Below are 44,608 nucleotides of genomic sequence, written 5' to 3' on the forward strand. Positions count from 1 at the left end.
GAAGCGACCCGCGCAGACCCGAACCGGTTTCGGCTGGCGCCAAACCTGCGCCCGCGCATGAACGTGCGCGCGAAGAGGAACCACCTGCCGAGAGGCCCGTGCGCATCGAAGACGCGGTCGAGCAGTTGGCCGAGATCGCAGATGAGAGCCTCATTCCGCCGCCGCCTCCTGAAGAGGATCTTCCCGAGAATGACCAGGGCGTCGCGCAGCCGGCTGTCGGGGCATTCTCAATCGAACGCGTGACCGACGATGAGACTTATCGCTCCGAGGAAACCGCCGCCTCTAAGAGACCAGCGCAGGCCGCCGAACTTGAAGCTGCGGAACCGGATGCGAAGCCCCGGCGCGGCCGAGCAAGGAAGCCGGTTGAGCCCCGAAAGAAACTAACGAAGGCTGAGGAGAAGCCGGCCAAGGCAACGACACGAAAGGCTGCGCCCAAACCTGGCCCGAGGCGATCCCGGCGGCGCGACGAAAACGAACAAGCAGCGGAGCGCGAGAGCGCGACCCAGTTTCAACGCGTTACCGATGAGGACATGCGGGAGGACGCGGGAGAGCTTCTGAAGGATGCGATCGTTCAAGAGAAGATCATCGAGCAGGTCCACAACGCCGAGTACCAAACTGCCAGTTTCCAACCCGAGCCCGAGCCTGAGTGGCGAGTAGGCAGCCTGCGCTCTTTGGCGGAAAGCGACTCAGGTTTCCAGCGCGTCGTGGATGAGAATGCCGAGGCTGCCGCGCGGCAAAATGTGGCGCGTTCCGAGGCCGACATCGAGCAGGAAGGCTCAATCACCGGACAGCACGATGAGACTAAAGTTTCTCCCTTCCGGCATATTTCCGATGTTGTGCGCGGGCTCTACGGCCGGATTCAATCCGGTGCTTCGGGCGAAGCAACCGAATCGACTGAGGCGGCCGGTTCACCCCAGTTTCTGGAGAACGGCACGACTGAAGGCTCATCCTCGACTGCGAGCGAGGACCCGAGCGAAAACAGGGAGAGTCACCGAGAGTCGTCATCGGAAGAAGACCGCGAAGCCGAAGTGCGCGACCGCGGGCCTCGCGGTGAGTTTGCCGTGCGCCGCGGCGGAAGAGGACGTCGCGGCCGCGGGGGTCGCCGCGAAGGTCCGGCTACAGCAGCAGGGGCCGCTCCCGGCGAGGAGGAATCAGCGGCTACCGCCGTCGCGCCGGAAGAGGGCGAGGCCAAAGTCGAGGAAGCTCCAAAGCAGGAAGAGACTGCTCGTCCGGCGGAGTCCCGGCCAGTTGAAGAGCGGCCAGTTGAAGCCAAGCCGGTCGAGGCGAGGCCGGTTGAAACTCGACCGAGTGAAGCACGGGTTCCGAGTCCTGGTCCCCAACGCAGACCCGATCCGCGCAGACCAGACCCGCGTAGGCCAGATCCGCGCAGACCAGATCCACGCAGACCAGATCAGCGCAGACCGGAAGTCGGTCCTTCCCGGCGACCCGATCGAGGCGGCGCTCCAACGATCAGCGACCTCCTGCACGAAGGACAGGAGATTCTCGTTCAGATCGCCAAGGAGCCGATCGCCAAAAAAGGCGCTCGCATCACGTCTCACATAGCGCTGCCCGGCAGATTTATTGTGTACATGCCGACGGTCAACCACATCGGCGTCTCGCGCAAGATACCCAACGACGCTGAACGCGTAAGGTTGAAGCGAATCGTGACCGCTCTGCGTGACCGCGAAGGCGCCACCGGCGGCTTCATAGCGCGGACCGCGTGCGCGGGCGTTTCCGAGCAAGAGCTCGGCGATGATATGCGCTACTTGCTGCGCACCTGGGCCGACGTTCGAAAGAAGACCGAACGCGTCAAGGCGCCGGCACTGGTGCATCGAGACCTCGATCTGGTGCAGCGAATCTTGCGCGATCAGATGTCCGATGAGTTCACCGCCATTCGAATCGACAACGAAGTCGAGTACGCGCGAATAGTCGAGTTTGTGAATCGCGTTCAGCCTAAGCTGGTAAAGCGGGTGAAGCTGTACACCGCCGACCAGCCGATTCTCGAAAAGTATGGTGTGCAAGCTGAAATCGACAAAGCTGTTCGCCCGCGCGTGTGGTTGAAATCAGGCGGCTACATCGTGATCAATCAAACGGAAGCGCTGGTCGCGATCGACGTGAATACAGGCAAATTTGTCGGCAAGTCGGACAAGCTCGAGGACACCATCACCAGAACCAACCTCGAAGCTGCAAAAGAAATCGTGCGTCAGGTAAGGCTGCGCGATCTTGGCGGGATCATCGTGCTCGACCTCATCGATATGGAGGAGCGCAAGAACCGCCAAAAGGTAATGATGGCGTTGCAGCAGGAGTTGTCGCACGACCGCTCGCCGTCCAAGATTCTTTCGATCAACGACTTCGGGCTGGTCGCTATTACTCGCAAACGAGTCAAGCAGTCCCTCGAACGTACGCTCTGTACGCCGTGTCCGTATTGTCAGGGAGCGGGCATGGTGAAGTCAGCGCAGACGATGTGCTTCGAGATACTGGAGCAAGCCAAAGCGATGAGTAAGCAGTTGGCCGGTTCGAGCGACGTGATGCTGCGAGTCTCGCCGCACGTAGCCGAATCGCTGCGCACGACTGAGCGTGAAGTTATGGAGGAGGTCGAAGCTCATTTCGGAACACCGGTGACGATCGAGCCCGACCCGAATCTCCATCAGGAGCAGTTCGACTTCGCGGTCATGTGAGAACCAGAGCGCCGGAATCTTGGCTACCGCGATCATACAGCAAAGGGGGCGCCCACGCGGCGCCCCTTCATTCATGCGGTGGATTTTTGCCCGGCCGCGAAGGTGACTTTGACCCTATCTCTATTGGGTAGACCGGGCGGACACTGAAGCCGAAGTCGTTTTCGCCTGGAAGTGCTGCCAATAATCCTCTACGTATTTCTTTATTTCCCCGTGACCAAATCGCGTGTAGAAATCGTAATTCTTCATTTCCTGGTAAGCCTTATTGTAATCCCATCCATCGTGGTTGAATCTATACATCGCTCCCATAAGACCGGTTCTGTGGCGGCCGCCTGCACAGTGAACATAAAAGGGCCAATTGCCTTCTTCTGTAGTTATTTTCAAAAACTCGTCAATCGTTTCGTTCTTCGGATAATCCTTATCACTCATTGGGATATTGAAGTAGTGCATCCTAGCCGCTTCAGTGGCTGACTTAGCAAAGGGCATAGGGTCATCGCGAAGGTCGATGATTACCTTCACTCCTAAAGCTGCGAGCGCCTTGTACTCATCATCCTTCGGCTGAGCCCCGCGGAAAAAATGGTCATCCATCTGTCCGAAGTTCTTTATCGCGACATTTGCAAAGCTCTTCGAGGGACTGGTCGTGATGGAGGAATTCGACGGAGCGAAGGAATAAATCGCGAATGCCAGAATCAAAAGAGGCGCACTGATAGCGGCGACCTTGAATTTTGGAATTGCGATATAGATCTTTTTCAGCGACGATCTGTACATGACTGCCCCTATCTGACAGTAGAAGTACAAATAGCGTACCGTGAGCCTCAAAGTTTTGGCGGCCTTTTATCGCGGTTTACAAGCAGATGTACACATCTCCGGGCGGGCAAGCCGCCTCCCCTGTTCGGTAGTAATACAGAGCAGTGCATGAGAATTGCGATTCCGACAAGGTTATGCGAACAGCTTTAATCCACCAGGCGAGAAAGATGCGGAGGATTATGGCATCGCTGGCGGCGCGGTGCGGTGAGCAAAGACAGTATTTAGAACAGCGGCCTAAGGCCAAACCCTACGCCGATGATACCCAGGAGTAACCCGAGATAGCCGGCATATTTGTTCTTAGCAACAAGTGCCAGAAATGTGATGGTGGTGGCTATCAGAAGAAGGACGGCCGCATAGGTGGAAAACTTTACAGCGTATCTGGCGTTGATACTCTGTTGTTTCAGCTCCTGAGCATGCTGTCGAAGCACATCCTGCTCTTCTGTGTACTGCTGTCTCAGGTTTGGGTCCTCTTCGGCCGAAGCTTTCACAATCTTGACTTGATAGTCAGACCAAACTTCCGCGGCCTCAATCCTGAGTTCAAGAGATCGGTTCGCTTGATAGACTAACAGAATGATACTGGCAAGAGTGAGCAACCCTAGAATCGCTGCGAAGAGAGCATTTCTGTCGGTTCGTGAAGTAGCACGAGTTTGCTCAGCAGTAGAGCTATCAACGATGTCGTTAATTGGCATTTCGCGCATTATAACAGACTCGGAAAATGACCGGGAAGGATGCCGTAACGGCTTGTGTAGACAGCCGCGCTGCAGGAACGCATCTGAGTTGCAAAACTTGATCCGGCGGCGAACGCTGTCGGATCGAAATAAGTGCTTGGCTAGGCTTCCGAATTGTGCTATAAGACACACCGTTGGGATTGTGCGATACAACACGCTGTTTTGAATCGCTCAGCGGAAGAGCGGAGTCACCGCAAGCCGAGAGCTTTCCTTCCTGCTGAGAACCGAGCCCTTAGCGGATGCTGGCTGGCGGCGTGCAGCATGACTGCCGGCTTAGTTAGCCGTAGACCCATTCACCGCAACAAGCCTGTGTGAGCCCTCACGCTTCTGCATAGTGAGAAGCTTACGCAAACAGAACGACAATAGTAAGGTCTGCCGGCCTTGTAAGAGGAGGTACAGGCGGCCTCACGTCCATTCTTCAATTCAAGAGCGAAAGGAGAAACAATATGCGTAAGACATGGTTTGCATTGTTCCTGGTTGCCCTGATCGCACCGTCGATCACTAAACTCAACGCTTCAAGCGCCGATTCCGGCGCAACCGCGGAGCTCGCCGTCAGTCCCTGGCAAGCCGCCATTATCGGGTTGCCGGATTACGACGTACGCCGCGAGCTTGCGGAGATTCAAGCGCTTTCAAGCTCGGGACCGTCGTCCGATGGCGCAGTTGTCCAGGCGCGAAGGGATGCGATTGAAGACTTTCGCGCATCTCTTTCACCGGAAAGCCGCGACAGTCTGCGATATGAAATCAACGAAGCGGGCGTGCCGAAGGCGCTCTTCAATCTCTCCGAACCGTTGTCCGGGCCATCAAGCGGATCCGGCGATCAGATTGCCCGAGGTTTTCTTAGACGGCACAGCGTTCTTTTCGGGCTCACGGGCGGGGACGTTCGCCGCCTTACGCTCGAAAGCGAAGACCATGATCAGGGCATTACCTTCCTGCATTACCGGCAGACGATAAACGGTGTGGCGGTGTTTCAGGGACAGGTTCAGGTCGTTGTCGGGGCCGCCGGAGAAATACTATCCGTGATGGAGGGCATGGTTATTCCGGATGGCAAGGTCGATACAACGCCGGCGTTGCCGGAGAAAGACGCCCTCGCCGAGGCGTTCACGTATTCAGGCCGCAAAGCCCCGGCTGAGCTCGAGACTGTGACAGCCCGTGCCACCCCCGGAGAGCGCGCGACATATCGAAACCCGCTCGGCTCGGGCTTTGACGACATAATGTCAGACCTGCGAGTCATGCGCGTGGGTGACCGGGGAGTACTTGCCTGGCACTCTTATCTTGAGGCGGGCTCGAGCGAGTGGTACGAGATATGTGTGGACGCAAACACCGGTGCGCTGCTGTTTCGCTACAACCTCTATGCTGATGTGGCGCAAGGAACGGTGGCCACGCGCGACCCAATAGCTACGCCGCGCACGCTCGAATCTTTCGTAGGCAACACGACGATAAACACGGCGGCGGGATGGATGGGTACCTCGACCGTCACGACGGGCAACAACGTTGAGGCCTACCTGGATACCGACGCGAACAACGTTGCCGATCCCAACAACACGACCGGGTTGTCTAACGGACACGCTTCTTCCGCTACGCAGAATTTCACGTTTCCGTTTACGCTGGGAGTTGACCCACGCACACAGAGGCCGGCAGTCGTGACGAACCTTTTCTACTTCTGCAACGTCATGCACGATTTCACGTACGGGCTCGGCTTTACAGAAACGGCGAGGAATTTCCAAACCAACAACTTCGGACGCGGCGGTGTGGGCAACGACTCCGTCAGGGCCGAAGCTCAGGACGGATCGGGTACAAACAACGCCAACTTTGCCACGCCTCCCGAGGGCAGCCGCCCGCGCATGCAGCAGTTCCTCTTTACGCAGGGCACAACCAGCCTGGCAGACGATCGCGACAGCTCGCAAGACGGGGACGTTGTGTTCCACGAGTATGGCCACGGTGTGTCCAATCGCCTGGTAGGCGGGGGTAGCACAGCTTGCCTCGGCGGAACGCAAGCAGGCGCCATGGGCGAGGGCTGGTCCGACTACTGGGCAATCACGTTCTATAACGACGGCCGCGTGGGTGAGTACTGCACCAACAACACAACTAACGGCATACGGCGCGCGGCCTACACCGTCCCGGCCAATCCGATCCACGACTCGTACGCAGACGTCGGGAACCAGGGATTTCAAGTGCATCGCGACGGAGAAGTCTGGGCGGCGACATTGTGGGACCTTCGCACCACGTTGGGCGCCGCGATAGCCGACCGGCTGGTGCTGGAAGGCATGAAGTTTACGCCTTGCAGCCCGTCGTTCCTGAACGCGCGCGATGGAATACTGCAAGCCGACCAGGCCATCAACGGCAACGCAAACAGGTGCACTATATGGACAGTCTTTGCCCGGCACGGTATGGGCGTGTCGGCAACCGGCAACAACGGCACCACTCACAACGCAGCAACCGATGTCCCGGGGGATTGCGGTGGCGGGACCGTTGTATTCTTCGATAACTTTGAGACCAGCCTCGGTTGGGTGACCAACGCCAGCGGAACCGATACCGCAACATCGGGGCAGTGGGAGCGCGGCAACCCCGAGGACACCAACTCCGCTGGGCCAAAGCAACTCGGCACAACCATTAGCGGTGTCAATGACCTGGTGACTGCGCGCCTCGCGGGCGCGTCGGCGGGAGTCAATGACGTAGACGGCGGGACGACGTCGATCCAGTCGCCCCTGATCGCTTTGCCTTCGACGGGCACTCTGACGTTGTCATTCAGCTTCTACCTCGCTCACGGAACTAACGCGACTAGCGCCGACTTCTTGCGAGTGAGCATCGTAGGAACGACTACGACTCAGGTGTTCCAGCGGCTCGGGGCGGCGGTGAATTTGAACGGCGCGTGGGCCTCGACCAGCGTCAGCCTCAACACCTTCGCCGGCCAGACCGTAAGAATCCGGATCGAGGCTGCTGATGCTTCAACGGCTAGCCTCGTTGAGGCAGGCATCGACGACGTGAGGGTGACTCAGCAGTAGAACTGACTTTCAAAGAGGCGGGAAGAGCATCTCCCGCCTCTTCTTTGGTTTTACGAGGGACGTGGCATTGACGGCTACTCACTGAAACGCCTTTCGGTCGTCGACAGTTTTCAGTCCTACATCTCTCATGTGCTCGGAATCAGGAAACAAACTGCAGGGCGCCCAACTTGTGGTACAGGTTTTCGTCAAAGAGGAGTTTCACGCCGGGATAGTCACGAGTCTGCGCTCTCGATCGGCAGCAAACGCTAAGCACGCTTTGATGTCCTCAAGCGTGAGATCGGGAAAATCATCCAGTATTTCATGTTCTGTCATCCCCGAGGCGAGGTAATCGAGAACGTCATAGACCGTGATACGAAGACCCCGGATACACGGCTTGCCTCCGCGTTTGCCGGGCTCGATTGTAATATATTCTTCGTAATTCATAGCCTGAGGTTAGCCGTGGGCAGTTTCGAGGTCAAGCGACGAAGAACAATAGACCGGCAGTTTATGAGTTGGTTTTCATCGCACCATCAAAAGATCCAACTCTTCTCGCTGGCCCGAATTGCAATTTGATGCACGCCTGACCCTCAGTCGAGTCTCGTAGCGGTATAGTCAACGGCTGCGCTTCAGCGGCGGATCGCGCCATATCCATGTTGCTCACAGCGTCCGCCGGAAGCGCTTGTTAGCGAACACCCAGCTCAGCGTAGTGCGCCTCGAATGCACGCAGCCAGTCCTTCTCCGCCGCTGTCAGAGGACGCTCCGCTTGTCGCGCCAACAGAACGAACAGCGAGGCGAGGCCATCCCAATGCTCCGGCTCACCATGCTTGCCCTTGACTGTCCAAGGATTGCTGACCTTGAGATACTCGTCCGCCGAACGGGCGTTCTTGCGTGTGTTGCAGCGGCCACAAGAGGTTTTGAAGTTACTGATGTCGTGCGCGCCGCCGGTGGAGAATGCCTCCTCGTGATCGATGCACGCACCAAGCTCGTCGAGAAGCGGGGCCTTGTCGCGTCGCCAGTTGTTGTTCCACATCGCGATCGGCACACCGGGCAGCTTCGAGTTCACAGTCTCCGACAGAAGCTTGAACGCCAGCGGAAAAACCGTCGGTCGGCGGCACCAGGAGCACAGCCAGCGATCCCGGAAGAAGACCTCGACTTGATCGGCCCTTGGGACGGGAAGCCGCTGCCTCTCTGACATCCAATCACCTCCGTGCTTCGCTACAACATGAATCCACTCTACGTAGAACCTCTCAGTGCGTTTGCTGTAATGTCGGGCGCGAATCGCGTGGCGTACCTGACACGCGCAGTGCCGGTCTGCATGACGGCTCATTTCATATTAGCGTATACCTCGTCGCCCGCGCCTGGCCATGCTTAGCAATCTGCCCGTCCTGAGTCAATTCTCGCAAGCGCACCTTGAGGGTGTTCTTGTTCGCGCCAGTAAGCCGCTCTAAATCTGAAATCGTCAGTCGTTCGTGTTCCCTTAACAGCTTCAAGATCGTCAACGACAACGGTGGCAGTGTCGGCGCCGCGATGCGCTCGCGTTCCAGCTTCTCAGCCAGATTGTCTTTCTGTTTTTTCAGACAGCGCAGGAAGAAGACTAGCCAAGTTTCCCAATCGGGCTTTGCCTGTTTGAGTGTCCTCTGAGTCTTGCGCAGCGCCGCGTAGTAGAGGTCCTTGTTCTCTTCGATGAAGCTCTCGAGCGAAGCGTATTCCACGCAAGCGTACCCGCCGCGCAGCAACAGCAAGGTCGTCAGGATGCGCGACAGCCTTCCGTTTCCGTCCTGAAACGGTTGGCGAGCAGCGTTTCGATCTGTCGATCGGTGAGCTTGACTCCTTCGATGCGAGTCGAAGAGCCGATGCTTTCAATTGTGGCGACGTGCCGCAATGCCCGAAGCCGCTCCGGCGACAGCGTCTTCAACGCTTCCCAACGGCCTTCAAACTCATCTACCTCGGCGATCAACTGCAAGACTTCGTGGGATGCTCGCAGCTTGAGCGCCGGTGTTTTGTCTGTCACCATACCCGCAAATATACCCGATTCTACCCGATTCCGCTTCGGGTCATTTGGTGTGATTCGCGGCAAAACGCGCGTCAATTACTTGCTGACTTTCAGCCACGCTTCTCGAATCTTCACCTGGTCGGGCGATGGGTTGGGCAGCTCGGCTATCTTGTAGCTGGTGTCGCTGCGCGTGCCGACCTCTACATCGCGCGTGAGATCTTCACCTCCGCGCTTGATCGATAGTTTAACTGCCTGGCCGACTCTTTCGCCTAACTTTGAAATCAGGGCCTGAGGGTCTTTACGCAGGTCTACGCCGTCTGCGCTTAAAACAACATCTCCGACCCGCAAGCCGGCTTTTGCAGCCTGGCCGCCTGCGACGACGCGTGTGATCCGCACGCCTTCACTGCTTCGATCAAGTCCCACTCCAATGGCCGGACTCTTGCGCGAAGCCGTTTCGGCTTGATAGCCGGCGTAACCGAGAATCGTGTCGTAGGGCGGTACCTCGACTCCGGCAACATACCTGCGGAAGAACTCGTGATAGTCGCGCTTCGACAAGCGGTTGATGACCCCGATGATATCCTCGGTCGTGAATCCCTTGCCCTTTTGATAGAACTCTCGATACAGCGCGCGCATTACGTCGTCAAGACCCGCCGCGCCACGGGTGTCGTGAAGTATCGAGAGGTCGAGCAGCGCACCGAGGTTCTGGCCTTGCGTGTAGTACGAAATTCCAAACGCCACCGGCGTGTCATAACCTACCCACGTCGAGACGGAAGAGTTAGCCGGCGAGATGTGCGAGCGAGCCTCGTTGCTTTCGACGCCGTTGATTGCGCCTTCGACGCTTTGCAGGAACTGCTCGCGATTGCGCAACCCGGCCCGGTAGAGCGCGATGCTGCCGTAATAGTTGGTGAAGCCTTCGGAGACCCAGAGCAGCGGCGTTTCGTTCTCGCGAGAGTAATCGTAAGGCCACATCTCGGCGGGCCGGATACGCTTGACGTTCCAGGCGTGGAAGAACTCGTGCGAAGCAGTGCCAATCATGGCTTCGGGTATCGGGCCGAACGCGAACGCAACGAAGGAGTTCAAATGCTCGAGCGCGCCGCCGGCGTTTGATTCCGGCCGCAAGAAGAAATAGAAGTACACGTACTTCTCATAAGGCAGGCCGCCGAAGATCGAGCTCTGAGCGTTGGCGACTTTGGTGAGCATCTCGGCGAACCTGTCGGCCCTGTCCTTCGCGAGCGCGCCTACCGGGGTGGTCACCAGATAGTGAGACTTCCCTTCGACCTGGAACGTGGTGAGATCGAACTTGCCCATCTCCGTCGGACAGTCAACCAGCGTATCGTAGTCGGGCGCGCTGAAAGTCATCGGGTCGGATGTCTCCTTGAGCGCGGAGATAATCTTCCAGTCCGGCGGTAGTTCGAAGCGGACGGTGCTGGGACTGGACCGGTGTCTGGCGGCTTCGAGGAACAACTCGGTCCCGGTGAAGAACGCGAAGTCGTTTGTGATCTTCGCCTGATTCAAAGCGAGCACGTTAGCTCGATAGTCGAACTCGACTTTGATCGAATCGAGGCCCCTGGTTTCGATTCGCCACGTCTGCTTGCGAATCATCTGAGGTTCGAGCCGATTGGCCTTTGCGTCGGTGACCTTGAAGCGCAGAACGTTCTTGAGGTAATTCTCGACGGTGTACCAGCCCGGCGTCCATGTCGGGAGCGAGAGCTCGATACGAGGCTCATTGATGTTCTTCACGTCGGCGGTGACGTGGAAGAGCTGGCCTTCGACGCTTGCAATCGAGACGGTGTAGTCGATTTGAAACGCCTCGCGCTTTTGAGCCAGCGCCGTATGAAAAATCGTAAAGAGTATTGCGAGAGTGCAAAGAAATGTGGAAGTTCGTGATTTCATTTTTGTAACCATCTGGTTTGGTCCTGAGCAGCATTGCCTTGCAGCTTCGGAAGATTGGGGTTTCGCGCAAAAGTCGCAAAACCGGAAAGCGCAAAGTCGCAAAGCGCGCCAGTTTCAACCCGCGAACAGGACTCCTGCTTTCTCGGCGTGCTCGCGAATCTTATCCGTAACATCGACCGCCAGCGCCAGGGCTCGGCGGCCGTCCTCGCCGGTCACTTTCACAGGTGAGCCTTCAACGGCGGCGAGAAACGATTCGATCTCGAGGCGAAGCGGTTCCGCGCGCTCGACAGGAAGCAACCGGCTCTCGAACTCGGGCCGTCCCCCGGGGCGTGGTTTCACGGCGACAACCGCGGCCTCCTGGACGGCATAGTCGATCGAGACGTACTCGCCCGGCTGGAAGAACCTGAGCTTGCGCACCCGCTCTGCTGAAACGCGGCTCGCAGTCAAGTTCGCGACGCTGCCGTTGGCGAATTCTATGCGCGCATTCGCAATGTCTATCCGCGGCGTCAGGATCGGAACGCCGGCCGCGCGGACTTCGGACACTTCACTGCCGGCGAATGCCAGCAGAACGTCGATGTCGTGGATCATCAAATCCATTACCACGTCGATGTCCAGGCTGCGCGGCGTGAATATGCTAAGGCGATGCGCTTCGAAGAATCGCGGCCGAGTGAGTATCTGAGCGGCGGCGGTGACTGCCGGGTTGAATCGTTCAAGGTGACCGACCTGCAGGACTGCTCCGCTGCGCCTGGCCGCTTCGATGATTTGATCGGCTTCATCGACCGTACGAGCGATGGGCTTCTCGACCAGCACCGCTATTCGGGCCTGGAGAAGCTCACAAACGATCGCATGATGAGACTCTGTCGGCACGGCCACGCTCACCGCGTCTACCTTTCCGATGAGCTCGCGATAGTCTGAGAGAAACGATGCGCCGAAGCGTTCGGCCACAGGACGTCCGTGCGATTCATCGACGTCGCAGACCGCGGCGAGGTGCGAGCCCTCGACTTCGGAATAGACTCGCGCGTGCTCACGGCCGAAGACTCCCGCCCCGACGACGGCAACTCTGAGCATTATTCTCACCTTCTCGCTTTCGCGGTTCTTCCGCGATACTTGACTTGACCTGATTTCACCGCGTACCTACACTGAAAAACTAATATGAAGGCTCATCAGTAAGTGCGAGGCTCAACACTCGACAGCAAAGCAAAGATAATAGTGGAACCACAACCCTCTGCCAAGCAGCGGCCATTTGCGCTCATAGCCGTGCTGGCAGCTTCAGCATTCGCGTTCTTCTTCGGGTTAGGACGGCTCGGGTTTCTTGGACCCGATGAGCCGCGCTACGCAGAAGTGGCTCGCGAGATGTTTGCCGGCGGCGACTACATATCGACCAGGCTATGCGGGTGTTTGTGGTTTGAAAAGCCCGCGTTGCTCTACTGGTTGTCGGCAACCGGTTATCGTTTGTTCGGCGTGAACGAACTGGCCGCGCGACTGCCGTCGGCCCTTGCGGCGTTGGCAACCGTTGCTCTTCTGTACGCGGCGCTGCGTCGCTTGGCGTTGCCTCGCCTCGCTCCGGCTGCATCGCTGGTGTTAGCGACGAGCGGCATCTTCATAGCGTACGCGCGGGTTGCCACGCCTGACATGATTCTCGCCGCGACGATGTCTGCGGCGTTGCTCGCGGCTCTGCTCTTCACAAAGGCGAGCGGTCGAGCGCGGTCGATCTACTGGATGCTTTCCTGCCTGTTTATGGGATTGGCGGTGCTGGCGAAAGGACTCGTCGGCGTCGTTCTGGTTCTTGCGATACTTGCCGTGTACTTCTGGGTGGCCGGACAGCTAAGGTCGGTGAGATGGCGCGATTGCCTGGTTGGGCTTGTAGTGTTTCTCGCGGTTGCGGGAACCTGGTACGTTCCGGTCACAATGCGGCATGGCTGGTCTTTCATCGAAGAGTTCTTCATCAGGCATCACTTCGAACGCTACACGACGAACGAATTCGGCCATCCGCAACCGTTCTACTTTTTCTTGTTGGTAGCGCTCGCCGGAACCGCGCCGTGGGCATTCATGCTAGTGCCCGCGGCGGGGCGACTGCGATCGCTCAGGCCGAGGAATGACAATCGAGACTCGCTACTGACTCTGGCGTGGGTATGGGTCGCCGTGCCGCTGGTGTTCTTTTCCGTGTCAGAGTCGAAGCTTCCCGGATACATCTTGCCGATCTTCCCTGCGCTGGCTGTGATCATCGGCGCTGAAGTCGAACGCGTTTGGCAGGGCGATCGAAGCCGAGCTCTGAGAGCCGCGCTGTGGATGACTGCTCTCGCTTTGGCCGGCATAGGTTTCGCCTTTGTGATCTACCTGCATCGCGAACCGATCGAGACCGGCGGGTGGCAGGCGGTGCTTGCGGGGTTGCCTCTGGCGATGGCGCTGGCGTCAGCCGTAGCGCTTGCGATGCATAAGAGCCGCGCCTTCATTACGGGCGCGGCGGGAGTAGTGGTGAGCTTGATCCTCGCGTCTGTGATCCTGCTGGTTCCCGGGCTGGGCAACGAGGTTAGCCTGAAGTCGCTTTCACTCGAGGCGGCGGCAGCTCTGAGGCCACGCGAGAAGATCGGGTTCTATCTTAAGAAGGAGTTCGCACCTGTTTTCTACGCCGAAGGCCGCGTTCTTTGCGATCATAGGAGAGGAACGACGTTTTACGCGTTGCATCAAGGCATGGTGGCGGATGCACTCGAGTCGGAGCCGAGTCTGATCTTGATCACTGATTCGAAATGGCGGGAGGGTCTGGAAAAGGATTCCAGGTTTACGACCGAGTTCATCGCCTCGCAAGGCGAGTCTCTCGCGTTAAGAGTCGCGCTGAAAAAACAACAGAACTAAACACAAAGGCACAAAGACACGAACGAGTCCGTAGTCCGTAGTCCGTGGTCAGTAGTCCGTAGCAATGAGAACTAACAACTGGCTACGGACTACGGACTACGGACTACGGACTACGGACTCGTCCGTGTCTTTGTGCCTTTGTGGTTGGGTCGATTTACCTTGCCCGGGCCAACTGACCGGGCTTGTCTGGCGTTGGCGGAATGGCTTCCTTGAAGAACGCCACGACGCGAGCGTCGTACTCCGATGATGCTTTGTCATAAAGCCGAACGAGGCGCGATTGCTCGACTTCCACAATCTGCTTTGGGTCCTTGGTGGCGTTGTGCAAGTCGCGCGTCATGCCTGCGAGGCCGCCGCTATTCTTGCCGGTTATGAAAAGGAACTTGCGCCCCGATGCTGTGGCTACCGAATCAACGGCGGGCGCCGAGTCCTCACGTCTCATCAGGTAAAGCTGCATCGCAAGCTTGGTGAGTTGACTGGTCCAACGAGAATCGACGAGGCGGTTCGCGGCGTCGCTGTCGCTGCCGACAATCGTCTTTAGCTGATAACTCATGAAGTGAGAAACATCTGGATACACCGAATCGACCGCCACTGCCTTGATCATCGGATCTTGTGTTGAAGCGATGAGCGAGATGTAGCCGCCGACGTCAACGCCATACAAACCTACACGCCCGTCGAGAAGCTCCTGTCCGGTCTCATTTGTCCGGCCTCTAAGAAACTTGATTGCCGATAGCAAGTCGTCCTTCTCATACGTGCCCAGTCCGGACCAGTTCACCGGGCTCTCGCCGTGTCCTCGCAGATCGTAGACCACCACGTTATAGCCGGCCTTCCACAGCTCGAACGCAAGCGTCAGCAACTCGGAACGGTTCGACCCGTAGCCGTGGCTCAGGATAATCGAAGGCGCGGGTTTGCCACGGCTTAGTAACCAGCCGACCGTTTGAGTCGAGTCCGAGTTTTTCCATTTCTCTTCGAACCACATTGGCTTCTGCAATATCAGTTGAAAGTCGCGCGGCGAGCCGTAAAGCTCGGTGTGGGGCGGGTGAGTCATACGATGGATGAAATAAAAATCAAGCGCGACGACGCCGACTGCGAAAACCAACACGGCAGGGATAAAGACCCACAGGACACGCTTGAGCATGAGACGGGTATTCTTTGAGATTATCATGGCATTCATCCGGGCATTCATCCGGGCATCCGGCTATTGGGGCGGCTTCACGGGAGGGGCAGGATGTTCTGGAAGGCCTCGAACTGGAACAACTACAGGGGCGAGTATACATTGAGCCGAACTATTTTCAAGAGTTTATCGAGGAAGCAGGTAGTCCGTAGTCCGTGGTCCGTAGTCCGTGGTCCGTAGTCCGTTGACTAGAAAGTTGCAAGCTGACAAACTGACCATCACCACGGACTACGGACTACGGACCACTGGCCGCTGACTACAGACTCCGGGAGACTAATTTGATCGCGCAATTGTCCGGCAAGATCATCCATAAACAACCTAATGCGGTTATTATCGATGTCGGAGGCGTCGGCTATGACGTCACGATTCCCGTTTCGACGTTTTATGAACTCGGTGAACCCGGCACGGACGTGTCTCTCAAGATTCACACCCACGTACGCGAAGACGTGATCCAGTTGTTCGGTTTTTGGACGGGCCGGGAGAAGGAGCTATTCTTGAAGCTCACCAGCGTCAGCGGCGTCGGTCCCAAGCTCGCCATAACGATGCTCTCCGGCATGCCCGCCGGGGAGTTGATCGGCGCCATAACCAGCAATGAATTCGTCAGGCTCACCTCGATACCGGGTGTTGGCCGCAAAACCGCCGAGCGGGTGGTCGTCGAGCTGCGCGATAAGCTGGCGGTAATCTCACTCGAGGCGCGCGAGGCCGAGCGTGCCGCTTCGCGCGACTTGCCGCCGGGCGAGGCGGCCGTTAGGGACGATACAGCCGCGGCGCTCATGGCGTTGGGCTATCCAAAGGCGATTGCAGAACGAGCTGTTTCATTCGCGATTCGTGAAGAAGGTGAGCGGACCATTGAGGCTGTATTGAAGCGCGCGCTCCGGCGGCTTTCGAGTTAGATCCGGCGAGCCTTGACCCAATTCGTTCCGATCACCCGCCCGTGCATTGCTCGGTTCAACTCGTCCGGGTTACAATGTGACGCGAACCTACAACGTCGCGCGAGGCGACGATTTTTAGGTCGCTCTAGTCCTGGAGATCCTACTATGAAACCATTTCTATTTCTCGTAGTCGCTATCGCGCTCGCGGCGCCCGCGTTGTCTATGCAGGGCGAACAAGCCAAAGAAGCGGCGCCCGCTTCGTCAGGCGATGAACTGAAGGCGCTGCCGGCGATCAATCTTCAGGACTTCGATGGCAAAGCGATATCGTCGGATCGGTTCAAGGGCGACATCATAGTGCTGGACTTCTGGGCTACCTGGTGCGTACCCTGCATCGCGGAAATACCGACCCTTAACCGGCTACAGGAGAAGTACGGCGCTAAGGGTGTCAAGGTTGTAGGCGTGACAATGGCATCGGGCGAGGCGAAAGAGGTGAAGCCATTCGTCGGGCGCAACAAGATGAAGTACACCGTGCTGATGGGCGATGACGACCAGGTCTACGATCTAAACGTGGTAGCTTTTCCCACCACCTATCTCGTCACCCGGGACATGAAAGTGTTTCGCAGATACATCGGCGCGGGGCCAAGAAAAGCGGCGGAGATTGAAGCAGACATTCAGAAGCTGTTAAGCAACGAACTGAACGGCTCCAGACAGTAGCCCTCGCCCTTCATTAATCCGGCTAGACTCAAGCTCTCGCGCCGTCAGCTAACCCTTACTTTTCGCCGCTGCCGCCTTCTGAGCGCGAGGCCGCCGATGCCGTGCTCCCACCATATGGCCATTCTGGTAATACTTCTCGACTCGCTTTGAAAGCGTATTGCGATGGATGCGAAGCTCCTCTGCGGTTTTTGATAGATTCCCTTTGGTTCGTTTGAGTACCGAGAGTATGAAATACTTTTCGAATTCCGCCACCGCATCTTCAAATAGAATTCCTCGCTCCACCATTTCCGTCACGAGGGCTTCGAGCCTGCTCTTCATCTCAGTTCTCCTCTAGCATCTCCGCTATTCAGCTCTTTTGTCCCCAAAGCTGCTTGACTGTTTCATAGCCCTTCAAGAATCGTTGCCTCAACTCGGGTGAAGTCATATAAGCGATCACTCTCGTTCCTTCGAGTAGGGCCGGTCCGAATGTCGCTCGCTCTACGGCCTCGAGTTTCCAGGGAAAGGCAGTTAACGCGAGATAAATCACCGAACAGATGAGCCAACCCCTTATGACCCCGAAACCCGCGCCGAGCGCGTGATCTGCCCACCCGAGCCGGCGCCGCTTGAGCCCTCGCCGCAACCACCACGACAAAAGGCTCCCCGCTATGAGTACAAGCAAGAACACCGCTACGAAGCCGAACAGGTCCGCAAGCCGCGCATTTACAAAAATGCGCAGCACGCTGGCAGCGTACGTGTAAGTGTGCGCTGCCAGAACCAGCCCGGCTACGGTGAACGCAACCGAAACTATTACTCTGATGATTCCTTTTGTGGACCCTGAGGCGACCGATGCCACCACGATTAGCAGGACGAAGTAGTCGAGAACCGTCATAGCTATTGCCGATTGCAGATTGCGGATGGCGGATTCTTCGAACTAAGCAGTCGTTCTGAAATCCGCAATCCGCAATCCCCAATCCGCAATCGAGTGGCCCGTCAAAAGCCTGTATGCCTCAAGATACTTTTCGCTCGTCCGCGCTATCACCGTCTCAGGCAGGTTCGGTCCCGGAGGCTGCTTGTCCCACTTAACCGTCTCGAGGTAGTCCCGCAGATACTGCTTATCGAATGACTGCTGTCCTCGACCCGGCTGGTAAGACTCTTTGGGCCAGAACCTGGATGAGTCCGGCGTCAGCGCTTCATCAACCAGAATCACCTTTCCATCTTTGACGCCGAACTCGAACTTCGTGTCGGCGATCATTATGCCTCGCGAATCCGCGTATTCCGCCGCTCGCGAATAGAGTGTGAGTGTCAACTCCTTAAGCTCGCGCGTGGCATCCGCGCCGATGCGGTCCGCCATTTCGCGCTCGCTGATGTTGATGTCGTGCCCGGTCTCGGCTTTGGTAGCCGGCGTGAAGATCGGCTCGGCAAGCTTATCAGACTCCCTCAGCCCGGCCGGCAGCCTTATCCCGCATACTTCACCGGTCTGCTGATACTCTTTCCAGCCCGAGCCAGCGAGATAACCTCGGGCGACGCACTCGATCGGAAACACATCGGCGCGCACCACCAGCATAGATCGCCCTTCGAGCTGATCCCGGTACGACTCCAGTGGCGCCGGGTAAGTATCGACGTCGGTCGAGATCAGATGATTCGGAACGACGTCCTTAAGGAAGTCAAACCAGAACAACGACAGCGCAGTGAGCACCGCGCCTTTGTATGGAATCGGGTTCGGCAGCACCACGTCAAAGGCAGAGATGCGGTCGCTGACGACAATCAACAACTTGTCGCCGATCGCATAAACGTCTCTAACTTTGCCGCGTCTGAAAAACTCGACACCAGGGATATCAGTTTGCGTGACGAGGTTAATAGTCGCGCCTCTTCTATTGGATTAGCGTCAACTCGCGTGGAACTGCTACTGATGAACTAAGGGCTGCGTGATGGCACTCCGCATTATCAGCGTGAGCCTAATCGATGTCAAGCACTAACAGCACGAAGGATCAACTTTGTTTAAATTATTTTTGCGCGAACGTTTTTTTGTCTCGATTGCCCGTGTTCCAACCTTCCTTGTATACTTTTCCGTCGTGTATTTTCCGGCTCGCGCCCGTCATGATGGCGAGGTCACCGGTTCAGGGAAGGACAAAAAGGTAGGCGCGTCCAATCATGGACTTCAAGCTCGTATGTGACTACGTTCCGCAGGGCGACCAGCCTCAGGCGATCGAGCAGCTCGTGCGCGCGCTAAACGAAGGCGTTCAACATCAGGTGCTGCTTGGCGTGACCGGGAGCGGCAAGACCTTCACAATGGCCGCCGTCGTAGAGCGCATTAACCGGCCCGTGCTGGTGATGGCGCACAACAAAACGCTGGCGGCGCAGCTCTATCAGGAGTTCAAGTCCTTCTTCCCGCACAATGCCACCGAATACTTCGTCAGCTACTACGACTACTATCAGCCGGAGGCCTACATCCCCTCCACCGACACCTATATCGAGAAGGAATCCACCGTCAACGAAGACATAGACCGGCTGCGCCTTTCGGCTACGCGGACTTTGTTCGAGCGCCGCGACTGCATAATCGTGGCAAGCGTCTCGTGCATTTACGGGTTGGGTGATCCGGATGCTTACTACGGCATGATCGCGTTCGTAGAGCGCGGCCAGCAACTGTCGCGCACCGCGCTGCTGAAGAAGCTCGTCGAGATTCAATATCAGCGCAACGACACGTCGTTCGAGCGCGGAATGTTCAGAGTGCGCGGCGACGTTGTCGAAATCTATCCGGTCTATCAGGAGAGCGCGGTCCGCATCGAGTTCTGGGGAGACGAGATTGAATCGATCTCGACCATCGATCCGCTGCTGGGGGAGGTGATCGAGACCCACGAGCGGCTGCCGATCTATCCGAAGTCTCACTTTGTAATGCCTCAGGACAGAGTGCGGCGCGCAATCAGGACCATCAAGGAAGAGCTTGACTGGTGGGAGCCGCAGCTCATCGAGCAAGGCAAGCTGCTGGAGGCTCAACGACTGCACCAGCGCACCCTTTATGATATCGAGATGCTGAAGGAGCTTGGCTACTGTCACGGGATCGAGAACTACTCGCGTCACCTGACGGGGCGTTTGCCCGGCGAGCCGCCGCCGACTTTGCTTGATTATCTTCCGCGCGACGCGTTGGTGATCGTCGACGAGAGCCACCAAACAATTCCGCAAGTTCGAGGTATGTACCACGGCGATCAGTCTCGCAAGAAAACCCTGGTCGAGTACGGCTTCCGCTTGCCTTCGGCGATGGACAACCGCCCGCTCAACTTTGAGGAGTGGGAGCGGCGCATGAGCCAGTTGGTATTCGTGTCGGCGACGCCGGGTCCTTACGAGTTGTCGAAAACCTCCGGCGAGTTCGTTGAGCAGGTCATCCGTCCGACCGGGTTGATTGATCCCGTCGTGGACGTGCGGCCGGTCAGAGGGCAGATCGACGATCTCTTGAATGAGGTCCGAATGCGCGCGGCCCGAAACGAACGAGTCCTGGTTACGACTCTCACGAAAAAGATGGCCGAGAATCTTACGGAGTACTATGCCGAGCTTGGCGTGCGAGTGCGCTACCTGCACTCTGAGATTCAGACGCTCGACCGGATCAAGATACTTCGAGACCTGCGCGCGGGTGAATTCGATGTGCTCGTGGGGATAAACCTGTTGCGCGAAGGATTGGACCTTCCCGAGGTGTCGCTAGTAGCGATCCTCGACGCCGATAAGGAAGGCTTCTTGCGCTCGGAGATGTCTTTGATTCAAACGATCGGGCGGGCGGCGCGCAACCTCAACGGCCAGGCTATCCTTTACGCGGATCGAATGACTGATTCAATGCGCCGAGCGCTCGGTGAGACGCAGCGCCGCCGTGAGAGGCAAGCTGCTTACAACCGGGAGCACGGTATTACTCCGGCATCAATCGTGAAAGCGATCGCTTCGACTCTGGTGTCGATCGTCGAAGCGGACTATTTCAAGCTACCGAGCGTGGCTGAAGAAGCGGAGGAGTATTCGGCTGAGAACATCGGGGCGACAATTCAAAGACTCGAGGGACAGATGCGCACGCACGCCGCGAGGTATGAGTTCGAGCGCGCGGCCGAGTTGCGCGATCGAATCAAGCACCTGCGGAGCCGCCGGCTTGAGGTGGCGTGAGGTAACGGGTATGAGTAAAAACGCGGGTCGTGCTGTTCTCGGTTCGATTGGCTTCGGAATCGGAACCTTAGTCGCGACTTCCTTGGCGTTTTGCGGATTTCCCTTTGTTGGATTGATTCTCGGAGGTGCCATCGCGGGAGCATTACTGGCCTGGAAGGTTAGGGATTTCGGTTTGATCCTGCTCGCCGCCTTTGCAGCAGATTTGGGCTTGCTTCTTGGCGGACTCGTGGTTGTGATGTCCTTCGCCGTTTTGGCGTATGGCAAGGGGGAAGACGTGTTAGGTCCGCCGGCGTTAGTTGTCCTGCTAGGCTTTTGTTTTGTCTTCATCCTCGGATTCGCGGTTGCCGGCGCTAGTATCTCGGCTGGTACGGCCTTTCGGCTATTATCGCTCAAAGGTAGCGTTAAGGCGTTTGCCGTAGGAGGAGTTATTGGAGGTGCCATCATAGTTGCGTCTGAGCTCATGAACGTTACGACCCGCGCGGTGGTCCTCCTGGCGGTGACAGTCTCAGTTATTGTCGCGGGTGCATTGTGCGGAGCATCGCTGAACTCAACCAAAGAAGTCTCATTATCAATCTATGAGCGTTGATCAACGACTTCGATGGTCAGTCGTAGTATTTTTTTGACGCGGCGCTTGATCCGTTCCTGGTGATGTCGCCTGATTGCGCGTGATCGCATACTTAACTTGCGGTAGAGTCTAACGTATTGTGGAGAGAACCCAACGCGTTGAAGTCAGATGGGCCAAAGGACAAATCATGGAAAGCACCGACATAAACTACCAACAGGCATTGATGAACGAGATTGAAGGATTGCCGCAAGAAGCATTTCCCAACCTCTTGCAGATCGTGCGTCTATTCAAAGAGAGCGTGTTGGTTCAGAGCCGGCAAGCGGCTTTGGCGCTTCAGGGCGAATTTGATCAGTGGGAGCGGCTTAGCGATGAAGCCCTCATTGAATTCGAGAAGGGGCTGCCGTAATGGAAATCGGCGACGTCTACACCGTCGGGATTCCTCCTAGCAATGGCCACGAGCAGGCTGGTGCGCGACCCGCCATCATCGCGCAAGCTCCGAAGTTCGGAGATCAGCTACCAACCGTGCTCATCGTCCCTCTAACCTCGCGCTTGACGGCCCAGACGTTTCCCGGCACGTTCTTGATCCAGCCCGATTCCGATAACAACCTGAATACGACTTCTGTTGCCCTAGTATTCCAGTTGCGTGCTATCGACAGCGACGGGTTAGGCGAAGGCTCGGACGACTCAGCGCGTCTGACCTCTCTCAGGTACACCATCAAATGAAGGCGTTGTTACAGATCTAATTAGCTCAACTCCGGTCGCGCCTGACACTGGGACCAGTGGTTGGCCGCATCGTAGATGGTTATGACTCAATTCACCTTCATCACAGCAGGCGAATCCCACGGCAAAGGCCTGGTCGCCATCATCGAAGGCCTGCCTGCCGGGCTGCCGATCGATTCCGCCTTCATCAACCGCGAACTCTGGCGGCGGCAGCAAGGCTACGGCCGCGGCGGCAGGATGAAGATTGAAAGCGATGAGGTTGAGATTCTTTCAGGCGTTCGGCACGGACAGACTCTCGGCTCGCCGGTCTCGCTGCTGATTCGCAATCGTGACTTCGAGAATTGGCAAGACGTGATGGCGACCGAACCTCGCGAATTCGCCGACGAAAAGCGCGCTCGAAAGCTTACCCGGCCGAGGCCCGGGCACACGGATCTCGCGGGCGGGCTCAAGTACGATACTCACGATCTTCGAGACATACTCGAACGAGCCAGCGCGCGTGAGACCGCAGCGCGCGTCGCGGCCGGCGCATTCGCCAAGCTGCTGCTAAAAGAGATCGGCGTCGAAATAGCGAGTCACACGGCGAGGATTGGCGGTGTGCCGGATAAGCCTATCAAAGCGACCTGGGAGCAGATCGCCAGCATCCCACACGATTCTCCGTTGCGATGTGCAGACAAAGAAGCCGAAGCGAAGATGATCGCTCTCATCGATGCGACGAAGGAAGCAAAGGACACGTTGGGAGGGATCTTCGAAGTCGTCGCCCGTAGCGTTGCGGGGCTTGGCTCGCACACGCAGTGGAACCAAAAGATCGACGGCCGCTTAGCTCAGGCCATCATGTGCATACCGGCGGTGAAAGCGGTTGAGATCGGCGCGGGCGTCGAGGTCAGCCGCGGCACCGGGTCGCAGATACACGACGAAATTGGCTATAATTCGGCTGAACGCGGCTTCACCCGGCCAACCAATCGGGCAGGCGGGATCGAGGGCGGCATCACAAACGGCGAAGAAATACGGATAAGCGGTCACTTGAAACCAATATCGACTTTGAGGCAGCCGCTCGCGAGCGTTGATGTGGTCACCAAGGAAGAATCAGCCGCCGCGTTCGAACGTTCGGACATCGTCGCCGTCCCCGCGGCTGGGGTGATCGGTGAGGCGATGGTTGCGATCGTTTTGGCCGATGCTGCGCGCGAGAAGTTTGGCGGAGACAGCCTCGGAGAGATGAAGCGAAACTTCGAGGGATATTTGGAACAGTTGAAACGTTACTGAGGTAGCGTAGACTTTAGTCTGTGTTGGGTGATCGCTCTTATAGCGGAGTCGCCCGACACAGACTAAAGTCTATGCTACGCCGGAGCAGCGCGATGACTGTGATGATTGTATCGAGTCACGACCGTCAGGGGCCGAACAGCAGGCACGAGATTGATCGCGAGGTTGAAGAGCTGCGCCGCTCGATCAACGCCAGGCGCACTCACGGCATCCTATACTATCTGCTTCTGGTGGCAATTTTTTTCATCGGCTTCGTGATGGGCTACGCGACACACAGCCTTGTGGGGGCTGCTATAATCTTGGTCGGACTTGCGATCGTAGCGTGGAGAGAGGTGACCGGATTTAGAGGACGGACCGCGATGCTAAACCACTTGCTCGGAGAGAAGCTTGCTGAGCGGCGCCAATATGACGAGAGACCTAAGGAGTTTGAGATAGAGCAATGATACTGAATGTTGTTAAGTACGGAGATCCGATTCTCACCAAACTTGCGGAAGAAGTGACCGAGTTTGATGAGAATCTGCGCAAACTCGTCGACGATATGTTTGAAACTATGTACGGGGCGCCAGGCGTTGGTCTTGCTGCTCCTCAAGTAGGTGTGCTCAAGCGCTTGTTCGTGATGGATTGCAGCACCGGCAAGGACAAGAAGCAGAAGGCCGTGCTGATCAATCCGGTGATCGAAACCGAAGAAGGCGAGCAAATTGGTGACGAGGGCTGCCTGAGCTTCCCGGGTATGTTTCTCGAGATCAAGCGGCCGCAGCGTGTTGTAGTTCGCGCTCGTGACACGGATGGCAGCGAGATGACTCTTGACGTAATGGACCTTCAAGCTCGCTGCGTCTCGCACGAAACGGATCACCTCGACGGCGAGCTGTTCATCAATTATCTGAGCCCGCTGAAGCGTGACCTGACGAAGCGAAAAATCAAGAAGCGCATCAAGCAGGGTGATTGGTGACCAGGCGCCACTCAAAGTCCCGCTCAGTCTAGGCCCCACTCATTCTAAGTCCTGGAAGCCCATCGCTCGAGCGGTGGGCTTCTTGCTTTTGCCCACGACCCCGCTCGATCAACCCGGGAAGGCGTTCTCCGCCGTTATGGCTCGTACCGATGTTCATTCATCCGCACTTTTTGACTCCGCAATCTTCAATCGAGAAGCAATAAGCCGAGGATGGCCGGTCAGTCGGCTGTGGTATCGAAGTTGTAAGAATTAGCTGGAACCATGAGCCGATTCAATCAGCGGATCAGCCGAAAACGCGGGAAGTGCCTAGATTGACATGCCGCCCCGGCTGTAGTAGGTTTCGACTATGACGGGCTGCAACCGGCCTATGACTTGTGAAGTTCGAGAGCGATAAGAGAAAGCACTAAACTGTCCGCGCTTATGAGCCTGAAGGGCTGGATGAGCGCCTTTTTTGTATGGGAGATAAACCAGCAGTCTTGAAGACCGTCACTCTACCCGAAGAAGGAATAAGGGCGCTGTTCGGCCCCTACGACGAGAATATCAAACACCTCGAAAGCTTGATCGGCGTGCGCGTCAACTTGCGCGGCAGCGAACTGACGATCGAAGGCGATGAGCACGACGTCAAGGTGGTGGAAAAAATCCTCGAAGACTACGCCGCGCTGTTTGAAGAAGGACGCCGGATGTCCAACGACGAGCTGAAGTCCGCCTTCAAGCAAATCGCGGAAGATCGCGCTTTTACGCTTCGCGATTACTTCACAAGAACTCGGATCAATCCGACAGGCAAGAAGCAAGTCACAGCGCGCTCGGCGAATCAGCGCCGGTACATCGAGGCGATCGAGAAAAAAGACATAGTCTTCGGCATCGGTGTCGCCGGTACCGGAAAAACATATCTCGCAGTTGCAATGGCGGTTCAGGAGCTGATGCAGAAGCGAGTGAACCGGATCGTGCTTGCGCGGCCGGCGGTCGAAGCCGGCGAAAAGCTCGGGTTTCTACCGGGCGACCTCCAGGACAAAGTCGATCCTTATTTGCGCCCGCTCTACGATGCGCTATTCGATCTTGTCGATTTCGAGAAAGTGACCCGGCTGCTGGAGAAGCGAGTGATAGAAGTCGCGCCGCTGGCGTTCATGCGAGGGCGAACGCTGTCGGATGCGTTCATCATTCTGGACGAAGCGCAGAACACAACCTCTGAGCAGATGAAGATGTTCCTTACTCGCATAGGCTTTGGATCGAAGGCTGTGATCACCGGCGACATAACTCAAATTGACTTACCTGCGGGACGGCGGTCCGGGCTGGTCGAAGCGCAGCGAGTAGTCGGGGATGTGGATGGAATAGAGTTCATCTATTTCAATGAAAAAGACGTTGTGCGACACCACCTGGTTCAGATGATAGTCCTGGCGTACGACAAACACTCTAAGATAAAGTTCGAAGACAAGCTATGAAGTGATGCGTGATGCGTGAAGGGATTGTGCTCCTCTCACGCATCACCCATCACGCATCACTCCTTATGTCCAAGCCCGTAGCAACCGTGCGTCCTCGACTTTCGGCCCGCCTGGCAAAGGGTCTGAAAGCCTTCTCGGCCAGCTTGTCGGATCAGGCTGTGATTGACGCGGGTGTCGGGCTCTTCATCATCGTCGCTCTGTCCATTCTCCTGCTTCGCGAATACCAGCGCCCTCAGGTCGAACAACTGCCGGCAGGCAGCATCTCGTCCTCTACCATCATCGCGCCCGACGACTTGAAGATCGAGGACGCCGCCGAAACCAAGCTTCTTCGCGAGAAGGCAGCCGTTTCAGTGTTGCCGGTTTTCGATTTCAACATCAGGAGTGCGCGAGAATCCCGGAGCAGCCTCGAACAACTGTTTGCCGCCGGACGCGAGGCGCCGCCTGACGCAGCAGTCGAGGCCCTGCACGACAAGATCGAGGAAGGGATCGGGATTCCGCTGGACCCGGATCAAATCAGAGTGCTTCAGAAGCACCGGTTCAGCTCGGAGCTCGAACGGTTGATGATCGAGCACTTCGAATCGGTGATGATGATGCCGATCGTCAACGGCCGCACGCAGCTTCGGCGGTTGGGCGGAAGTGGAATCATTCGTCGAGATCTGAAGACGGGTCAGGAGGTTACTGTCACCGATCTTTCTTCGATTCAAGATAAACTGACCGCCAGCGCTTCGCTCAAGTCCGAGAGAGTGATTTGGCCGGCTGAGTACGATGCAGCCGACCGGAGAATGCTTGGCGAGATCCTCGGTTCCCTGATCGTACCGAATCTCGAATACAACGACGCCGAGACCGAAAAGCGGAGGAGTTTGAACCGTGACGCCGTTCCGCCGGCGATCCTCACTGTTGAGCGCGGTAAGCCTATCGTTTCGAGCGGCGAGACGGTAACGCCGGCAAAAGCGATGCTTCTCAGTGAAGCTGCGGCCCATCGCCCGGTAGGCCAGCGCGCGCTCGAATTCGCCGGAACGGTCATAATAGTGATGCTGCTCCTGTTGGTGTTGTGGCAGTACATGGTCCGATACCAGCGGCGTCATATTCGTGTGCGCAGGCATTTCCTGCTTCAGATCGCTTGTTTTGTTGTTACGCTCGGGCTCGGGCGGCTCTTCTTCACCTTCGCTTCGGCAATGAGCCAATGGTCAACCCATACGCCGTTTGATTCGCCGACCGGCTATCGCTATCTTGCGCCGCTGGCAGTCGGGGCAGTGATGGTTACGATCCTGACGGATGCCAACGCCGCGTTCATCTTCTCGGCGATTCTGTCGGTATTTGTCGGGGTCTTTTCGGGCAACGTACATATGGCTGCGTTCACGCTGATGTCGAGCGCCGGAGCGATCTACCACTTGCAGAATTGCAGAGATCGAACCACGCTGGTAGCCGCGGGACTGTGGATCGGAGCTATCAACGCTGCTACAACGCTGGCGCTTGACCTGCTCGGCGCCAACGAGGCAAGCCTGCGTCTTCTTCTGTTCGACTCGTTCTGCGGATTCGCCGGGGGCGTGCTCGCGACGATGGCCGCTTCCATACTGCTTCCGCTGTTCGAGTGGCTGTTTCAGATAACCACCAGCATCAAGCTGCTCGAGCTCTCGAACTTGAATCTGCCGCTGCTCAAGCAACTGGCCGAGCGCGCTCCTGGAACTTATCACCACTCGATCATGGTGGGGTTGCTGGCCGAAGCCGGCGCGGAAGCCATCGGCGGAGACGCGCTGTTTGCCCGCGTCGCCTGTTATTACCACGACATAGGCAAGAGTGTGCGGCCGAGCTACTTCATCGAGAACCAGTCATACATGGATAACCGGCACGACAAGCTCTCGCCCAAGATGTCTTCGATCGTGCTTGCCAACCACGTTAAGCAGGGCGTTGAAATAGCGAAACAGCACAAGCTCCCGCCCAGAATCATCGAGATCATTCCTCAGCACCACGGCACGGGTCTGATGAAGTTTTTTTACTACAAGGCGCGCAAGGCCACCGATGACGACTCCAACGCTCTGGAACAGGAGTTCCGCTATCCCGGCCCCAAACCGAGGACCAAAGAAGCGGTGATAATCATGATCGCAGACTCCGTCGAAGCGGCCGCTCGCACCGTGGCAGAGCCGACGCCGACCAAGCTTCGTAACATGGTGGACCTGATCAGCACTCGTCTGCGGGACGACGGGCAATTCGATGAATGCGACATCACCTTGCGCGACCTCCGTCTGGTCGCCGAGAGTTTCGTGAAGGTGTTAATGGGAATTCATCATCACCGCATCGCTTACCCGGGTTATGACTTCAACCAGTTGTCGCAAGTCGCGCCCGCCGTGGAAGTGTTCGATTCGGGCGGTCATCCGGCGGCTACCGGCGCAAAGACCGCTCCGGCGCCAAAACTCAGAGAGGCTCGTGGCGATTGAAGTAGTAAACCGGCAACGTCTCGCGCGCATAGACGCAAGCCGGGTCGCGAGGCTCGCCGACGCTACGCTGGGCGCGGTTGGAAAGCCGGGCGCGAGCCTGACCGTTGCATTTGTTCGCGACCGCGTCATGAGAGACTTGAATCGAAAGTTCAGAGCAAGCGATCGAGCGACGGATGTGCTCTCTTTTCCGGCTGAGCCTGAGCGGCCAGGCGCGGGAGATGAAGACTTCACTGGCGACAACGCGCCGGAATACCTTGGTGACATCGCGGTTTCAACCGACACGGCGCTAAGACAGGCCAATGAAGCGGGCCACTCGTTCGAGCGCGAAGTGGACGAATTGGTGATGCACGGCGTGGTTCACCTGTGCGGCTACGATCACGAGACTGATCGCGGCGAAATGAACCGGCTTGAATTGAAGCTGCGGAGAAAGCTGCTGGATTAAATGATGCGTAATGCGTGATGCGTGAAGCGTGATGCGTGACCGGAGGGTTGGGGCCACATGGCGTTACTGGCGAGCGCATGCTAAGCCTGGACCTTTGAAGTCGCGCTTCTGTCACGAATCACGCATCACGCATCACGCATCACGAATCACGAGCCACGCATCACTTCTCTTATGTTAACTGAGCTAATAGCGACCGGCGTTGTGTTGTTCTTGCTGGTCTTTCTTTCCACAATCGAGAGCGCGTATGAATCGCTGAGCGAGGTTTCACTCAGGGTCCTGAGCAGCGAGCGCGAGGATAGTCCGCAGCGGGTGCGGTTTTTTCGCGAGTTGATGGAACACCGCCGGCGGTTCGGACTGATACTTATCCTTGGCACCCAGCTCTCGATAGCAGCGATCGCGATCCTACTCGCCGATGTATTCATTGATGCCGGCGCCCGCTTGCCGTTGCTGCTGGCCTTTGTTGCCGCGTTCGTAGTCGTAGTGCTCTTTCGACAGCTCTTGCCCCGCCTCATAACTCAAAACCATCCGGACGATGTGTTCTGGGCGCTGCTTCCCATGTTTCAGGTGTTCTATCGTTTCTTCTCGGTTTTCGTCGCGCCGGTGACCGGACTTCTCAACCGGATGAGAAAGCCGGAGCCGGAAGAAGCGATCACGGAAGAAGAAGAGGCTGAAGAAACCAAAGAAGAGATCCAGGCTTTTATCGACGTTGGCGAAGAAGCGGGAATAATCGAGGAGTCCGAGGGTGAGATGATTCAATCCATCATCGAATTCAGCGATACGCGTGTAGCCGAGGTCATGCGCCCAAGGCCCCAGATCATCGCAATCGAGGCCACCGCCACCGTAGCCGACGCCAGACAGTTGATGATCGAGTCGAAACACTCCCGGATTCCCGTCTACCGTGATCAGATCGACACCATCGAAGGTATGGTCTACGTCCGCGATTTGCTGGCGTTCTGCGATGCCGAAAAGATGACCAAGCCGGTTACCAAATGCATGCGTCCCGTTTACTTCGTGCCCGAAAGCAAGTCCGTTCGAGAGCTGCTCGAAGAGATGCAAAAGGCAAAAGTCCAGATAGCGATGGTCATTGACGAGTACGGAGGAGTGGCGGGATTGGTGACCCTCGAGGACATAATCGAAGAGATACTCGGCGAGATCGAAGACGAGGACGACGTCACGACGGCTGACGAGGTAGTTCAGTCGGAAGACGGCTCTTATTTGATCGATGGAAGCGCTGAGATAAGGAAAGTCGAGTTGCTTTACGACAAAGAACTCGAGGCTGACGATTTCACGACGGTTGCCGGGTTGATCATCAACGAACTGGGTCACGTACCCGCCATCGGCGAGAAGCTCGATTTCAAAGGACTGCGCTTCGAAGTAGTCGATGCCGACAGCAAACGGGTGGACCGCGTCCGGCTCAGTATTATCGACGAACCCGCTGCCGATGAAGCCGAATCCGCCGCGAACGATTAGACGCCGGACTGATTCGGCGCCACGAGACTACGCCGGGGATTCTTGATGTTAAGCACGTTCATTTGCGGGCATCCCAGGTCACCGCGCTTAAGCCGGCACTCCTTCCAGTTGCTCGACGCGCCCGTAACGCCGGTCGCGTTTCTGATAATCAATAAGCGCGGCGAACAGGTCTCGTTCGCCGAAGTCCGGCCAGAGCGTATCGGTCACGTGAATTTCGGCGTACGCAATCTGCCATAGCAAGAAGTTGCTGATGCGCATCTCGCCGCTCGTGCGAATGAGCAGATCCGGATCGGGCAGCTCTCGAGTGTAGAGACTGCGATTGACAATCTCCTCGTCGATTTCATCCGGCTGGAGCCGTCCCGCTGCCACTTCGCGGGCCAGTTTTCGAAAGGCATCGACGATCTCGGCGCGCCCGCCGTAGTTGACCGCGATGTTCAGGCGAAGCCCGGTATTCTGAAAAGTCGAAAGCTCCGCCTTGCGAATCTGTTCGAGCACCGAGAGGTGAAGCTCCTCGCTGCGCCCAATCATTCGAAACTGAATGTTGTTCTCTTTGAGCGAGTGCAGCTCTCTGCGCAGGTACTCCACCAACAGGTCCATCAACGCGCGAATCTCGTAGCGTGGCCGCTTCCAATTCTCAGTTGAAAAGGCGTACAGCGTAAGGCACTCGATGCCCAGTCGCGCCGCTGTCTCGACCGTCCTTCGCACGGCGTCCGCGCCCGCGCGATGCCCCATGAGTCGCGGCAGGCTTCGCTTTGCAGCCCACCTTCCGTTGCCATCCATGATGACTGCGACGTGCCTCGGCAGTCTCGCCAGGTCCAACTCCTGCAGCAGGTCTTCGTTTGTCGCCGGATCGATTGTTGCCAGATCAAAACTTCGCATAGCCATATGTTCCAACTCCCCCTTGATTCCCGTGATTTCAAAACGACACTGCTTAACCCGAGTCTCTGCGCAAAGAGGTTCCCTTAGTGCTGCGGGGCCCCAATCTCGATTCGCTTCTTTCCGTAGAAGACAACGTCCAGAATATCTCCGATCGAATCGCCCTCTGAGAATCTCATCTGAGAAGGGAGCGCATCTGCGGGCAAGTCAAACGCGATTTCGGTTGTGCAAGAGGCGCCCGCCGGAATCGGGCCGTTGCATTTGTTACTCTGGGTAGACTCGAGCGTCTGTTGCCCGTCGACCGACAGGTGAAACTCTCTCCCCCGATCGTCAACCAGTATCGCGGACGCCTTCTTGAAGGTGTAGTCGACGCGCTTAGCGTGATTCGCAATCTTGAGCGTCACCACGTGGTAGACCCCTCGCGCGTTGGTCTGAGTGTCTCCGCTTCCGAGAGCGCTCGCCTTGCGAACTCCAAGCACCGAGAACGCGAAATCGTCGTACTGAATTTCTTGATTCAGCCCGACAGCTTGATCTCGGCGGTTCAGTGCAGCCAGCATCGCCAGCCGCGAGAGGCCGATGGCCGCTACGATTGCGGCGGTAACGGCAAGTCCTTTGTAGTGTCCTTCCATGCAATCCAACAAGAAGACGAAATACAAAACAGGAGGCGAAATACAGAAGTCGTCTTACTCTAATAGACTCCACCAACAAAAAAGTGAGCAAGCAGTGAGAAAACTGTGAGAAGCAACGGCTGGTGTCACTTCGCCGTCAATACCGCCGGTTTTCTTCGCCGGGTCCCGGACGGCAAAGCGCTTTCGTCACCGCTGTCGGATTGCGGATTGCTCCTGGCGTCCGGGTTCTGATCCGAGTCAACACCGGACGGATGAGAGCCGAACCCTGTCAGAACCGCTTCGAGCATCGGCAGCAGCGAGGTGACCCGTTTGGCGCGGATCAACCAGTCCCACAGGGGTTCCAACTTCTTCCACCCACCGGCGTACGCGACGTGCCTCAACCCTTCTTTGAGGCCGGGCTTCGCGCAGGCGCCGCGCAATATCGAGCCCCACTTGTAGAACTTCCTGTACGCTTGCCAGTAGCCCGCTTCCAGAGCTTCGGGCGTCATCTTCGCCGGCCGGAACACCACGTGACGAGTGTCAAACAGGTCCCAGTCATCGCTCATCATTCGTTCCTGTGCCTGCATCCGCTGGTACAGCGCAGTGCTCGGATACGGCGTCAGAATGTGAAACGTAGCCGTCTCGATTCCTTGCTCGATGGCCCACTCGACGGTGCGTTCGAACACCGTTTCGTCATCATCGTCCATGCCAAAGACGAAGCTTCCGTTGATCATCACTCCTGCCTCATGCAGCCTGTGAATCGCAGCCGTGTAGTCCCTATCCAGATTCTGATACTTGTTTTGTTGGATCAGGTTGTTGCGGTTCAGCGTCTCAAAGCCGACGAATAGACTTCGAAGGCCGCTGTCCGCTGCTTTCTCCACCAAGCGCGGAGCCAGCACCGAGTTGACTGTTCCCGCTGCTTGCCACAATCGCTTCATTCCCTTCATTCCATCGAAGAGCGCCGATGCGAAGCGCGGGTCTCCAAACAGGTGGTCATCCAGAAAGTAGAGGTGCCGTCCGGGCAGCCTTTCGATCTCGGCCAGCGCTTTATCGACCTGCTGAGTGTAGAAGCCTTTGCCTCCTTCGAAGAACGCGACCTTATAGCAGAAATCGCAAGTGTGCGGACATCCGCGCGAAACGACTATCGAGTTGGGAACCAAGTAGAGATGACGCTTGATTAGCTCACGCCGAACCGGCGGTATATCGATCAGAGTTCGGGTCGTCGAGCGATAGACGCGGCCCGGTTTTCCCTCGCGATAGTCTTTCAAGAACGTCGGCCACGTATCCTCGCCAGGGCCGAGAAAGATTGTGTCGGCGTGGCGCATTGCTTCCTCGGGCAGCGACGTGACGTGCAGACCGCCAAGCGCAACGTGCGCGCCTTTCTTTCTATAGTGATCGGCAATCGAGTAAGCGCGCTTCGCCGAAGTGATGTACACCTGAATCACTACCAGGTCCGGCTCGTCGTTCAGATCGAGTTTCTCGACGTGCTCATCTTGCAGCTCGACAGAAGTCCCGGCCGGCAGGTAGCCGGCGAGTGTGGCGAGTCCCAGCGGTGGAAACAGCGAGTACTTAATCGGCCGCCAGAAGGGACTCGTCGCCTCGGTGAGCGCCGGAAGGATCATTTTGACTTTCATCTGCGCCAATCTCCTGTTAATACAGTGCGTGGCATTCCGAGCAACCCGAGCCAGTCGATCGGGCTCTAAGCACATTCTATCGGTCTGCATCGCCGGAAAAATGAGCCATCAGTGATTAAGTTGTGAGAAGATTCAAAGGATGAGTCAGGTCAGCACTTCGGTTAGCAGTTATCGCTTCGACGACTTCTTCCTCGACGCAGGCAACCGGCAACTCTCGCGCAACCGTGAACCCGTCGCGCTGAACTCGAAGTATCTCGACGTGCTGGTGCTGCTCGTCAGTCGCGCGGGTCAGTTGGTCGAGAAGCAGCGAATCTTCGAAGAGGTATGGGACGGCGTGTTCGTAACGGACGCCGCGCTGACTCAGTGCATCAAGGACATTCGCAAGCAACTCGGCGACGACGCTTCGAGTCCCCGGTACATTAAGACCGTTCCGAAGCACGGATATGTGTTTATCGGCAACGTCATCGAAGCAGACGAACAGCCGGCGCCCGGGTACGATGCTCCTACGCTGGGCGCGAACGCGGGTGACCGCCCTCGTCGTGCGCCGGGGGCCGCGCGTCCCTACAAGTTTCTGGACTACTATTCCGAGCAAGACGCCAGTCTCTTCTTCGGCCGGGAACACGAAGTCGAAGCGATCTGTTCGCAGATTCTTGCTCACCGTTCTTTCATCCTTCACGGGCGGTCCGGCGTCGGCAAGAGCTCGATACTGCGCGCCGGCCTGATGCCGAAGCTCAAGGCCCAGGGGCATCGGGTTTTCGTCATCCGCAGTTTCACGGACCCGGTTCACCAGATGGTGACCGCGCTTTCCGGTGTTGGCGGCGTCGAGGCAAGCTGCGATCAGAGCCCCGATCAATTGATCCAATTGATCCAGTTGATCCGAACAGTTGACGATGGCCGTCACGTGATCTTCTTCCTCGATCAGTTTGAAGAATTCTTCTCGCTGCTTTCGGAGGACGCGAGGCGGCATTTCCTGAGCGTCGCCGGCGAGCTTGCCTCCGCTGATTTGCCGGTCAGATTGGTGTTCGCCTTGCGCGAGGACCTTCTCGCAGAGATGAGTCAGCTAAAGACGGCGATACCTGAGATCTTTCATCACGAGTACCGGCTCAAGCGTCTGAGCCGCGCGCAGGCGGAGCTTGCGATCACCGGTCCGGCGCGTTCCGTCGGTTGCCGCTACGAGACTCAGCTAGTAGATCGATTGTTGGCCGACATAGGAGACGCGGGTGGCGTCGATCCGCCGCAGTTGCAGATCGTCTGCGACAACCTTTACGACTCGAGGGACGAGGCGTGCGCGATCTCGCTTGAAGCCTACGAACGGCTGGGCGGCGCGGCGCAGATTCTGGCCGGTTACCTCGACCGAGTCATGCGCCGTTTTGACGCCGACGACCTGCAAGCCGCAAGGCGAATCCTCACGGCGCTCATCTCTGAAGGCGGACAGCGGCTTGTTCTCAAAGCGGCGGAAGTCGAGGCGCGGATTGGAAACAACTGCGTTGATGATCCTGCAACGAAACTGCTGATCGAAGAACTTGTAGCCGCCCGGGTGTTGCGCCGCCGCCGTCAGGATGGCGCGGCGTGGATCGAGCTTGCGCACGATTTTCTGACGCCCGAAGTTTTGCGCTGGCTGACCGCGGACGAGGTTGCGCTCAAGCGGGCTCGCGGGGTCATCGAGCGCGCGATGGAGAACTATCAAGCGCACAGCTTGTTGATCGATGCAGACGCGGTCGATCTTGTGATGCGTTTCGGCGAGCAGCTTGGGTTGACCGGAGAAGAAGCTGACTTGCTGATGACCAGTGTGTTGAATCGCGCTCGGCCCGCGCCAGACTGGTTGGTTAAGGCGTCTCCTCGCGCCGCGGCGTTAATCGCGAACGCAAGCGAGAACGCCGGTTCGGAGGTGCGATTGCGCGCCGTTGAAGCAGCGGCCCTTTTGCGCACCGCGGATATGAAAGCTCTGTTGCGCAAGCTCGCGCTTTGGGATCGGGACTTGATGGTCAGGAAGTTTGCCGGCATCGCGCTCGCCGAGTGGATCGGAACGGCCGTCGAACGAGCGCTTTCCGATTGCAACGACGGAGCGCGCGCCGGGCCGATTCGGCAGGCCATGAGCCTCGCGATGGTCCGCGATCACAACAAGCAGCTTGTCCGGCTTTCACGTCTGTCTATTCCAGTGAGCCTGCTGGTTATCGGCGGGCTGATGTGGGTGCGGCTTCGCAGGGACGGCGCCCGGATCGTGCGGCGTGGGATCGGCGGAATGTTAGGAGGGGCCGCTTCGGGTATTGCAGGCGGCGTGATATTGGGCACAGGACTGGGCATTGTTCGCGAAGCGACGGCGGCTGAAGCCGCTGAGCTGGTGCTGGTATTAGTGACGCTTGGCTTCTTCATCGGCGCGGTTGGTGGGCTCGGCGTGAGTTTCGGAATGATCTCCCTTGCTCACGTCGCGTATCGTCACAGCAAGTGGTGGTCTGTAGTCGGCGGCGCCGCGGGCGGCGCGGTTGTCGGAGGCAGCACCAAACTGCTCGGCGTGGACACCGTGAGGGCGTTGTTCGGTCAGAGTCCGGCGGGAATAACCGGAGCGTTCGAGGGCGCGGTTATAGGAGCCGGCTTATCGCTTGGGGTGGTGCTTGCGGCCACGCTGATACGGCGCTCGCGTCCGTGGCAGCGAGTCCTGGGTGCAAGCATCGGAGCGATGTGCGCCGGTGTGCTGCTAACGGTGATCGGCGGAAACCTTTTCAGCGCGAGCCTCGAAATCGTAGCGCGGCTGTTTGCGAATTCGCAGATCAGGATGGACCGGCTCGCGCCGCTCTTCGGCGAAGTGCACTTTGGTCAAACGACTCAGATCGTTATGGGCGCGATTGAAGGGATGTTGTTCGGCGCGGGTGTCGCGAGCGGAATAGAGATTTCCGGCCGCGGTCAACGTGAAAGGCGGCTCACGGCCGAGAGTGGCGAGCGCCGCGAGGGTGGACGCTGGCAATAAAGGACATTCTCGCTTAGGTTCATATCACCGCAGAAGGTAACGCGGTTCGCCGCGCCACCCCATCGACTCACTTCGATTGGCAGCCTATCGCTCCGCATCATTTCATTTCATTGGAATGTCGGATTTCTCTAAGCGGCATAACTTCAACTTACACGAATTGGGCTCCTGGTTCGAACGTTCACCGAGTCAGAGTCAGCAGCTCCTCGATCGAACGGATGCTCATGCAGGCCGCTTTTGAGTTTAGGTCGAATGGATCGTATAGGATTGGCAACAGACCCGCGTTCCGAGCGCCTACTACATCAACCCAATAAAGATCGCCAACGTACGCCGCCTCACTGGGAGGGACATCCGCGCGGTCGGTCGCCAATCGAAAGATCCCAGGACTCGGCTTTTCGACGCCGACGTGAAAAGAGTCGATGAAGAAATCAAAATAGCTCGCCAGCCCGGCTTGTTCAAACGCGCTCTCGATTCGCCCGTCGCTGTTCGATACGACTCCGAGAATCAGGCCGCGCGCTTTCAACGCGGTCAGAGCTGCAGCAGTAGTTTCATCCGACTGACGCCAGAGCATCTCGCTTTGCGCAAGCCTCAGGACACACTCGACCGCAGCAGCGAGCTGTTCCTTCGACACACCGACCTCAGGCAACAGCGTTGAGTAAAACTCTCGCTTGAGTGTCTCGGTAGAGCCGGCTCCGGCCGCGACCAGCTCTGCCACTCGACGCATCCCCAGAAACTGGGCCTTCCGAAAATTGTCCGCGAACAGTTCAACGCTTAGCTCTGAGCTGACGGCATCACAAATGTAAGAGGAGTCGAGGTGGATCAGCGTTCCACCGGCGTCGAAGAAGATGGCTTTGAGGCGTCGAGGGTGGGCCGCTGATTCTGTTGAGCCCTCAATCGGGACGGCCCCGTGCTGCATTCGGTCTATCGGCATGGAGAAACGCTGGCGGTTATGTCTGCGTCCTTCAAGCTGTAGCTCATTCCCTGCGAGAATAGCTCGATAGCCGTCTTACCCGTGTGAGTGCAGACGTTCAGCTTGGCCCACACGTCATGATTCTCGCTAGCGTCATGCAGGATGAGCTTGCAGCCGCGGACTTTGATCTTGCCAACGCCCTCAATAGTGAATCCGCTGGCGCAATCCGTGAAGCTGTAGTCTCCAGTGGCCGAATCCAGTTGGAGCACGCAGGTGTCGTTCTGCAGGTGCATATCAAAGGACTTGGTAGTGATGTCACCGAAATCGTAGCGGGCAAGCGCAAACCCCGATCCCTTGGTTACATCGTAAGCGGCTCCCGCCGCGACGACCTTTCCATTGGATTGGAGTCCCAGGGCAAAGGCTCGGTCGCTGGGCGTAAAGTCGGTAGTAATTATGCCGCCTGATCCGAAGCCTGGATCAAGGCTGCCGTTTGAGTTGTAGCGAGAGAGAGCAAAGTCGCCGTCCGGGGTGTTAGGGACGGCAAGCCCTGCCGCGATGACCTTGCCGTTGGGCTGAATGGCGACGGCATCAGCACAGATCAGGACACCTTGGGTGATAACTTTGCCGCCTGAGCCAAAGCTCGAATCGAGACTTCCGTCTTTGTTATAACGTGCGAGACCGAATCCAATGTCATCGCGCGAAGCAGAAACATAAGTAGAGACGTCTCCAGCTAAGACTATCTTGCCGTCAGGTTGGAGAGCGAGCCCGGCGAGGAAGTCCGGCAAACCGGCGAAGTCGGTGACGACTTTGCCGCCGGAGCCAAAGGTGGAATCCAGGCTGCCGTCTTTGTTGTAGCGCGCGAGGGCAAAATCGTTCTGCGCACCTTCGGTGTATGTGTCTCCCCCGGCGACTATTCTCCCGTCAGGCTGGATCGCCATTGCGGTGATGAGGTCGTATGCGCCGAAGTCAGTAGCGACCTTGCCCCCCGAACCAAACGTCGCGTCGAGGCTGCCGTCGATGTTGTAGCGTGCAACTCCAAAGTCGACTTGGACTTCAGACGGGCCGCTGAAAGTCCTTCCCGCAGCGACAATTCTGCCGTCAGGCTGAATGGCCATGGCCAAAGCGTCACCGCCATACCCGAAGAAGTTGGTGAGCAGTTTTCCGCCGGAGCCAAAGGTCGCATCGAGGCTGCCGTCGGTGTTGTAGCGCGCAAGCCCGAAATAGATAACAACGCCTTTGCGGGCTCTTCCCGCCGCGACGATCTTGCCGTCGGCTTGGACGGCGACGGCGTTGACATAGTCCTCATCCCCTAAAAAATCGGTGATGACTTTGCCGCCGAAGCCGAAGCTCAAGTCGAGGCTGCCGTCCGCCTGGTAGCGCACGAGCGTGAAATCGAAGGCGTCGTATATGGGGCGGCTCCCGCTCGCCCCGCCCGCGATGATCTTGCCGTCGGGCTGAAACGCGAGGCAGGTGACCCGGTCGCCAAAGGCTAAGTGAGTAAAAACTTTGCCGCCGTTGCCAAACTGCGGATCGAGCTCGCCTACCCCGGCGTTTACGCGGCCCAAAGGCCCGACAGCAAGGACCAATGCTGTAATTGCAACAGCAATGAACGCGGCTGCTGAATGAGTATGAAGTTGTTTCACGATTGTGCTACCCCCCAACGGTCAATGCTCGATGCCCGATACCGGCGACCTTGCAGTGTCACGGATATTCTACGTCAACTGCCCTCTCGATACACGGTCTTCTCAGGGGGCTATCGGGTTATTAGGGCTATCGGGCTGATGTTCGCAGTTGAACGAGATCGCTGCTCGGCGAAGGCGTCCTTGAGCGTCCGCGACAAGCTCGGCTAAGCGGGCCATAGCAAGCGACTGCGCGCGGAAACCTCTCAAGATTTCGATTCTGAGTTCATCGCTCAGAAGATCGCGAATGCGAGCTGAATCGAGATCGATGGATTAGCGTCCCACCCGCATCGAAGAGGATCGCTTTGATGCCGTGAAGATCACTACGCAATGCTTTCTCCTGCTGACGCGGCTATGGTTCTCATCGGCCCTTGAAGCGACCTGACCGCCGCTCACGCACGGCCTGAACACCTTCCCGATGATCTTCGGTTTTGAAGAGCCGGCTCTGCTCCGAGTGTTCGCGATCGGTCTGGGCCTTCACCGCGTCGGCGAGACCGAGTCGCATAGTCGCCCGGGTTGACTGGACCGCAAGAGGCGCACACTCCGCGATCTCGGTTGCGAGCTTCATAGCTTCCTCACGCAGCGGAATTTCAGTCACCAACACATCAGCAAGCCCCCACGAAACAGCTTCTTCTCCGTTGATTCGCCGTCCGGTGTAGAACATCAGGTTGGCCCGCTGAACACCGATCAACCGAGCAAGCGTGTATGTGAGGCCAAACCCCGGATGAATGCCGAGCTTCACGAAATTGGCGCCAAAGCGAGCGTCCGGCGATACGACTCGAAAGTCGGCTACCAGCGCAAGCCCCAGGCCCCCGCCAATCGCCGCGCCCTGAATGGCGGCCACTACCGGCTTCGCACAAGCAAACAAGCGAACGGCATTCTGATAGAGGTGGCTTGTGCTGGAGACGACTTCGTCGTTAGCGCCGGGCGCGACCGGATTGAAGTCCGCACCGGCGCAGAACGATTTCCCTTCGGAGGCCAGAACGAGAGCGCGGCACGCGGGTTCGTTATCCAGCGCCTCGAATGCATCGGCGAGATCCCGAATGAGCTTCGCGTCGAAATGATTGTGGGGAGGCCGATGAATCTCGATGAGAGCCACGTGGCCGTCCAGCCGAACTGACACATCGCCGTATTTCAGGTCTGACATGAGTTTCCTTAGCGTGGTCCTTTTAGGGTGCTTCGTTTTCTATTTTCCATTTTCCATTTTCCATTTTCCATTTGATATTTGCCATTAACTGATCCTCTTCAATAACAAATGACAAATGGAAAATCTATGGAAAATGGAAAACGGAAAATGCCCCTGTCTTCACCGCAGCTTGAGCAGCTTCCTCGCAACAACCCAGCGATGCACCTCGGACGGGCCATCGTAAATCCTCATGTTGCGGACCTGGCTCGCCATCAATTGCAAAGGCATCTCCTTGGTCATCCCCATCCCGCCGAATGTCTGCATCGCCTTGTCGACGATGTCCCACGCCATCTCCGTCGCGAATACCTTGATCATCGATACTTCGGTTCGCACGTCGCGTCCTTGATCGAGCTTCCACGCGGCGTCGTAAGCCATCAGCCGGCAAGCATGAATCTGCGTCGCGGCGTCGGCGACCCACCATTGAATTGTCTGGCGTTCCGCGAGCGGCACGCCGAAAGTGATGCGCTGAGGCGCGTAATCGCAGATCATGTCGAGCGCGCGTTGCGCGATGCCTGTGCACCAGGCCGCCATCTCGAGCCGCCGCGTGGATAGCCGCACTTGCATCGGCGCGAACCCCTGGCCTTCTTTTCCCAGAAGCTTCGACTCCGGCAACCGGCAATCTTCAAAAGCCACTTCGTAAGTGAACGCGCCTCCGATCATCGGGATTCTACGTAGGACATTGAATCCGGGCGTCCCCTTGTCCACCAGAAACGCAGAGATGCCGCCGCGCGTACCCTTCGCCGGATCTGTCACAGCCATCACGATCGAGAAGTCCGCTTCGGCGGCTCTGCTGAACCAGATCTTGCGTCCATTGAGCACCCACTGGCCATCTTCTTTGACCGCACGGGTCGTCATCGCCCCAGGATCGGAACCGGCGCCCGGCTCGGAGATTCCGATGCCGGAGATCGTCTCCCCTCGGACATACGGCTCGAGATACTGTGCGCGTTGCTCCTCAGTGACCGTCACCATCAGCATGCGAAGATTGGGTGAGTCCGGCGGAAACACATAAGGCGTGATCGTCTTTCCCAACTCTTCGTTGACGCCGATCATCGCGACCGCAGGCAAATCCGCACCGCCGACATCCTCCGGAGCATCAAGCCCCCCCAAGCCGAGTTCACGAGACTTCTTGTCGATCGGCGCTCGTTCTTCGGCCGTCAGTGTTGCTCCCTGTCCTGAGGCCTCGCGTTCGAGCACGACGGCTTCGAGCGGCAAAAGCTCTTCTCGCACGAAACGCGCGACGAGATCCTTGAGCATCCGGTGCTCGTCACAGAGAGCAAAGTCCATCGTTCCTCCTCTTGACCTGCGAGCGCACCTTGCCGGCGCAGCCAATCAGTCCCTGATCGAGCCTATCGAGACTGCGATTGCAGTTGAACGAGGTTAGTCGCCGGCACCGGCATCGCACCGTCTTCCAATCTCCACAAACAATCCGCAACGCCTTGAGGGCCTTCCATGCGGCCGTCATAGTCGCGGCACATCTGAGGGCGAGTCTCGTATACGCCGCAGACATAGTTCGTAGCGCCGCTCGGGGTCTTGATCTCCTGGAGCGCGTCGCAGCGTTTCGGAATCGTGAAGTAGTACTCGGTACGCCCTTGCTCTTCGGCGTAATCGATCTTCAATCCATGAAGCTCCATCCAATGAATCTCATCGCGAGCTTCGTCATCAACTTCGCCGCCGAAAAAGGTCATCGACATGCAGCACTTGCCGCAGATCAAACACAGCTCGGACTTTCGCTTTGCGGACAATCGCTTTTTCATTCCGTCTACCTCCTTGAAGGAGCTATCAAAACAAGGCGAGAGTATAACCGATTCGGCTCAGCGCATGAACTTGCGTCGAATGGCGAGCGCGAGCAGCGCGGCTTGCACGGGCCCGAGAATGGTTTCAAGGGTCACGAGCGTTTGCGCCGTGCCGGTGAGCGGCTTGGGTTCAGGCTTCTGCAAGCTCATCACCGCGAGGCTGTATGTGAGCGCGCGAGAGAATTCAAGGGGCTGCCCTATTCTGTCTTCGATCGTCATTGACGCCGCCGTCGCTGACGAGGCGCCTTCATGCGACGCCTTTGGCGGTTGCTGCGCAAAGCCAACGCGCGTGTAGAGCAGCACAAAAACGATCCACACAGCAGCAAGCACTCCGAGCGCGTTGCGTATCCTCTCGCCGTATCCGCTCACCGCCCAGTACAGCATGTGCAGCCAGTCTGTTTTCCAGAACGACCAGCCCTTCCACTTGGTCCGGCGCCCGAGGTCCATAGCCCAGTATCGGAAATTCGATGCTTCCTCGTAGCGGTTATTCGCCTCCGCGTTTTCGGCTAGCTGGCGGCACGCTATGGTGAGAAGGCGGTTCGAGGGTGAAACTTTGTTGCTTTGAAGGGCGGCGATCTCTTGTTTGATGCTGATGCGATCCCACTCCCAGCCTACGTCGGTTAAGACAAACTCGCGAGAGTCGACGTTGACGAACCAGTGGGGGCGGAGGTTTAGCGTATGGAAAGCCATACGCTCGGGGTGCTCAATCCGAACGTGTTGAAAGTCGAGCGACGGATCTTTGCCAAGGGCCATCGCTAAGCTGGCGCCGTCCTTCAATCGCCTATAGGTTGCGCTCCCGAAGAAGTGAATAGAGTCATTGAAAGAGGCGCGACAAAAATTAGCTCGAGCTTGAAAGACTGAGAGGTTGAAGTCCGCAGCCGCGCTGAACCTGGCAGATCTGAAGTCCGCAGCAGCGCTGAACGTGGCCGAGTTGAAGTCCGCAGCAGCGCTGAACGTGGTAGATATGAAGGCCGCAGCGGCGCTGAACGTGGCAGATCTGAAGTCCGCAGCGGCGCTGAACGTGGCCGAGTTGAAGTCCGCATCCGCGCAGAAAGTTGCCGAGATGAAGTGCGCAGCGGCGCTGAACGTGGCAGAGCTGAAGTCCGCAGCTGCACTGAACTCGAAGTCGCTGAAATCAACTTCTTCGGGAAACCACACCGCCCGAAAATCAAAGTCTCCGTTGTTCAGTTTGCCATCGAGCGCCGCTTTGAAATCAGCGATCTTCTCTTTGCCCGGATAATGGAGCACGCAATACCGCCGGCTCTCATTCTCCTTGTAGAAGGGAAGCCCCTTACAGACCGAACGCCACCACCTTCCGGAGGCGCAAAGGAAGCCAGGCTGTCGAGTAGGTTCGGGCGTGGGTCTGCCTGATTCAGGTTCCGGTTCGAGTGCGGTGTCGGTTTCCGCTTCGATGGATTCTTCCGCAGGCGGCAACAGCGGAGACGACTCGTCAACCATAAGCGTTCCCTCGTTAACAATGCTACTTTCTTCGCGAAGTGTAGATGAACATCGGCGGCTAAGCCAACATGATTCAATGTCGAAAGTTATCAACGGTGAACGGGTTGCTCATCTATGCAAGAAACAAGCTCGTAAAGGAAGCTGGCTGAGGGAGCTACTACTTTCTGATATCATCGAAGAGGTCGATATAACGAATGGACAAGCTTAACATCACGACGTGTCCGTCTTGCGGGGGCAAGAGGATCAAAAGGGTTCGGCGAAACTTCACCCGGAAGTTCGAGGGGCTCGAATACACAGTACCCAACTTGGAATACTACGAATGTCCGGACTGCGGGGAGAAGGTCTACGACCGCGAGGCAATGCGACAAATCGAGTCGCATTCACCAGCATTCAAGCGCGCCGCCTCGAAACGCAAGCCAGCCAGAACTGCCCGAGCCGCGACATCATTGAAGTCTTAGCGATAGTAGTCAGTTGTGCTGATGGTTCCGGATGTTCAGAGTTCAACCTTTAGGTTGCGCGTAATGGATCAAGCGAGCTAAAGCTTGAACTCTGAACCTCGTTCTCGGCGTTCTCGCGCGACTCCTCGCAAACGAAGAGTTGGCGCGAAAGGGAAGCTCCATAGGAGCCGCCTGTCGATAGAACCACCGCGCCGATGGCTGGCTGGACTCCTTTAGGAGTCTCCTGCCCACACAGGACTACTTCTCGATCCATTTGAAAAGGTATCGTTCGTTGTGTTCGATCTGGAAGTTCTTCAACATCGACGAGTACTCATCTCTGAAGGATCGCCGTGCGTGATGGCGCTCCTGGTTCTCAATGTATCTGGCGACTTTGCTCAGGTGCGACTGCGAGTGCGAGAACGCGCCAAATCCCTCTTGCCAACTGAAGCGGCCTCGGACCCACTTTTTGTCGTTAATGAGTCTCGATGAAGCTACCTTGATGTCTTTGACGAAGTCCGATACCGCTACGGTGGGCTTGAGGCCGAGCAGAATGTGAACGTGGTCGGGCATTCCGTTTATCGCAATCAGCTTTTGGCCTGCGTTGCGCATTGTGCCGCCAATGTATTTGAACAAATCTTCCTTGAAGGACGAGTTGATCAACGACTGTCTGCCGTTTACCGCGAAGACAACCTGGACATAGATCTGGGTGTAAGTGTTTGCCATTTGTTGGACACCTCCTGTTGGTCGCCATTTAACACACGAGGCACTTACGAAGCCAGCGAATCACGGGGAGACAGGAGACTCCTGACGGAGTCCGGACCGATTGTCGTTGGGTCGCGTTCTATAGAGAGGAGACTCCTGACGGAGTCCGGACCTGCGTCGTTGCGTTGCGTTCTACAGACAGGAGACTCCTGACGGAGTCCGGACGGGCTTTCGCTGCGTCGTGTTCTATAGACAGGAGACTCCTGACGGAGTCCGGACGGGC

Annotated in this window: 39 protein-coding genes (1 of these 39 cut by a window edge); 17 read left to right on the forward strand and 22 right to left on the reverse strand. The window is 57.4% G+C overall.

Annotation, left to right across the window (positions count from 1 at the left end):
- Positions 1–2,678: the 3' portion of an Rne/Rng family ribonuclease gene (locus AABO57_10200; protein ID MEK6286100.1), read on the forward strand. 313 nt of this gene lie to the left of the window's left edge; 2,678 of the gene's 2,991 nt are visible here — the last part of the coding sequence; the start codon falls outside the window, past its left edge; it ends in the stop codon at positions 2,676–2,678.
- Positions 2,679–2,798: 120 nt separating this feature from the next.
- On the opposite strand, the gene AABO57_10205 is transcribed toward AABO57_10200, so the two are convergent.
- A complete protein-coding gene (locus AABO57_10205) occupies positions 2,799–3,443 on the reverse strand; it encodes a tyrosine-protein phosphatase (protein MEK6286101.1) in 645 nt (214 codons plus the stop codon).
- Positions 3,444–3,703: 260 nt separating this feature from the next.
- Positions 3,704–4,180, reverse strand: coding sequence for a hypothetical protein (locus AABO57_10210; GenBank protein ID MEK6286102.1), 477 nt, complete (start codon positions 4,178–4,180; stop codon positions 3,704–3,706).
- A gap of 476 nt (positions 4,181–4,656) precedes the next feature.
- Between AABO57_10210 and AABO57_10215 the strand changes: the two genes are divergently transcribed.
- A complete protein-coding gene (locus tag AABO57_10215) occupies positions 4,657–7,212 on the forward strand; it encodes a M36 family metallopeptidase (protein ID MEK6286103.1) in 2,556 nt (851 codons plus the stop codon).
- 198 nt (positions 7,213–7,410) lie between these two features.
- On the opposite strand, the gene AABO57_10220 is transcribed toward AABO57_10215, so the two are convergent.
- From AABO57_10220 to AABO57_10245, 6 genes are all read right to left on the reverse strand, one after another.
- Entirely contained in the window at positions 7,411–7,635 is a 225-nt protein-coding gene (locus AABO57_10220) for a DUF433 domain-containing protein (protein ID MEK6286104.1), read from the reverse strand.
- A 238-nt stretch (positions 7,636–7,873) separates the two neighbouring features.
- Positions 7,874–8,386, reverse strand: coding sequence for an HNH endonuclease (locus AABO57_10225; GenBank protein MEK6286105.1), 513 nt, complete (start codon positions 8,384–8,386; stop codon positions 7,874–7,876).
- Positions 8,387–8,519: 133 nt separating this feature from the next.
- Entirely contained in the window at positions 8,520–8,903 is a 384-nt protein-coding gene (locus AABO57_10230; protein ID MEK6286106.1) for a DUF977 family protein, read from the reverse strand.
- Between the two features lie 35 nt (positions 8,904–8,938).
- A complete protein-coding gene (locus AABO57_10235; GenBank protein ID MEK6286107.1) occupies positions 8,939–9,202 on the reverse strand; it encodes a hypothetical protein in 264 nt (87 codons plus the stop codon).
- A gap of 78 nt (positions 9,203–9,280) precedes the next feature.
- Positions 9,281–11,077 (reverse strand): PDZ domain-containing protein, encoded by a 1,797-nt coding sequence (locus tag AABO57_10240; GenBank protein ID MEK6286108.1) that lies wholly within the window; start codon positions 11,075–11,077, stop codon positions 9,281–9,283.
- Positions 11,078–11,191: 114 nt separating this feature from the next.
- Positions 11,192–12,145, reverse strand: a complete 954-nt coding sequence (locus AABO57_10245; GenBank protein ID MEK6286109.1) for a Gfo/Idh/MocA family oxidoreductase — start codon at positions 12,143–12,145, stop codon at positions 11,192–11,194.
- 141 nt (positions 12,146–12,286) lie between these two features.
- On the opposite strand from AABO57_10245, the gene AABO57_10250 reads away from it, so the two are divergent.
- On the forward strand, positions 12,287–13,930 hold the full coding sequence (locus AABO57_10250; GenBank protein ID MEK6286110.1) for a glycosyltransferase family 39 protein: 1,644 nt from the start codon (positions 12,287–12,289) through the stop codon (positions 13,928–13,930).
- 154 nt (positions 13,931–14,084) lie between these two features.
- Here the strand turns inward: AABO57_10250 and AABO57_10255 are convergent, their stop codons facing one another.
- Positions 14,085–15,092, reverse strand: a complete 1,008-nt coding sequence (locus AABO57_10255; GenBank protein ID MEK6286111.1) for an alpha/beta fold hydrolase — start codon at positions 15,090–15,092, stop codon at positions 14,085–14,087.
- A gap of 287 nt (positions 15,093–15,379) precedes the next feature.
- Between AABO57_10255 and ruvA the strand changes: the two genes are divergently transcribed.
- Together ruvA and AABO57_10265 are read left to right on the forward strand one after the other, a co-directional pair.
- Complete coding sequence (ruvA, locus tag AABO57_10260; protein MEK6286112.1) at positions 15,380–15,994, forward strand: Holliday junction branch migration protein RuvA; 615 nt, start codon at positions 15,380–15,382, stop codon at positions 15,992–15,994.
- 144 nt (positions 15,995–16,138) lie between these two features.
- Positions 16,139–16,687 carry a TlpA disulfide reductase family protein gene (locus AABO57_10265; protein ID MEK6286113.1) on the forward strand — a complete coding sequence of 183 codons (549 nt, stop codon included), beginning with the start codon at positions 16,139–16,141 and terminating at the stop codon, positions 16,685–16,687.
- Between the two features lie 48 nt (positions 16,688–16,735).
- Here the strand turns inward: AABO57_10265 and AABO57_10270 are convergent, their stop codons facing one another.
- The 3 genes from AABO57_10270 to AABO57_10280 are packed head-to-tail and all read right to left on the reverse strand — an operon-like array spanning position 16,736 to position 18,524.
- Positions 16,736–17,005, reverse strand: a complete 270-nt coding sequence (locus AABO57_10270; protein MEK6286114.1) for a helix-turn-helix domain-containing protein — start codon at positions 17,003–17,005, stop codon at positions 16,736–16,738.
- Positions 17,006–17,033: 28 nt separating this feature from the next.
- Positions 17,034–17,555: a CvpA family protein gene (locus AABO57_10275; protein MEK6286115.1), complete on the reverse strand. Its 522-nt coding sequence runs from the start codon at positions 17,553–17,555 to the stop codon at positions 17,034–17,036.
- Positions 17,556–17,597: 42 nt separating this feature from the next.
- Positions 17,598–18,524 carry a phosphoribosylaminoimidazolesuccinocarboxamide synthase gene (locus AABO57_10280; GenBank protein ID MEK6286116.1) on the reverse strand — a complete coding sequence of 309 codons (927 nt, stop codon included), beginning with the start codon at positions 18,522–18,524 and terminating at the stop codon, positions 17,598–17,600.
- Between the two features lie 293 nt (positions 18,525–18,817).
- On the opposite strand from AABO57_10280, the gene uvrB reads away from it, so the two are divergent.
- The 11 genes from uvrB to AABO57_10335 all read left to right on the forward strand — a co-directional run bounded on the left by uvrB (position 18,818) and on the right by AABO57_10335 (position 30,080).
- Positions 18,818–20,803, forward strand: coding sequence for an excinuclease ABC subunit UvrB (gene uvrB, locus AABO57_10285; GenBank protein MEK6286117.1), 1,986 nt, complete (start codon positions 18,818–18,820; stop codon positions 20,801–20,803).
- A gap of 10 nt (positions 20,804–20,813) precedes the next feature.
- On the forward strand, positions 20,814–21,389 hold the full coding sequence (locus tag AABO57_10290) for a hypothetical protein (GenBank protein MEK6286118.1): 576 nt from the start codon (positions 20,814–20,816) through the stop codon (positions 21,387–21,389).
- Positions 21,390–21,555: 166 nt separating this feature from the next.
- Complete coding sequence (locus tag AABO57_10295; protein ID MEK6286119.1) at positions 21,556–21,774, forward strand: hypothetical protein; 219 nt, start codon at positions 21,556–21,558, stop codon at positions 21,772–21,774.
- Positions 21,774–22,091, forward strand: coding sequence for a type II toxin-antitoxin system PemK/MazF family toxin (locus AABO57_10300; protein ID MEK6286120.1), 318 nt, complete (start codon positions 21,774–21,776; stop codon positions 22,089–22,091). The genes AABO57_10295 and AABO57_10300 overlap by 1 nt, the downstream gene beginning before the upstream one ends.
- Before the next feature lie 81 nt (positions 22,092–22,172).
- Positions 22,173–23,348, forward strand: a complete 1,176-nt coding sequence (aroC, locus tag AABO57_10305) for a chorismate synthase (protein MEK6286121.1) — start codon at positions 22,173–22,175, stop codon at positions 23,346–23,348.
- 92 nt (positions 23,349–23,440) lie between these two features.
- Complete coding sequence (locus tag AABO57_10310) at positions 23,441–23,788, forward strand: hypothetical protein (GenBank protein MEK6286122.1); 348 nt, start codon at positions 23,441–23,443, stop codon at positions 23,786–23,788.
- Positions 23,785–24,294 (forward strand): peptide deformylase, encoded by a 510-nt coding sequence (def, locus tag AABO57_10315; protein MEK6286123.1) that lies wholly within the window; start codon positions 23,785–23,787, stop codon positions 24,292–24,294. Before AABO57_10310 ends, def begins: the two co-directional genes overlap by 4 nt.
- Before the next feature lie 455 nt (positions 24,295–24,749).
- Entirely contained in the window at positions 24,750–25,733 is a 984-nt protein-coding gene (locus AABO57_10320) for a PhoH family protein (protein MEK6286124.1), read from the forward strand.
- A gap of 11 nt (positions 25,734–25,744) precedes the next feature.
- On the forward strand, positions 25,745–28,168 hold the full coding sequence (locus AABO57_10325) for an HDIG domain-containing metalloprotein (GenBank protein ID MEK6286125.1): 2,424 nt from the start codon (positions 25,745–25,747) through the stop codon (positions 28,166–28,168).
- On the forward strand, positions 28,158–28,610 hold the full coding sequence (gene ybeY, locus AABO57_10330) for an rRNA maturation RNase YbeY (protein MEK6286126.1): 453 nt from the start codon (positions 28,158–28,160) through the stop codon (positions 28,608–28,610). The genes AABO57_10325 and ybeY overlap by 11 nt, the downstream gene beginning before the upstream one ends.
- 171 nt (positions 28,611–28,781) lie before the next feature.
- Positions 28,782–30,080, forward strand: coding sequence for a hemolysin family protein (locus AABO57_10335; protein ID MEK6286127.1), 1,299 nt, complete (start codon positions 28,782–28,784; stop codon positions 30,078–30,080).
- 87 nt (positions 30,081–30,167) lie between these two features.
- Here AABO57_10335 and AABO57_10340 read toward each other — a convergent pair whose 3' ends face one another.
- The 3 genes from AABO57_10340 to AABO57_10350 all read right to left on the reverse strand — a co-directional run bounded on the left by AABO57_10340 (position 30,168) and on the right by AABO57_10350 (position 33,198).
- Positions 30,168–30,965, reverse strand: a complete 798-nt coding sequence (locus AABO57_10340; protein ID MEK6286128.1) for an isoprenyl transferase — start codon at positions 30,963–30,965, stop codon at positions 30,168–30,170.
- 77 nt (positions 30,966–31,042) lie between these two features.
- Positions 31,043–31,585, reverse strand: coding sequence for a DUF4352 domain-containing protein (locus AABO57_10345; GenBank protein MEK6286129.1), 543 nt, complete (start codon positions 31,583–31,585; stop codon positions 31,043–31,045).
- 125 nt (positions 31,586–31,710) lie between these two features.
- Positions 31,711–33,198, reverse strand: a complete 1,488-nt coding sequence (locus AABO57_10350) for a radical SAM protein (GenBank protein ID MEK6286130.1) — start codon at positions 33,196–33,198, stop codon at positions 31,711–31,713.
- Positions 33,199–33,337: 139 nt separating this feature from the next.
- Here AABO57_10350 and AABO57_10355 point away from each other — a divergent pair, with 139 nt between their 5' ends.
- On the forward strand, positions 33,338–36,163 hold the full coding sequence (locus AABO57_10355; protein ID MEK6286131.1) for a winged helix-turn-helix domain-containing protein: 2,826 nt from the start codon (positions 33,338–33,340) through the stop codon (positions 36,161–36,163).
- Positions 36,164–36,341: 178 nt separating this feature from the next.
- Here AABO57_10355 and AABO57_10360 read toward each other — a convergent pair whose 3' ends face one another.
- The 7 genes from AABO57_10360 to tnpA all read right to left on the reverse strand — a co-directional run bounded on the left by AABO57_10360 (position 36,342) and on the right by tnpA (position 44,346).
- The gene (locus tag AABO57_10360) at positions 36,342–37,091 is read right to left on the reverse strand and encodes an HAD-IA family hydrolase (GenBank protein ID MEK6286132.1); all 750 of its coding nucleotides are present in this window, start codon (positions 37,089–37,091) and stop codon (positions 36,342–36,344) included.
- Positions 37,082–38,713: a delta-60 repeat domain-containing protein gene (locus tag AABO57_10365; protein ID MEK6286133.1), complete on the reverse strand. Its 1,632-nt coding sequence runs from the start codon at positions 38,711–38,713 to the stop codon at positions 37,082–37,084. Before AABO57_10365 ends, AABO57_10360 begins: the two co-directional genes overlap by 10 nt.
- A 397-nt stretch (positions 38,714–39,110) precedes the next feature.
- The gene (locus tag AABO57_10370; GenBank protein MEK6286134.1) at positions 39,111–39,896 is read right to left on the reverse strand and encodes an enoyl-CoA hydratase/isomerase family protein; all 786 of its coding nucleotides are present in this window, start codon (positions 39,894–39,896) and stop codon (positions 39,111–39,113) included.
- A 159-nt stretch (positions 39,897–40,055) separates the two neighbouring features.
- Complete coding sequence (locus AABO57_10375; GenBank protein MEK6286135.1) at positions 40,056–41,219, reverse strand: acyl-CoA dehydrogenase family protein; 1,164 nt, start codon at positions 41,217–41,219, stop codon at positions 40,056–40,058.
- Positions 41,220–41,281: 62 nt separating this feature from the next.
- Positions 41,282–41,689 carry a YkgJ family cysteine cluster protein gene (locus AABO57_10380; GenBank protein MEK6286136.1) on the reverse strand — a complete coding sequence of 136 codons (408 nt, stop codon included), beginning with the start codon at positions 41,687–41,689 and terminating at the stop codon, positions 41,282–41,284.
- Positions 41,690–41,746: 57 nt separating this feature from the next.
- Complete coding sequence (locus AABO57_10385; GenBank protein MEK6286137.1) at positions 41,747–43,186, reverse strand: pentapeptide repeat-containing protein; 1,440 nt, start codon at positions 43,184–43,186, stop codon at positions 41,747–41,749.
- A 695-nt stretch (positions 43,187–43,881) separates the two neighbouring features.
- Positions 43,882–44,346 carry an IS200/IS605 family transposase gene (gene tnpA, locus AABO57_10390; GenBank protein MEK6286138.1) on the reverse strand — a complete coding sequence of 155 codons (465 nt, stop codon included), beginning with the start codon at positions 44,344–44,346 and terminating at the stop codon, positions 43,882–43,884.
- Between the last annotated feature and the right edge of the window lie 262 nt (positions 44,347–44,608).

Source organism: Acidobacteriota bacterium (assembly GCA_038040445.1).
In the GTDB taxonomy this organism is placed as follows: Bacteria; Acidobacteriota; Blastocatellia; order UBA7656; family UBA7656; genus Onstottus_A; species Onstottus_A frigus.

What these genes read in the sequence shown, in the direction of transcription:
- AABO57_10205 (MEK6286101.1), bottom strand. Translation starts at nt 3,443, where the DNA reads ATGTACAGATCGTCGCTGAAAAAGATCTATATCGCAATTCCAAAATTC.
- AABO57_10210 (MEK6286102.1), bottom strand. Translation starts at nt 4,180, where the DNA reads ATGCGCGAAATGCCAATTAACGACATCGTTGATAGCTCTACTGCTGAG.
- AABO57_10215 (MEK6286103.1), top strand. Translation starts at nt 4,657, where the DNA reads ATGCGTAAGACATGGTTTGCATTGTTCCTGGTTGCCCTGATCGCACCG.
- AABO57_10220 (MEK6286104.1), bottom strand. Translation starts at nt 7,635, where the DNA reads ATGAATTACGAAGAATATATTACAATCGAGCCCGGCAAACGCGGAGGC.
- AABO57_10225 (MEK6286105.1), bottom strand. Translation starts at nt 8,386, where the DNA reads ATGTCAGAGAGGCAGCGGCTTCCCGTCCCAAGGGCCGATCAAGTCGAG.
- AABO57_10240 (MEK6286108.1), bottom strand. Translation starts at nt 11,077, where the DNA reads ATGAAATCACGAACTTCCACATTTCTTTGCACTCTCGCAATACTCTTT.
- AABO57_10245 (MEK6286109.1), bottom strand. Translation starts at nt 12,145, where the DNA reads ATGCTCAGAGTTGCCGTCGTCGGGGCGGGAGTCTTCGGCCGTGAGCAC.
- AABO57_10255 (MEK6286111.1), bottom strand. Translation starts at nt 15,092, where the DNA reads ATGATAATCTCAAAGAATACCCGTCTCATGCTCAAGCGTGTCCTGTGG.
- AABO57_10265 (MEK6286113.1), top strand. Translation starts at nt 16,139, where the DNA reads ATGAAACCATTTCTATTTCTCGTAGTCGCTATCGCGCTCGCGGCGCCC.
- AABO57_10270 (MEK6286114.1), bottom strand. Translation starts at nt 17,005, where the DNA reads ATGAAGAGCAGGCTCGAAGCCCTCGTGACGGAAATGGTGGAGCGAGGA.
- AABO57_10275 (MEK6286115.1), bottom strand. Translation starts at nt 17,555, where the DNA reads ATGACGGTTCTCGACTACTTCGTCCTGCTAATCGTGGTGGCATCGGTC.
- uvrB (MEK6286117.1), top strand. Translation starts at nt 18,818, where the DNA reads ATGGACTTCAAGCTCGTATGTGACTACGTTCCGCAGGGCGACCAGCCT.
- AABO57_10290 (MEK6286118.1), top strand. Translation starts at nt 20,814, where the DNA reads ATGAGTAAAAACGCGGGTCGTGCTGTTCTCGGTTCGATTGGCTTCGGA.
- AABO57_10295 (MEK6286119.1), top strand. Translation starts at nt 21,556, where the DNA reads ATGGAAAGCACCGACATAAACTACCAACAGGCATTGATGAACGAGATT.
- AABO57_10300 (MEK6286120.1), top strand. Translation starts at nt 21,774, where the DNA reads ATGGAAATCGGCGACGTCTACACCGTCGGGATTCCTCCTAGCAATGGC.
- aroC (MEK6286121.1), top strand. Translation starts at nt 22,173, where the DNA reads ATGACTCAATTCACCTTCATCACAGCAGGCGAATCCCACGGCAAAGGC.
- AABO57_10310 (MEK6286122.1), top strand. Translation starts at nt 23,441, where the DNA reads ATGACTGTGATGATTGTATCGAGTCACGACCGTCAGGGGCCGAACAGC.
- def (MEK6286123.1), top strand. Translation starts at nt 23,785, where the DNA reads ATGATACTGAATGTTGTTAAGTACGGAGATCCGATTCTCACCAAACTT.
- AABO57_10320 (MEK6286124.1), top strand. Translation starts at nt 24,750, where the DNA reads ATGGGAGATAAACCAGCAGTCTTGAAGACCGTCACTCTACCCGAAGAA.
- AABO57_10325 (MEK6286125.1), top strand. Translation starts at nt 25,745, where the DNA reads ATGCGTGAAGGGATTGTGCTCCTCTCACGCATCACCCATCACGCATCA.
- AABO57_10335 (MEK6286127.1), top strand. Translation starts at nt 28,782, where the DNA reads ATGTTAACTGAGCTAATAGCGACCGGCGTTGTGTTGTTCTTGCTGGTC.
- AABO57_10340 (MEK6286128.1), bottom strand. Translation starts at nt 30,965, where the DNA reads ATGGCTATGCGAAGTTTTGATCTGGCAACAATCGATCCGGCGACAAAC.
- AABO57_10345 (MEK6286129.1), bottom strand. Translation starts at nt 31,585, where the DNA reads ATGGAAGGACACTACAAAGGACTTGCCGTTACCGCCGCAATCGTAGCG.
- AABO57_10350 (MEK6286130.1), bottom strand. Translation starts at nt 33,198, where the DNA reads ATGAAAGTCAAAATGATCCTTCCGGCGCTCACCGAGGCGACGAGTCCC.
- AABO57_10355 (MEK6286131.1), top strand. Translation starts at nt 33,338, where the DNA reads ATGAGTCAGGTCAGCACTTCGGTTAGCAGTTATCGCTTCGACGACTTC.
- AABO57_10360 (MEK6286132.1), bottom strand. Translation starts at nt 37,091, where the DNA reads ATGCCGATAGACCGAATGCAGCACGGGGCCGTCCCGATTGAGGGCTCA.
- AABO57_10370 (MEK6286134.1), bottom strand. Translation starts at nt 39,896, where the DNA reads ATGTCAGACCTGAAATACGGCGATGTGTCAGTTCGGCTGGACGGCCAC.
- AABO57_10375 (MEK6286135.1), bottom strand. Translation starts at nt 41,219, where the DNA reads ATGGACTTTGCTCTCTGTGACGAGCACCGGATGCTCAAGGATCTCGTC.
- AABO57_10380 (MEK6286136.1), bottom strand. Translation starts at nt 41,689, where the DNA reads ATGAAAAAGCGATTGTCCGCAAAGCGAAAGTCCGAGCTGTGTTTGATC.
- AABO57_10385 (MEK6286137.1), bottom strand. Translation starts at nt 43,186, where the DNA reads ATGGTTGACGAGTCGTCTCCGCTGTTGCCGCCTGCGGAAGAATCCATC.
- tnpA (MEK6286138.1), bottom strand. Translation starts at nt 44,346, where the DNA reads ATGGCAAACACTTACACCCAGATCTATGTCCAGGTTGTCTTCGCGGTA.